54 protein-coding genes and 1 riboswitch (2 of these 55 cut by a window edge) are annotated in these 56,816 nt (G+C 68.9%); of the genes, 34 read left to right on the forward strand and 20 right to left on the reverse strand.

Annotated features, from left to right (window positions below; all coding sequences use genetic code 11):
- Positions 1-139, reverse strand: a riboswitch (FMN riboswitch) (it extends 4 nt beyond the left edge of the window).
- 63 nt (positions 140-202) lie between these two features.
- Positions 203-1,195 (reverse strand): sugar-binding transcriptional regulator, encoded by a 993-nt coding sequence (locus tag FHG54_RS07235; RefSeq protein WP_139416678.1) that lies wholly within the window; start codon positions 1,193-1,195, stop codon positions 203-205.
- Between the two features lie 121 nt (positions 1,196-1,316).
- Here FHG54_RS07235 and FHG54_RS07240 point away from each other — a divergent pair, with 121 nt between their 5' ends.
- The 3 genes from FHG54_RS07240 (at position 1,317) to glpK (ending at position 5,540) form a co-directional block, all read left to right on the forward strand.
- Positions 1,317-3,062, forward strand: a complete 1,746-nt coding sequence (locus FHG54_RS07240) for a glycerol-3-phosphate dehydrogenase/oxidase (protein WP_233437900.1) — start codon at positions 1,317-1,319, stop codon at positions 3,060-3,062.
- A 181-nt stretch (positions 3,063-3,243) separates the two neighbouring features.
- On the forward strand, positions 3,244-3,972 hold the full coding sequence (locus FHG54_RS07245) for an MIP/aquaporin family protein (RefSeq protein WP_232331632.1): 729 nt from the start codon (positions 3,244-3,246) through the stop codon (positions 3,970-3,972).
- Positions 3,973-4,025: 53 nt separating this feature from the next.
- Positions 4,026-5,540, forward strand: coding sequence for a glycerol kinase GlpK (gene glpK / locus FHG54_RS07250; protein ID WP_139416681.1), 1,515 nt, complete (start codon positions 4,026-4,028; stop codon positions 5,538-5,540).
- A gap of 133 nt (positions 5,541-5,673) precedes the next feature.
- Here the strand turns inward: glpK and FHG54_RS07255 are convergent, their stop codons facing one another.
- The 9 genes from FHG54_RS07255 to sdhC form a co-directional block, all read right to left on the reverse strand.
- Positions 5,674-6,450, reverse strand: coding sequence for an HAD family hydrolase (locus tag FHG54_RS07255; RefSeq protein ID WP_233437901.1), 777 nt, complete (start codon positions 6,448-6,450; stop codon positions 5,674-5,676).
- Complete coding sequence (locus FHG54_RS07260) at positions 6,447-7,010, reverse strand: GNAT family N-acetyltransferase (RefSeq protein WP_168197137.1); 564 nt, start codon at positions 7,008-7,010, stop codon at positions 6,447-6,449. Before FHG54_RS07260 ends, FHG54_RS07255 begins: the two co-directional genes overlap by 4 nt.
- A 14-nt stretch (positions 7,011-7,024) precedes the next feature.
- On the reverse strand, positions 7,025-8,038 hold the full coding sequence (gene trpS, locus FHG54_RS07265) for a tryptophan--tRNA ligase (protein WP_139416683.1): 1,014 nt from the start codon (positions 8,036-8,038) through the stop codon (positions 7,025-7,027).
- A gap of 57 nt (positions 8,039-8,095) precedes the next feature.
- Positions 8,096-8,935 carry an exodeoxyribonuclease III gene (locus tag FHG54_RS07270; protein ID WP_139416684.1) on the reverse strand — a complete coding sequence of 280 codons (840 nt, stop codon included), beginning with the start codon at positions 8,933-8,935 and terminating at the stop codon, positions 8,096-8,098.
- Positions 8,936-8,944: 9 nt separating this feature from the next.
- Positions 8,945-10,249 carry a YihY/virulence factor BrkB family protein gene (locus FHG54_RS07275; RefSeq protein ID WP_232333635.1) on the reverse strand — a complete coding sequence of 435 codons (1,305 nt, stop codon included), beginning with the start codon at positions 10,247-10,249 and terminating at the stop codon, positions 8,945-8,947.
- 83 nt (positions 10,250-10,332) lie between these two features.
- Positions 10,333-11,091: a succinate dehydrogenase iron-sulfur subunit gene (locus FHG54_RS07280; protein WP_139416685.1), complete on the reverse strand. Its 759-nt coding sequence runs from the start codon at positions 11,089-11,091 to the stop codon at positions 10,333-10,335.
- Between the two features lies 1 nt (position 11,092).
- Positions 11,093-12,916 carry a succinate dehydrogenase flavoprotein subunit gene (gene sdhA / locus FHG54_RS07285; RefSeq protein ID WP_139416686.1) on the reverse strand — a complete coding sequence of 608 codons (1,824 nt, stop codon included), beginning with the start codon at positions 12,914-12,916 and terminating at the stop codon, positions 11,093-11,095.
- Positions 12,917-12,923: 7 nt separating this feature from the next.
- Positions 12,924-13,355: a succinate dehydrogenase hydrophobic membrane anchor subunit gene (locus tag FHG54_RS07290; protein WP_139416687.1), complete on the reverse strand. Its 432-nt coding sequence runs from the start codon at positions 13,353-13,355 to the stop codon at positions 12,924-12,926.
- Positions 13,356-13,369: 14 nt separating this feature from the next.
- Positions 13,370-13,792 (reverse strand): succinate dehydrogenase, cytochrome b556 subunit, encoded by a 423-nt coding sequence (sdhC, locus tag FHG54_RS07295; protein ID WP_139416688.1) that lies wholly within the window; start codon positions 13,790-13,792, stop codon positions 13,370-13,372.
- Between the two features lie 193 nt (positions 13,793-13,985).
- Here sdhC and FHG54_RS07300 point away from each other — a divergent pair, with 193 nt between their 5' ends.
- Together FHG54_RS07300 and FHG54_RS07305 are read left to right on the forward strand one after the other, a co-directional pair.
- On the forward strand, positions 13,986-15,104 hold the full coding sequence (locus tag FHG54_RS07300; protein ID WP_139416689.1) for a mannose-1-phosphate guanylyltransferase: 1,119 nt from the start codon (positions 13,986-13,988) through the stop codon (positions 15,102-15,104).
- A 55-nt stretch (positions 15,105-15,159) separates the two neighbouring features.
- Positions 15,160-16,236, forward strand: coding sequence for a BMP family lipoprotein (locus FHG54_RS07305; RefSeq protein ID WP_139416690.1), 1,077 nt, complete (start codon positions 15,160-15,162; stop codon positions 16,234-16,236).
- A 56-nt stretch (positions 16,237-16,292) separates the two neighbouring features.
- Here the strand turns inward: FHG54_RS07305 and FHG54_RS07310 are convergent, their stop codons facing one another.
- Positions 16,293-16,868, reverse strand: coding sequence for a TetR/AcrR family transcriptional regulator (locus FHG54_RS07310; RefSeq protein WP_139416691.1), 576 nt, complete (start codon positions 16,866-16,868; stop codon positions 16,293-16,295).
- Between the two features lie 106 nt (positions 16,869-16,974).
- On the opposite strand from FHG54_RS07310, the gene FHG54_RS07315 reads away from it, so the two are divergent.
- The 11 genes from FHG54_RS07315 (at position 16,975) to FHG54_RS07365 (ending at position 28,261) form a co-directional block, all read left to right on the forward strand.
- Complete coding sequence (locus FHG54_RS07315; protein WP_139416692.1) at positions 16,975-17,391, forward strand: DUF6463 family protein; 417 nt, start codon at positions 16,975-16,977, stop codon at positions 17,389-17,391.
- Complete coding sequence (locus FHG54_RS07320; RefSeq protein WP_139416693.1) at positions 17,388-18,746, forward strand: carboxylesterase family protein; 1,359 nt, start codon at positions 17,388-17,390, stop codon at positions 18,744-18,746. The genes FHG54_RS07315 and FHG54_RS07320 overlap by 4 nt, the downstream gene beginning before the upstream one ends.
- A gap of 161 nt (positions 18,747-18,907) precedes the next feature.
- Positions 18,908-20,008 (forward strand): BMP family lipoprotein, encoded by a 1,101-nt coding sequence (locus FHG54_RS07325; protein ID WP_232331679.1) that lies wholly within the window; start codon positions 18,908-18,910, stop codon positions 20,006-20,008.
- Positions 20,009-20,173: 165 nt separating this feature from the next.
- Complete coding sequence (locus FHG54_RS07330) at positions 20,174-21,691, forward strand: ABC transporter ATP-binding protein (RefSeq protein WP_139416694.1); 1,518 nt, start codon at positions 20,174-20,176, stop codon at positions 21,689-21,691.
- Positions 21,688-23,013, forward strand: a complete 1,326-nt coding sequence (locus FHG54_RS07335; RefSeq protein WP_139416695.1) for an ABC transporter permease — start codon at positions 21,688-21,690, stop codon at positions 23,011-23,013. Before FHG54_RS07330 ends, FHG54_RS07335 begins: the two co-directional genes overlap by 4 nt.
- Positions 23,010-24,299, forward strand: a complete 1,290-nt coding sequence (locus FHG54_RS07340) for an ABC transporter permease (RefSeq protein ID WP_139416696.1) — start codon at positions 23,010-23,012, stop codon at positions 24,297-24,299. The genes FHG54_RS07335 and FHG54_RS07340 overlap by 4 nt, the downstream gene beginning before the upstream one ends.
- Before the next feature lie 54 nt (positions 24,300-24,353).
- The gene (locus FHG54_RS07345) at positions 24,354-24,773 is read left to right on the forward strand and encodes a cytidine deaminase (RefSeq protein WP_139416697.1); all 420 of its coding nucleotides are present in this window, start codon (positions 24,354-24,356) and stop codon (positions 24,771-24,773) included.
- Entirely contained in the window at positions 24,770-26,071 is a 1,302-nt protein-coding gene (locus tag FHG54_RS07350; protein ID WP_139416698.1) for a thymidine phosphorylase, read from the forward strand. Before FHG54_RS07345 ends, FHG54_RS07350 begins: the two co-directional genes overlap by 4 nt.
- Positions 26,072-26,253: 182 nt before the next feature.
- A complete protein-coding gene (locus tag FHG54_RS07355; RefSeq protein ID WP_139418341.1) occupies positions 26,254-27,366 on the forward strand; it encodes an adenosine deaminase in 1,113 nt (370 codons plus the stop codon).
- A 56-nt stretch (positions 27,367-27,422) separates the two neighbouring features.
- Positions 27,423-27,980, forward strand: a complete 558-nt coding sequence (locus FHG54_RS07360; RefSeq protein WP_139416699.1) for a PTS sugar transporter subunit IIA — start codon at positions 27,423-27,425, stop codon at positions 27,978-27,980.
- The gene (locus FHG54_RS07365) at positions 27,977-28,261 is read left to right on the forward strand and encodes a PTS sugar transporter subunit IIB (protein WP_139416700.1); all 285 of its coding nucleotides are present in this window, start codon (positions 27,977-27,979) and stop codon (positions 28,259-28,261) included. Before FHG54_RS07360 ends, FHG54_RS07365 begins: the two co-directional genes overlap by 4 nt.
- 66 nt (positions 28,262-28,327) lie before the next feature.
- On the opposite strand, the gene FHG54_RS07370 is transcribed toward FHG54_RS07365, so the two are convergent.
- Together FHG54_RS07370 and FHG54_RS07375 are read right to left on the reverse strand one after the other, a co-directional pair.
- Positions 28,328-30,037, reverse strand: a complete 1,710-nt coding sequence (locus FHG54_RS07370; protein ID WP_139416701.1) for a phospho-sugar mutase — start codon at positions 30,035-30,037, stop codon at positions 28,328-28,330.
- Between the two features lie 10 nt (positions 30,038-30,047).
- The gene (locus FHG54_RS07375) at positions 30,048-30,875 is read right to left on the reverse strand and encodes a purine-nucleoside phosphorylase (protein WP_139416702.1); all 828 of its coding nucleotides are present in this window, start codon (positions 30,873-30,875) and stop codon (positions 30,048-30,050) included.
- Between the two features lie 85 nt (positions 30,876-30,960).
- On the opposite strand from FHG54_RS07375, the gene FHG54_RS07380 reads away from it, so the two are divergent.
- The 3 genes from FHG54_RS07380 (at position 30,961) to FHG54_RS07390 (ending at position 35,059) form a co-directional block, all read left to right on the forward strand.
- Positions 30,961-32,391: an NAD(P)H-quinone dehydrogenase gene (locus FHG54_RS07380; protein WP_139416703.1), complete on the forward strand. Its 1,431-nt coding sequence runs from the start codon at positions 30,961-30,963 to the stop codon at positions 32,389-32,391.
- Between the two features lie 42 nt (positions 32,392-32,433).
- Positions 32,434-33,939, forward strand: coding sequence for an APC family permease (locus FHG54_RS07385; protein ID WP_139416704.1), 1,506 nt, complete (start codon positions 32,434-32,436; stop codon positions 33,937-33,939).
- A 229-nt stretch (positions 33,940-34,168) separates the two neighbouring features.
- Positions 34,169-35,059 (forward strand): endonuclease domain-containing protein, encoded by an 891-nt coding sequence (locus FHG54_RS07390; RefSeq protein WP_168197138.1) that lies wholly within the window; start codon positions 34,169-34,171, stop codon positions 35,057-35,059.
- Between the two features lie 145 nt (positions 35,060-35,204).
- On the opposite strand, the gene FHG54_RS07395 is transcribed toward FHG54_RS07390, so the two are convergent.
- Together FHG54_RS07395 and FHG54_RS07400 are read right to left on the reverse strand one after the other, a co-directional pair.
- Positions 35,205-36,974, reverse strand: coding sequence for an acetyl/propionyl/methylcrotonyl-CoA carboxylase subunit alpha (locus FHG54_RS07395; RefSeq protein WP_139416706.1), 1,770 nt, complete (start codon positions 36,972-36,974; stop codon positions 35,205-35,207).
- A 97-nt stretch (positions 36,975-37,071) separates the two neighbouring features.
- Positions 37,072-37,722 (reverse strand): Maf family protein, encoded by a 651-nt coding sequence (locus FHG54_RS07400; protein WP_139416707.1) that lies wholly within the window; start codon positions 37,720-37,722, stop codon positions 37,072-37,074.
- Between the two features lie 45 nt (positions 37,723-37,767).
- On the opposite strand from FHG54_RS07400, the gene FHG54_RS07405 reads away from it, so the two are divergent.
- The 4 genes from FHG54_RS07405 to FHG54_RS07420 are packed head-to-tail and all read left to right on the forward strand — an operon-like array spanning position 37,768 to position 42,059.
- On the forward strand, positions 37,768-39,105 hold the full coding sequence (locus tag FHG54_RS07405) for a class I SAM-dependent RNA methyltransferase (protein WP_139416708.1): 1,338 nt from the start codon (positions 37,768-37,770) through the stop codon (positions 39,103-39,105).
- Positions 39,106-39,125: 20 nt separating this feature from the next.
- Positions 39,126-39,815: a response regulator transcription factor gene (locus FHG54_RS07410; protein ID WP_139416709.1), complete on the forward strand. Its 690-nt coding sequence runs from the start codon at positions 39,126-39,128 to the stop codon at positions 39,813-39,815.
- Positions 39,802-41,034, forward strand: coding sequence for a sensor histidine kinase (locus FHG54_RS07415; RefSeq protein WP_168197139.1), 1,233 nt, complete (start codon positions 39,802-39,804; stop codon positions 41,032-41,034). Before FHG54_RS07410 ends, FHG54_RS07415 begins: the two co-directional genes overlap by 14 nt.
- Positions 41,031-42,059, forward strand: a complete 1,029-nt coding sequence (locus FHG54_RS07420) for a hypothetical protein (protein WP_139416711.1) — start codon at positions 41,031-41,033, stop codon at positions 42,057-42,059. Before FHG54_RS07415 ends, FHG54_RS07420 begins: the two co-directional genes overlap by 4 nt.
- A 244-nt stretch (positions 42,060-42,303) precedes the next feature.
- Here FHG54_RS07420 and FHG54_RS07425 read toward each other — a convergent pair whose 3' ends face one another.
- Both FHG54_RS07425 and FHG54_RS07430 read right to left on the reverse strand, forming a co-directional pair.
- On the reverse strand, positions 42,304-42,534 hold the full coding sequence (locus FHG54_RS07425) for an acyl-CoA carboxylase epsilon subunit (protein ID WP_139416712.1): 231 nt from the start codon (positions 42,532-42,534) through the stop codon (positions 42,304-42,306).
- A gap of 9 nt (positions 42,535-42,543) precedes the next feature.
- Positions 42,544-44,142, reverse strand: coding sequence for an acyl-CoA carboxylase subunit beta (locus FHG54_RS07430; protein ID WP_139416713.1), 1,599 nt, complete (start codon positions 44,140-44,142; stop codon positions 42,544-42,546).
- Positions 44,143-44,261: 119 nt separating this feature from the next.
- Here FHG54_RS07430 and FHG54_RS07435 point away from each other — a divergent pair, with 119 nt between their 5' ends.
- From FHG54_RS07435 to FHG54_RS07445, 3 genes are all read left to right on the forward strand, one after another.
- The gene (locus FHG54_RS07435) at positions 44,262-45,209 is read left to right on the forward strand and encodes a biotin--[acetyl-CoA-carboxylase] ligase (protein ID WP_139416714.1); all 948 of its coding nucleotides are present in this window, start codon (positions 44,262-44,264) and stop codon (positions 45,207-45,209) included.
- 7 nt (positions 45,210-45,216) lie between these two features.
- Positions 45,217-45,780, forward strand: coding sequence for a PH domain-containing protein (locus tag FHG54_RS07440; RefSeq protein WP_232331257.1), 564 nt, complete (start codon positions 45,217-45,219; stop codon positions 45,778-45,780).
- Positions 45,781-46,084: 304 nt separating this feature from the next.
- Entirely contained in the window at positions 46,085-46,714 is a 630-nt protein-coding gene (locus FHG54_RS07445; RefSeq protein WP_168197140.1) for a DarT ssDNA thymidine ADP-ribosyltransferase family protein, read from the forward strand.
- A 7-nt stretch (positions 46,715-46,721) separates the two neighbouring features.
- Here the strand turns inward: FHG54_RS07445 and FHG54_RS07450 are convergent, their stop codons facing one another.
- Positions 46,722-47,270 (reverse strand): GtrA family protein, encoded by a 549-nt coding sequence (locus FHG54_RS07450; protein WP_232331258.1) that lies wholly within the window; start codon positions 47,268-47,270, stop codon positions 46,722-46,724.
- A gap of 125 nt (positions 47,271-47,395) precedes the next feature.
- Between FHG54_RS07450 and FHG54_RS07455 the strand changes: the two genes are divergently transcribed.
- The 3 genes from FHG54_RS07455 to FHG54_RS07465 all read left to right on the forward strand — a co-directional run bounded on the left by FHG54_RS07455 (position 47,396) and on the right by FHG54_RS07465 (position 50,419).
- Positions 47,396-48,487, forward strand: a complete 1,092-nt coding sequence (locus FHG54_RS07455) for a 5-(carboxyamino)imidazole ribonucleotide synthase (protein WP_233437909.1) — start codon at positions 47,396-47,398, stop codon at positions 48,485-48,487.
- A 103-nt stretch (positions 48,488-48,590) separates the two neighbouring features.
- Entirely contained in the window at positions 48,591-49,058 is a 468-nt protein-coding gene (gene purE, locus FHG54_RS07460) for a 5-(carboxyamino)imidazole ribonucleotide mutase (RefSeq protein ID WP_139418345.1), read from the forward strand.
- Positions 49,055-50,419, forward strand: a complete 1,365-nt coding sequence (locus FHG54_RS07465) for an LCP family protein (RefSeq protein WP_139416716.1) — start codon at positions 49,055-49,057, stop codon at positions 50,417-50,419. The genes purE and FHG54_RS07465 overlap by 4 nt, the downstream gene beginning before the upstream one ends.
- A gap of 32 nt (positions 50,420-50,451) precedes the next feature.
- Here the strand turns inward: FHG54_RS07465 and FHG54_RS07470 are convergent, their stop codons facing one another.
- Positions 50,452-51,591 carry a glycosyltransferase family 4 protein gene (locus FHG54_RS07470; RefSeq protein WP_139416717.1) on the reverse strand — a complete coding sequence of 380 codons (1,140 nt, stop codon included), beginning with the start codon at positions 51,589-51,591 and terminating at the stop codon, positions 50,452-50,454.
- A gap of 160 nt (positions 51,592-51,751) precedes the next feature.
- Between FHG54_RS07470 and rffA the strand changes: the two genes are divergently transcribed.
- The 3 genes from rffA to FHG54_RS07485 are packed head-to-tail and all read left to right on the forward strand — an operon-like array spanning position 51,752 to position 55,157.
- Positions 51,752-52,915: a dTDP-4-amino-4,6-dideoxygalactose transaminase gene (rffA, locus tag FHG54_RS07475; protein ID WP_139416718.1), complete on the forward strand. Its 1,164-nt coding sequence runs from the start codon at positions 51,752-51,754 to the stop codon at positions 52,913-52,915.
- Entirely contained in the window at positions 52,912-54,156 is a 1,245-nt protein-coding gene (locus tag FHG54_RS07480; RefSeq protein WP_139416719.1) for a rhamnosyltransferase WsaF family glycosyltransferase, read from the forward strand. The genes rffA and FHG54_RS07480 overlap by 4 nt, the downstream gene beginning before the upstream one ends.
- Positions 54,153-55,157, forward strand: a complete 1,005-nt coding sequence (locus FHG54_RS07485; protein WP_139416720.1) for a glycosyltransferase family 2 protein — start codon at positions 54,153-54,155, stop codon at positions 55,155-55,157. The genes FHG54_RS07480 and FHG54_RS07485 overlap by 4 nt, the downstream gene beginning before the upstream one ends.
- A 22-nt stretch (positions 55,158-55,179) precedes the next feature.
- On the opposite strand, the gene FHG54_RS07490 is transcribed toward FHG54_RS07485, so the two are convergent.
- Positions 55,180-56,136 carry a glycosyltransferase gene (locus tag FHG54_RS07490; protein ID WP_139416721.1) on the reverse strand — a complete coding sequence of 319 codons (957 nt, stop codon included), beginning with the start codon at positions 56,134-56,136 and terminating at the stop codon, positions 55,180-55,182.
- Positions 56,137-56,177: 41 nt separating this feature from the next.
- Here FHG54_RS07490 and FHG54_RS07495 point away from each other — a divergent pair, with 41 nt between their 5' ends.
- Complete coding sequence (locus tag FHG54_RS07495) at positions 56,178-56,462, forward strand: hypothetical protein (RefSeq protein WP_139416722.1); 285 nt, start codon at positions 56,178-56,180, stop codon at positions 56,460-56,462.
- Positions 56,459-56,816, forward strand: the beginning of a protein-coding gene (locus FHG54_RS07500) for a glycosyltransferase family 2 protein (RefSeq protein ID WP_139416723.1). Its footprint extends 1,157 nt past the window's final position; only the first 358 of its 1,515 coding nucleotides appear in the window; the start codon lies at positions 56,459-56,461; its stop codon lies off the right edge, out of view. The genes FHG54_RS07495 and FHG54_RS07500 overlap by 4 nt, the downstream gene beginning before the upstream one ends.

Genomic DNA, 56,816 nt, shown 5'->3' on the forward strand with positions numbered 1-56,816 from the left:
TGCCCCTCCCATCCGGACTTTCACCGTCGGTACCGGAATTCCACCGGTTCGACCGCGGGTGCGGGGTCTGACGACCTCGCGCTCGCAGTTCGCGGACTGTCACCGCCGGTTCGGACTTGCACCGACCCCGGAGCACGTTTCTGTGTTCGATTCTAGGTCAACGCGTGGGGGGCGTCGCTATTCCCGATCGTCCGTCGACTGTTCACGACTCGACGAGCGCTCGCGCAGTGCCCTCGTCGACGATGAGATCGGTGATGAGCCCGGCAGCGAGCGCGCCCCGGAGGCTCGCGAGCTTGGCGCGGCCCGAGACGACGCAGATGCGGCGGGGGGCCCGTCGCAGCACCGAGAAGTCGGGGCCGGTCGCCCGCTCGTTCATCGAGATACCGTCGGTCGAACCGTCTGCCCGGTAGAACACCGTTGCGACATCGCCGACCGCGCCGTCGCGCGAGAGCGCCTCGTAGTCGGCCCGCTCGAGGTATCCGCCCTGGTAGACGTGGCTCGGCACCTCGGCGAATGGGGAGCCGACGCCGAACAGGGCGACGTCCATGCGCTCCTGCTGCTCGAGCAGTCGGCGGGTGCTGCGCTCGCGCCAGAAGGCGCGTCGCGTCTCTGGGTCGTCGAAGAACGCGGGCACCGGAAACTGCTGCACGCGGGCGCCGAAGGCATCGCCGAAGCGCCGCAGCAGTTCGCTCGCGTAGACGATGCCGGTCGTACGGCCGTTGCCGGCGCCGTTCAACTGCAGAATCTCCGAGTTGTGGGTGGCCTTGGGCACGAGGTGCCGGCTCATGGCGCTCATGGTGCTGCCCCACGCGACGCCGATCGTCTGGTTCGAGTCGACGACGCGGCCGAGAATTCGTGCAGCAGAGAGCGCGACGCGGTCGAGTCGGTCGACGTCGCTCGCGTGATCGGGAACCGGAATCACGTGAGCGCCCACCTCGAATCGCTCGAGGATCTCCTGTTCGATCCGGCTCGGAAGATCGAGCGGGGAGTGGATGGAGATCTCGACGAGACCGCTCGCCCTCGCGTGGCTGAGCAGGCGCGAGACCGAGGATCGCGAGGTGTGCAGCTCGTGTGCGATGGCATCCATCGTGAGGTCCTGCAGGTAATAGAGGTGGGCCGCACGCAGTGCGTCGCGCGTCTTTCCCGGCACCGCTTCAGCGCCGGTCTCGATGGGGTCGTTCTGCCGCTCGTTCATCCCGGCCATCTTTGCACGTTTGTTCACTCGGCTTGCAAGTTCGTTCCGCCGTGTTCACGATGTATTCATCCACACCAGGCATGCTCGTGCAAGCCGCCGTTCCAGCCCCCGAGAGGACAGCTTGTCTCCGCAGCAGAAGACCCCGATCCAGCCCCGCCCGAGCGGCGAGCGAGCGGATGTCGCGGCCATCCGAACCCGGCCGAATGCCTCCGTGCTCGTCATCGGCGCCGGCATCAACGGCATCGCGACCTTCCGCGACCTCGCGCTGCAGGGGGTCGACGTCGTGCTCGTCGATCGCGGCGACTTCGTCTCCGGGGCGTCCGCCGCCTCGTCGCACATGATCCACGGCGGCATCCGCTACCTCGAGAACGGCGAGTTCCGGCTCGTGAAGGAGTCGGTGACCGAACGCAACGCGCTCATCCGCATCGCACCGCACTACGTGAAGCCGCTCGAGACGACGGTGCCGATCTTCTCGACCTTCTCGGGCATCCTCTCGGCGCCCATGCGCTTTCTCACCCACAAGTCGGGAAAGCCCACCGAACGCGGCGCGGCGCTCATCAAGACCGGCCTCACGATCTACGACGCCTTCTCGAGAGGCGGCGGTCAGGTGCCGCGCCACCGCTTCCACGGCCGCACGCGTTCGCTCGCCGAACTGCCCGCGCTGAACGACGGCATCAAGTACACGGCGACCTATTACGACGCGAGCATGCACGACCCCGAGCGGCTGGCGCTCGACGTGCTGTTCGACGGGCTCGCGACAGGCGGCCATGCACGCGCCGCGAACTACCTCGAGGCCGTCGGCATGGGGGGCGACGGCGTGCGCCTGCGCGACGCCCTGACCGGCATCGAATTCGATGTGGCAGCCGACATCGTGGTGAACACCTCGGGACCGTGGACCGACCTCACCAACGCGGAGCTCGGTCGCCCCACCGCGTTCATGGGCGGCACCAAGGGATCCCACATCGTGCTCGACAACCCTGAGCTGCTCGCGGCGACCGGCGGCCGCGAGATCTTCTTCGAGCACGAAGACGGCCGCATCGTGCTGATCTACCCGTTGAAGGGCAAGGTCATGGTCGGCACGACCGACCTCGAACACGACATGCGGCAGCCCGCCGTGTGCACCGAGGCCGAGGTCGACTACTTCTTCGAACTCATCGCGCACGTTTTCCCAGCCGTTCCCGTCGACCGTTCGCAGATCGTCTACCGCTTCTCGGGCGTGCGCCCGCTGCCACGCCACGACGACGAAGCACCCGGCTTCGTCTCGCGCGACTACCGCATCGAGCACGCGGATGTCCCGGAGCGCCCGGGCAGCACCCTGCTGAGCCTCGTCGGCGGCAAGTGGACCACCTTCCGTGCCCTCGCCGAGCACCTCTCGAACGAGGTGCTCGCACTCCTCGATCGTGAGCGCGTCCGCTCGACCGCGGGCCTCGCGATCGGCGGCGGCGCCGGGTACCCGACGACCGACGATGCTCGACGCGTCTGGGTCGTGGCACACGGCGACGAAGTCGGTCCGCTCCGCGCCGAAGAACTGCTCGAGCGCTACGGCACGCGCGCCGAATCGTTCATCACCTCGATCGAGGGGGAGCAGGACGAGTCGCTCGCGCACCACCCCGGATACAGCCGGCGTGAGATCGCCTGGCTCGCCGGCAACGAGCAGGTCGTGCATCTCGCCGACGTCGTGCTGCGCCGCACCAGCATCGCCTTCACGGGTGCGCTCACGGTGCCGCTCCTCGACGAACTCGCCGAGATCGTCGGCGCCGTACTCGGATGGGACTTCGAGCGCCGCGCCATCGAGGCGGCGACCACGAGGGAGTTGCTCGCCGAGCGCCATGGAGTCGACCTGGAGGCATCCGCCACCCTCGTCTGAGACCGGCGCAATCTGCACGGATGTGCACCGGAATCCGCGCGGAACGGGCCGAAACGCCAGATAGTTTCGACGGAGCCGCCCGGTCGATGGTCGTCCTGGCGGCCGGCACCACACCTCGACAAGGAAGGTCAATGTGGACAATCTCGGAATCGTGTTCCTGAGCGAACTCGTCGGCACGGCGATGCTCGTGCTTCTCGGCTGCGGCGTCGTGGCGAACGTGGCTCTCGCCAAGACGAAGGGCTTCAACGGCGGCACCCTCATGGTCAACTTCGGCTGGGGCCTCGCGGTCTTCGCCGGTGTGATCGTCTCGTATGCGTCGGGTGCGCACATCAATCCGGCGGTCACGCTCGGTCTGGTCGCCAACGGTGCAACCGAGTTCGGCAATGCCGCAGCGGGTGTCGAAGTACCCGTCGGCGTGGTGTCGGTGAGTGCGTACATCGCAGCGCAGATGATCGGTGCGATCCTCGGTGCGGTCGTCTGCTGGCTCGCCTACAAGCAGCACTTCGACGCAGAACCCGAGGCCGGCACCAAGCTCGGCGTCTTCTCGACCGGTCCCGCGATCCGCTCGTACGGCTGGAACCTCGTCACCGAGTTCGTCGCCACGTTCGTGCTCGTGTTCGTCATCATCGGGTTCGGCGGCGGCCGGCAGGGCGATGGCGGTCTCGCCGCGCTCGGCGCACTGCCCGTGGCCCTCCTCGTGATCGGCATCGGCGCCTCTCTCGGCGGCCCGACGGGGTATGCGATCAACCCGGCGCGTGACCTCGGTCCGCGTATCGCGCACGCCCTGCTCCCGATCAAGGGCAAGGGCGGCAGCGACTGGTCGTACTCGTGGGTGCCCGTCGTCGGCCCGATCCTCGGCGGCGTCGCCGCGGGGTGGGCGGCGATTCCCCTGTTGCCGCTGTTCGGCTGACCTCTGCTTCACCCTCATTCATTCGTTTTCACTGACAGCAACGGAGTTCTCAGATGCCCGATTTCATCCTCGCTATCGATCAGGGCACGACGTCGTCGCGTGCGATCGTCTTCGATAAGGCCGGGTCGATTGTCTCGACCGGGCAGTTGGAGCATGAGCAGATCTTTCCCAAGGCGGGTTGGGTCGAGCATGATCCGGTCGAGATCTGGCGCAATACGCGTGAGGTGATCGGTCAGGCTCTTGGGAAGGCTGATATCACTCGGCACGATATCGCTGCGGTGGGTATCACGAATCAGCGTGAGACGGCGGTCGTGTGGGATAGGAACACGGGCCGGCCGGTGTACAACGCGATCGTGTGGCAGGACACCCGTACTCAGCCGATCGTGGATCGGCTCGCGGCCGATGGCGGGGTGGAACGCTTCAAGGCCACGGTGGGTCTGCCGTTGGCGACGTATTTCTCCGGCACGAAGATCGTGTGGATCCTGGAGAACGTGCCGGGTGCGCGTGAGCAGGCCGAGGCCGGTGACCTGCTCTTCGGCACGACGGACACGTGGGTGTTGTGGAACCTGACCGGCGGGGTCGATGGCGGGGTGCACGCGACGGATGTGACCAACGCGAGCCGCACCATGTTCATGGATCTCGAGACCCTCGCCTGGGACGAGGACATCCTCGCCGCGTTCGGGGTGCCGCGTTCGATGCTGCCCGAGATCAAGTCCTCGTCCGAGGTCTATGGCACGGTGGAGTCCTCGAGCCTGCTGCGAGAGGTCCCGGTCGCGGGGATCCTCGGTGACCAGCAGGCCGCCACGTTCGGTCAGGCCGCGTTCGATACCGGTGAGTCGAAGAACACGTACGGCACGGGCAACTTCTTGATCTTCAACACCGGTGAGGAGATCGTCCACTCCAAGAACGGTCTGCTCACGACCCTCGGTTACCAGCTCGGCGATGCCGCCCCGCACTACGCGTTGGAAGGCTCGATCGCGGTCACGGGGTCCCTGATCCAGTGGTTGCGTGACAACCTCGGCCTGATCTCGGACGCACCAGCGGTCGAAGAACTCGCCAAGACGGTCGATGACAACGGCGGCGCGTACTTCGTGCCCGCGTTCTCGGGACTGTTCGCCCCGTACTGGCGGCCCGATGCCCGCGGCGCGCTCGTCGGCCTGACCCGGTACGTGAACAAGGGCCACATCGCCCGTGCCGCGCTCGAGGCCACCGCGTTCCAGACCCGCGAGGTCCTCGACGCGGTCAACGCCGACTCCGGGGTCGAGCTCACCGAACTCAAGGTCGATGGCGGCATGATCGCCAACAACACGCTCATGCAGTTCCAAGCCGACATCCTCGGCGTACCCGTCGTGCGGCCCGTCGTGGCCGAGACCACCGCGCTCGGCGCCGCGTACGCCGCCGGCCTCGCGGTCGGTTTCTGGTCCAGCCTCGACGAACTCCGCGCGAACTGGCAGGAAGACTCCCGCTGGGAACCCACCATGGACCAGGCCGAACGCGACCGCCAGATCCGACTCTGGAAGAAAGCCGTCACCAAAACCTTCGACTGGATCGACGACGACGTCAACTGACCTTCACCGGTCATCCGACGACGCGATGGAGTGCGATTCGTCGTCGCGACGGTACGGTTGAAGATCGGGGCCGGGCGCATGGGGGTGCGCCCGGCCCCATCTCGTCTCCGGGCACACAGGCCGGCTTCCCGGTTCAGTCGGCGAGGCGCACTGCGAGCAGGGCAGGCAGTTCGTCGAGCCCGGCGATCTCGAGCACGACCGGTGACGCGGCCACTCGTGCCGCAGCGGCCTCGTCTGGCAGATCGGTCGCATGCGCGGCGCCGTGCCGGTTGAGCCAGACGCCGATGAGTCCTGCTCGGGCGGCGCCCATCGCATCGGTCTCGAACCGGTCGCCGATGTACACGGCCCGCCCGACGGGTGTCGCGGCGGCGAAGCGCTCGATCGCGACCCGGAAGATCTCGGCGTCGGGCTTGGTCGCTCCGACGTCGCCGGAAGCGATCACGTGCTCGAAGCGGTCGCGAATGCCGAGACGTTCGAGCTTGGCCGACTGGAAGTCGAGCTCGCCGTTGGTGATGATGCCGAGCCGCACCCCGGGCAGCGCGAGCGCGAGCGCGTCGAGGGCCGGCAGCGCGTCGTCGTGCAGCGACCATGATTCGCGGTATCGCTCGAAGTAGCGATCGAACCAGGCTCCGGCCGCCAGTTCGTCGAGTTCGTCACCGTGAGCGACGGCGAAGTCGCGCGCCCGTGCGCGGCGCTGACCCTCGAAGGTCAGCCGGCCGGCGAGATACGAGTGGTAGTGCTGCTCTTCGAGCTCGTGCCAGAGAACGGATGCCGCGGTGCCATCGCCGTCGTATGCCAACTCCCGCATGTGCAGGGTGATGCCGGCGGCGACGGCCGCGCGATGCGCCATGAGGGTATCGTCGAGGTCGAACATGACGACCGGCGCGGGCGCGGGCGACCGCCTGCTCACCTCGCACTCCCGAGGACCGGCTCCCAACTCGCGTACGCATCGGGTTCGGGCTCTGCTCGGCGCTCGGCGTGCCAGGCGGGGAGCACTCGGCCGTCGCGGCCCGGCACGGTTGCGATTCGGGGCGTCGTCCGCCGGAATCCCGCGGCACGCGCCACCTGTGCCGATGCGAGGTTGCCCTCGTTCGCGCGCCAGAGCACCGACTCGGCGTCGCCCACTCCGCCGGCGAGCGCCCAGTTGCAGACCGCATCGACGGCTTCGGCCATGAGCGCCTCGCCCCGGTGTTCCGCGCCGAGCCAGTATCCGATCTCGTTGCCCCGGCGCAGCCCGACCACGCCGAGAAGCGGCGCGCCCGCACCGCGCCGGAGGGCCCAGGTGAGTTCGTCGCCCGAGCGCCACGCCGCCGGGACGTATTCCACGAGGAATGCCCTCGCATGTTCGACGGTGTACGGCCACGGGGTCGTGAGGTACGTGCGGAACAGCGGGTCGGTGCAGTAGTGGGCCACGAGCTCGACGTCGGTTTCGACCGGGAGGTCGAGCACGAGTCGTTCGGTGCGCAGCACGACGGGGAGCATGGTCAGCGTGCGCGCCGCAGGAAGCCGACGCGGTCGTAGACGGTTGCGAGGGTGGCCTCGGCGACCTCGCTCGCGCGATCGGCGTTGACGGCGAGCAGGCGATCAAGCTCGGCCGGGTCGTCGAGCAGCTCGAGGGCCCGCGACCGGATCGGCTCGAACTCGCTCACGACGACCTCGGCGAGTGCCTTCTTGAAGTCGCCGTAGCCGCGCCCGGCGAACTCCTGTTCGACGTCGGCGATCGTGCGGCCGGAGAGCACGGTGAAGATCGTGAGCAGATTCGAGACGCCCGGCTTGAGCTCGCGGTCGAAGCGCACCTCGCCATCGGTGTCGGTCACCGCGCGCATGATTTTCTTCGCCGTGACGGCGGGCTCGTCGAGCAGCCAGAGGATGCCAGCGGGCGAGTCGCCCGACTTCGACATCTTCGACGTGGGATTCGCCAGGTCGTAGATGCGCGCCGTCTCGCGCTGGATGACGGGCTCGGGCAGCACGAAGGTGTCGGCGCCGAACCGTGCGTTGAACCTCGCAGCGAGGTCGCGGGTCAGCTCGACGTGCTGTTTCTGATCGTCGCCGACGGGCACGACCTCGGTCTGGTAGAGCAGGATGTCGGCCGCCATGAGCACCGGATACGCGAAGAGACCGACGCTCGTGGCATCGGTGCCCTGCTTCTGCGACTTGTCTTTGAACTGCGTCATGCGGCCGGCCTCGCCGAAACCGGTGATGGTGTTGAGCACCCAGGCCAGCTGGGCGTGCGCGGGCACGTGCGACTGCACGTAGAGCGTCGAGCTCGACGGGTCGATGCCGGCCGCGATGTACTGCGTCGCCGTGCGCCGGGTCTTCTCGCGGAGTTCGGCCGGGTCTTGCGCCACCGTGATGGCGTGCATGTCGACCACCGAGAAGAAGGCATCGTGCGCCCCTTGCAGCTCTTTCCACTGCAGGAGGGCGCCGATGTAGTTGCCGGCGTGGAGCGAATCGGCCGAGGGCTGCATGCCCGAGTAGAGGCGGGGCTTCTGCGTCATTGGGAGTTCCTTCGAAGTATGCCCGCCGCGATGCGGCAGGTCAGGCCGTGCGGCAGGTCAGATGGCGTAGTCGACGACCACGGGAGCGTGGTCGGACCATCGCGTGTCCCAGGAGTCGGCACGGTCGATCACGTAGGCGACCGCGGCGTCGGCCAGCGCCGGGGTCGCGAGTTGGTAGTCGATGCGCCAGCCGGTGTCGGTGTCGAACGCCTTGCCGCGCTGCGACCACCAGGTGTAAGGGCCGTCGACCTCGCCGGCGAAGCGGCGACCCAGGTCGATCCAGCCGAGGCCGGCTCCCGCGTTGTAGTCGGGGGCGCCCTCTGCGCCGACGAAGCGGTCGAAGTAGGCCCGTTCTTCGGGCAGGAAGCCGGCGCGCTTCACGTTGCCCTTCCAGTTCTTGATGTCGAGCGTGCGGTGGCCGACGTTCAGGTCGCCCACGATCACCGCGAGTTCGGAGTGGGCGGCGAGCCGCGGCATCCGCTCGACCATCGCGTCGAGGAAAGTGTACTTCTCGACCTGTTTCGGGGTGTCGACCACGCCGGAGTGCACGTAGGCGGAGACGACGGTGACGATGCGACCCCCCACCTCGTAGTCGGCTTCGAGCCAGCGGCCGGCGCTGTCGAAGTCGGCTGCACCGAGATCGACGCGGTGGATGCTCGCGCGGTTGCGGCTCGCGATCGCGACCCCCGCACGCCCCTTGGCAGTGGCAGGGTCGTGCAGGATGTCCCAGTCGTCGCCGAGGAGGCCCTGGAGGTCTTCGGTGGCGGCACGCACCTCTTGCAGGGCGAGGATGTCGACGTCGCGTGCGGCGAGCCACTCGCCCATGCCCTTGCGGAATGCGGCGCGCACTCCGTTGACGTTGACGCTGGCGAGACGGAGGGGCTTCGCGGAGGGCATGGATCGATCCTACGGGAGGCCTCCGACGTCGTTCCGCCGCCCCGTCTGCTCGGCCTTCGGAGCCTCCGCCTCGAGCTCGGCGAGCTCCAGCTCGGCCTTCTCGAGGTGACGCCTGGCGGTGAACCGGCCGAACCAACCGGCGGTCTCGAGGTCGCGCCCGGCTTCGCGTACCCGCACTTGCGCGGCGGTCACGAGGGCACGCCGTTCGCGATCGTGCTGCTCGGCGGCGAGTTGCTCGGGCGTGACCCTGCGGAGCGATTCATTGGCGTCGGATGCCTCGACGGCGACCCAGCTCGCAGCGACGAGGATGACGATGCTCGTGAGCCGGAACCAGAGGAGCAGGCCGATGAACACCGTGAAGGTCGCGAGCAGCGGGTTGGCGGCCGAACGCGACAGCAGCGTGCCGCCGAGCAGTTGCAGCACCGAGAGCGCGGCGGAGCCGAGGAGCGACCCGACCCACATGCGATGCCACGGCATGGAGGCCCCCGACAGGAAGCGGAACAGGACCGCGAGCGCGAGCGTGTCGATCGCGAAGACGACGAGGAGCGAGCCGCCCTGGACGAGCACGCCGGACAGGCCCGACGTGCCGGAGAGGCCCAGGACCTGGAAGATCCAGCTGAGGAACGAGGTGGTCGCGACCGAGAGGGCGGTGGCCAGCAGCAGGATCGCACCGAAACCGAAGCCGGCCAGGAAGTCGCGCGCCTTGAGCAGCACGTAGGAACGGCGATCCTTCGGCAGGCCGAAGATGCTGCGTACCGCCATGCGCGAATAGGTGACCCACCCGATCGCCGTCCAGATCAGGCCCGCGAGTGCGACGGCGCCCGTCCAGCCGAAGAGGCTCGTGCTGGCGGTCGCGATCTGGGTGAGGTCGTCGGTGGTGATGATGCCCTGCGGCCCGATGAGACCCGGGGCGTAGGTGTTGAGCAGGGCCACGAAGGCGTCGAGGGTCTGCGGGTTGCTCGTGAGCCTGATGCCGAAGACCGCGAATACGACGTAGACCGCCGCGAAGAGGGCGAAGAGGGCCTGGTAGCTCATGCCCGACGACAGGATGAAGCCCGAACGGTCGAGGAAGTGCCGCCAGACGCGCACCGGAAAGAGGGCGAGCGTCTTCTGCGTGATCGAGCTGACCCTGCTGATCGGCTCTTCGAGCCGGTCGCGGATCGGCCGGCTCATGGCGTCGAATCGCTGCTTCGCCGAGCGCGAGCGTTCTTCGAGGCCGAGCGGGTCGCGGGCGTCATGGTCGTCGTCGTGGTCGTCGAACTCGTCGGACGGTTCGTCGCGGCTCCGTGGTGCCCTTGGCTTCCGCTCGCTCACGCTCCAACCCTAGCGACGACCTGCCCGCACCCGACGACCTGCCCGCAACGATGGAGCCGGGCCGGCCGTGTGCGTGGTCGTGGCTACGGCTTGCCGCGCAGGACCGCCTGCTTGACCTCGGCGATCGCCTTCGTCACCTCGATGCCGCGAGGGCACGCCTCGGTGCAGTTGAACGTCGTGCGGCAGCGCCACACCCCGTCTTTGTCGTTCAGGATGTCGAGACGCGTCTGCGCATTGTCGTCGCGGGAGTCGAAGATGAAACGGTGCGCATTCACGATCGCGGCGGGGCCGAAGTACTGGCCGTCGGTCCAGAAGACGGGGCACGACGAGGTGCACGCCGCGCACAGGATGCACTTGGTCGTGTCGTCGAAGATCGCGCGCTCGGCGACCGACTGCACCCGCTCCTTGCCCGGCTCCGGCTTCGAATTCGCGACGAGGAACGGCTGCACCTCGCGGTAGCTCGCGAAGAACGGCTCCATGTCGACGATGAGGTCCTTCTCGAGCGGCAGGCCCTTGATGGCCTCCACGTAGATGGGCTTCGAGATGTCGAGGTCCTTGATGAGCGTCTTGCAGGCCAGGCGGTTGCGGCCGTTGATGCGCATCGCATCGGATCCGCAGATGCCGTGGGCGCACGAGCGCCGGAAGGTCAGCGAGCCGTCCTGCTCCCACTTGATCTTGTGCAGGGCGTCGAGCACGCGGTCGGTCGCGTACATCTCGACGTCGAAGTCCTGCCAGCGCGGCTCGGCGTCGACCTCGGGGTCGAAGCGGCGGATCAGGAACGTGACGGTGAACGACTGCACGGCGGCATCCGTCGACTGGGCTTCGAGCGTTGCGGTGCTCACGTCAGTACTTCCTCTCCATCGGCTGGTAGCGGGTGATCGTCACCGGTTTCCAATCGAGTCTGATGTGGTCGGCGGCATCCGAGGAGTGCGCATCGCCCGACAGGTACGCCATCGTGTGCTGCATGTAGTTCTCGTCGTCGCGATTCGGGAAGTCGTCGCGCATGTGGCCGCCGCGGCTCTCCCGGCGGTTGCGTGCCGAGAACACGACCACCTCGGCGAGGTCGAGCAGGAACCCGAGTTCGACGGCCTCGAGCAGGTCGGTGTTGAAGCGCCGGCCCTTGTCGTGCACGGCGACGTTCCGGTACCGCTCGCGGAGGGCGGCGATGACCTTCGTGACGTGCTCGAGCGACTCGTCGGTGCGGAACACCTGGGCGTTCTTGTCCATCTCGTCTTGCAGCTCTTTGCGGATCGCGGCGATGCGCTCGGTGCCGTCGGAGTCGCGGAGCTGTTCCAGCATGTCGCGCACGGCCCCGGCAGGGTCGGAGGGCAGGGCGGTGAAGTCGACCGTCTTCACGTACTCGACCGCATTGCGGCCCGCGCGCTTGCCGAAGACGTTGATGTCGAGCAGCGAGTTCGTGCCGAGGCGGTTCGAGCCGTGCACCGAGACGCACGCGCACTCGCCCGCGGCGTAGAGCCCGGGTACGACGGTGTCGTTGCCCGAGAGCACCTCTGCGGCGACGTTCGTGGGAATGCCGCCCATCGCGTAGTGCGCGGTCGGCATGACGGGCACCGGCTCGACCACCGGGTCGACGCCGAGGTACGTGCGTGCGAACTCGGTGATGTCGGGCAGCTTCGTCTCGAGCACCTCTGCGCCGAGGTGGGTGCAGTCGAGCAGCACGTAGTCCTTGTGCGGGCCCGCGCCGCGGCCCTCCGCGACCTCTTGCACCATGCAGCGGGCGACGATGTCGCGCGGTGCCAGGTCTTTGATGGTGGGCGCATAGCGCTCCATGAAGCGCTCGCCCGATGCGTTCCGGAGGATGGCGCCCTCACCGCGTGCACCCTCGGTGAGCAGGATGCCGAGGCCGGCCAGGCCGGTCGGGTGGAACTGGAAGAACTCCATGTCTTCGAGGGGGAGTCCCTTGCGCCAGATGATGCCGACGCCGTCGCCCGTGAGGGTGTGCGCGTTCGACGTCGTCTTGTAGATCTTGCCGAAGCCGCCCGTCGCGAAGATCACGGCCTTGGCCTGGAACACATGCAGTTCGCCAGAGGCGAGGTCGTAGGCGACGACACCCGATGGCTGCGTCGTTCTGGTGCCGTCGGGGCCGTCGACCTCGGTCATGACGAGGTCGAGCACGTAGTACTCGTTGAAGAAGTTGATGCCGAGCTTCACGCAGTTCTGGAACAGCGTCTGCAGGATCATGTGGCCCGTGCGATCGGCCGCGTAGCAGGAGCGGCGAACGGGCGCCTTGCCGTGGTCGCGCGTGTGGCCGCCGAAGCGGCGCTGGTCGATCTTGCCCTCGGGGGTGCGGTTGAACGGCAGGCCCATGTTCTCGAGGTCGATGACCGCGTCGATCGCCTCCTTCGCGAGGATCTCCGCCGCGTCTTGATCGACGAGGTAGTCGCCGCCCTTGACGGTGTCGAAGGTGTGCCACTCCCAGCTGTCCTCCTCGACGTTCGCGAGCGCCGCGGCCATGCCGCCCTGCGCCGCGCCCGTGTGGGAGCGAGTGGGGTAGAGCTTCGAGATGACCGCGGTCTTCGCGCCGGGGCCGGCCTCGATCGCCGCACGCATGCCGGCGCCGCCGGCGCCGACGATGACGATGTCGAACTGGTGGTAGTGGACGCCGTCGATGACCTGGGTCTCGGCGTCGGCGCTCTGGGGGTTCACGGATCTCCTATGCAGCGCAGAACGAGGGAAGCAGATCGGCGGGTGCGCCGACCGGGCAGGGCTCGAAGGTGAAGACGACGAGGGTGCCGAGGATGATGAGCACCGCGGCCGCGGCGAACAGTGCGCCCTTCAGCACCTTCTGGACGATGCCCGGGTTCGTGTAGTCGTTGACGAGGGTTCGCATGCCGTTGGCGCCGTGGATGAGGGCGAGCCACAGCATCGCGACGTCCCACCACTGCCAGAACGGGTCGGCCCACTTGCCGCCGACGAAGCCGAAGTCGATGGCCTTGACGCCGTCGCCGACCATGAGGTTCATGAAGAGGTGGCCGAAGATGAGCACGATCAGCACGACGCCTGACGCGCGCATGTAGATCCAGCCCCACTTCTCCAGATTGATGCCGCGCCGCGGCGGGCGCGCGGAGAATTCCATGGCAGTCATATTTCCGCGGCTCCCTAGTGGCTGAAGACGTTGATGAGGTGGCGCGGCGTGAACGCGAGCATGGTCACGATCCAGAGGCCGACGACGATCCAGAAGAGGAGACGCTGGTTGCGCGTCGCCCAGGACCAGAAGTCCACGAGGATGATGCGCAGGCCGTTGAAGGCGTGGAAGACGATCGCCCCGACGAGCGCCACCTCGCCGAGGCCCATGATGGGCGTCTGGTACGTGCCGATGACGGCGTTGTACGCCTCCGGACTGACCCGCACGAGCGCGGTGTCGAGGATGTGCACGAGGAGGAAGAAGAAGATCGCGACACCGGTGATGCGGTGCAGCACCCATGACCACATTCCCTCGTTGCCGCGGTACAGCGTGCCACCAGGCTTCTGCTTCGCAGGCGTCGCGGGTGCGGTCAGGGTTCCTGCCGAAGTCTCTGGCATGAACAACCCTCCCTGGCTGTGTGATTGGCCCCGAACATGAGGGACCGCGACGGCCACACGGCCCGATTCGAGTGTAGACCCGCGCCAGTTCGGCCGCCGCTTAGGGCTGCCTAACTCTCTCGATGTCGAGATACCGGATGCCGCGGCATCCGCTGCTCGCGTGGCCGACCGGTGCTGCGGTTACGCTGTGCAGATGGACGAAACCCCGATCGACGGCTTCTACAGCGTCATCCCCGCCGGCGGCGTGGGCTCGCGGCTCTGGCCGCTCTCCCGCGCCGACGCACCGAAGTTCCTGCACGACCTCACGGGTTCCGGCCAGACGCTCCTGAAAGACACGTGGGATCGTCTTGCACCGCTCTCGGGCGACGACCGCATCATGGTCGTCACCGGGCGCGCCCACCGGGCGGCGGTCGAGGCGCAACTGCCGGCCCTGGCCGACCACAACGTCGTGCTCGAGAGCGAGCCGCGCGACTCGACGGCGGCGATCGGCCTCGCCGCGGCGATCCTCGAACTGCGCGAGCCGGGCGTGATCGTCGGCTCGTTCGCGGCCGACCACGTGATCTCGGGCAGCGGGCTCTTCAGGGCGGCCGTGACCGATGCCGTCGCGGCCGCCAGGGCCGGGTACATCGCGACCATCGGCATCACGCCGACCGAACCCGCCGTCGGCTTCGGCTACATCGAGTGCGGCGCCCCCATCGAGATCGCCGGCGCCGAGCATGTCGAAGCGGTCGCGAGCTTCGTCGAGAAGCCCGATCTCCCGACCGCCAAACGATACCTCGCCGGCGGCACGCACCTCTGGAATGCGGGCATGTTCATCGCACGCGCCGACGCGCTGCTCGCCGAGATCGCGCGCAACAAGCCCGAATTGCACGCCGGTCTCATCGAGCTCGCCGCGGCATGGGACGACCCCGAGACGCGCGGCCCCGCCGTCGACCGCATCTGGCCGCGCCTCGAGAAGATCGCCATCGACTACTCGGTCGCCGAGCCCGCCGCGGCGGCCGGGCGGCTCGCCGTCATCCGCGGGCACTTCGTCTGGGACGATGTCGGCGACTTCGCCTCGCTCGCCAAGCTGAACAGCGCCGGGCGTTCGGGCGAGCTCGCGATCCTCGGCGAGAATGCTCGCGTGCTCTCCGACGCGTCGAGCGGCATCGTCGTCAGTCGTTCGAAGCGCGTCATCAGCCTCATCGGCGTGCAGGACATCGTCGTCGTCGACACCCCCGACGCGCTCCTCGTCACGACGAGCGAGCACGCCCAGCGGGTCAAGGCGGTCGTCGACGCCCTTCGGGTCGGCGGGTCCAACGACGTGCTCTGAGAGCACGAGAGAGAGCGGGTTCCGGATGTCTCAGGGTCGGATGACTCAGGGTCGGATGTCTCAGGGTCGGATGTCGCTCCGGCGAAGCATCGTCGTGGGCGCCGCGCTGGCCGCGGCATCCGTCGCCCTCGTCTCGTGCGCGCCGGCGCCAGAGGGGGAGGCCGGCGACGAAGCGAGCGAATCGTGCGTGCGCATGGTCACCAACTCGGGCGGTCTCGAAGACCGCTCGTTCAACCAGTCGAGCTGGGAGGGGCTGCAGGCGGCTGAGGAGGAGTTCGGCGTCGGGGCCGAGGCGATCGTGTCGACCGGCGAGACCGACCTCGCCCCGAACGTGGCGCAGGCCGTCGAATCGGGTTGCGAGCTCATCGTCACGGTCGGCTTCGAGCTCGCCGACGCGACGCTCGACCAGGCCGGCGCGAACCCCGAGATCGCCTTCGCGATCGTCGACGAGACCGTCGAGGCCGACAACGTCAAGCCGGTCGTGTTCGACACCGCTCAGGCCTCGTACCTCGCGGGCTACCTCGCGGCGGGGGTCACGAAGACCGGTGTCGTGGCGACCTTCGGCGGCGGCAATCAGCCGCCCGTCACCCTCTTCATGGACGGCTTCGTCGACGGCGTCGCGAAGTACAACGAGGTGCACGCAGCGCAGGTGCGCGTGCTCGGATGGGACAAGGCCGCCCAGGACGGCGCCTTCACGGGCGACTTCGAAGACGTCAACAAGGGCAAGACCCTGACCGAGAGCTTCATCGATCAGGGTGCCGACGTGATCCTCCCCGTCGCGGGTCAGGTGGGCGAGGGGGCGGCGTCGGCCGCACTCGAACGCGACGGCGTGTCGGTCATCTGGGTCGACAGCGACGGATTCGAGTCGCTCGCGGCCCAGTATCGACCCGTGATCCTCACGAGCGTGCTGAAGAACACGCAGGATGCGATGGTCGAGATCGTCGGCGCCGTGCTCGACGGCACCTTCTCGAACGAGCCGTACGTCGGCACGCTCGAGAACGGGGGAGTGGAGATCGCGCCGTACCACGACCTCGCGCCGCTCGTCTCGCCGGCGCTCGAGGGTGAACTCGAAGGGCTCCGGCAGGCGATCATCGCCGGTGAGATCGTCGTGGAGTCTCCCAGCGCGCCCTGAGTTCGCTCCCTCGACCGTCGATGCTCGGCGGACTCGACAGGCTCAGCGCCTCGGGCTCATCGTTCATCGCCGATCAGCCGGTCGGCCAGGTGCTTCCGAGCTGCCACTCCGACCTCGCCCGGGTCGGAGAGTTCGGGGAGCACCTCGGGTGCGGCGCTTCGAAGGTGGAGCCACCCCATGTATGCGGCGTAGGCGACCAGCGCCTCTTGTCGGGCCACCGGAGCGGGGTGTCCGAGCTGGCCGTACGCCTCGGCGAGAACGCTCACGCGACGCTCGGTCACGCGATGCACGACCGATGAGACGGCAGGGTCGCTCGCATGTGCCACGAGTGCAGGTTCCAATCGCGACAACGCCGCTCCGTCCAATGCCTTGGACAGCAACGCGCGCAGTCTCTCGGCCGGGTCTGGGATCGAGCCGACCTCATCGATCGTTTCCGTCGTGTCGCGTTCCCACTGCTCCAGCGCCGCCGCGACCAGCGCGTCGCGGTCTGCGAAGTGCCAATAGAAGCTGCCGCGCGTCATGCCGAGTCGACGTGCGAGCACGTCGACACGCACTGCGGAGACACCGCCCTCGGCGAGGGCCTCGAGCGCGGCGTTCGTCCAGTCGTCCCTCGTCATCTGGCGTCGTGACATACCCGTACAGTACAGTGCTGTACGTTCAATACAGTACTGTATGGCGAAGCCACGGCTTCGAGCATTCGGACGAGGCAAGGGAGAGGTATCGATGAAGGCGCACGAGGTGTCTCCGTTGACCGGGCGTCGCGTGATCGGTTGGGCACTGGGGTCGATCGCGGTGATCCACCTGGCGCTCACGCCCGTTGTATACGACAAGTCGACCCGCAGTATCCGAGACGCCGGGATCGTCGGCTCGATCGACGCCGACCCCGAACTCGTCGACTTGCGCAGCGCAGGGTTCTGGTACGCCACCTCGGGTTGGGCGATGCTGCTGCTCGCCGTCCTGACCGGACGAGCCGAGCGGCGAGAAGGCGTCGTGCCCGCATCATCCGTGTGGGGTCTGGCCGCGATCTCGCTCTGGGGCCTCCTGTTCATGCCGTTGTCGGGGTTCCTTCCCCTTCTCGGACTGGCCTCCTACGCCGGGGTTCGTCGTCGCAGGGCACGCGTGGCGTTGTCCTCTGATCAGGCCCGGCGGCGGTGAGCGAGGCGAACGCGGCGGACGCGCGCGACCCCGGGAGGGAGTCCGACCCGGCCGAGCGACGTTTCGCGCTCGGGGCGGGAGTCGTGGTGGGCCGGGTCGACGACGATGTGGTGCGGGCGCTCGGCATTCCGTATGCGGAGGCCGCACGCTTCGCTGCTCCTGTTCGAGTCACGCGATACGAAGAACCGGTACACGCGTTCCAACGGGCTCCGATCGCGCCGCAACTGCCGGCCAAGCTGTTCGACCGGTTGATCGGCGACGACGTTCTGGCGATGGATGAGAACTGCCAGCGATTGTCGGTCACGGCTCCGGCCGATCTCGACGACGCCGAGCGGCTGCCGGTGCTGGTCTGGATCCATGGCGGGGGCAACGTGGTCGGTGCCGGTGATCTCGCCTATTACGATCCGCGGACGTTGGTGGCCGAACAGCGTGTGATCGTCGTCACCGTCACCTATCGGCTCGGGATGCTCGGCTTCCTCGGCGATGGAGCCGACCTGGCCGCGAACCTCGGCCTGCTCGACCAGCTCATGGCTCTGCGGTGGGTGCGGGAGAATATCAGCGCGTTCGGCGGCGACCCCGACTCGGTCACGTTGTTCGGTCAGTCCTCAGGCGCCGACGCGATCGCGCATCTCATGATCAGCGACGGGGCCGACGGTCTCTTCCGGCGGGTGATCATGCAGAGCGCCCCGCTGGGCGTCACCACGGGCCGGGCGGCCATGGCCGAAGCGATGCTGTCTGCGGTCGGTGCACTGTCGCGCGATGCCGATGTCGAGGAGATCCTCGCCCTGCAGCCCGTGGCGGAGCGGGCAGCGCGAGGCTTCGGGCAGTCGAGCAGAATGCCGTTCGGGGTGCAGTCCGGATTCCCGCCGGTGCCGGATGAGGCCGACCACGATCCGGCCCGGCGAGAATCGGCCCGGCGGGTCGATGTCCTGATCGGCTCCACGATGGAGGAGACCGGGGTGATTGCGGCGCTCCTGCCGGCCCTGAAGGGCGTGTTCCGGCTGCCTGTGCTCGGTCGTCTCGTGCGGCGCCTGGTCGTCACCCCCTCCACCCGCAGCATGTACGAGTTGCCGGCCCGGCGGTTCGTCGCCCGGCACCGAATCGCGGGTGGTCGTGCATATCAGTACCGCATGACGTGGCGGCCGGATCGCAACGGATACGGCTCGGCCCACCTCACCGATCTACCGCTCCTGCTCGGCAGCCGCCGGGCCTGGGCGAGTGCCGCGTTGCTCGGGTCCGCCGATTGGGGTGACGTGCACCGCCGGGGTCGCATCGTTCGCCGCATCTGGGCGGAGTTCGCCCGAACCGGCAGGGTGCCGGACGTCGGGGAGAACGACACGATCACCCTGCTGTGACACCCGTTCGCGGGTCATCGCAGCTGCTCATATGAGCAGAAGATCGCGTCTTGATAACCATTGGAGGTCGTCGCACCATCCGCCGTGGCGCGCGCCGCAACATTCGGTAACGTGACTGCACGAGCCTCGGATCGGTCGGGGTGCAGTCTTTGGAGGACACAGTGAAGGTCACGACCAGAAAGGCTGCTCTCGGCGGCCTCGCGATGTTCGGTGCAGCAGCCCTGCTGCTCGCCGGTTGTGCAGCGGCTCCCGAGGAGACCGATGGCGGCGACGGCGGGGGCGAAGCGCTCGACTTCATCCCCTGCATGGTCTCCGATGCGGGCGGCTTCGACGACAAGTCGTTCAACCAGCTGGCCTTCGAAGGCCTCACCAAGGCGGCCGATGAACTCGGCGTCGATCCGGTCACCGTCGAGTCGCAGTCCGAGACCGACTACGCGCCCAACCTGACGAGCCTCGTCGACCAGGGCTGCAACCTGATCGTCACCGTCGGGTTCGCGCTCTCCGCGGCAACTGTCGAGTCGGCCACTGCGAACCCCGACATCGAGTACGTCATCGTCGACGACGCCGCCGACAACGACTTCGACGGCACCACCGACGCCGACAACATCAAGCCGATCCTCTTCAACACCGCGGAGGCGGCGTTCCTCGCCGGTTACGCGGCGGCCGACTTCACGACCACCAGCGTCGTCGGCACCTTCGGCGGCATGAACTTCCCGACCGTGTCGATCTTCATGGACGGCTTCAAGCAGGGCGTCGACTACTACGCAGCGGAGAAGGGCAAGGCCGTGCAGGTTCTCGGCTGGGACGGCACCGACGGCCTCTTCACCGGCGGCTTCGAGGCCAACGACGCCGCTCGCCAGACCGCGCAGAGCCTCATCGACCAGAATGTCGACGTGATGCTGCCGGTCGGCGGTCCCATCTACCAGTCGGCCGCTGCGGCCATCCGCGAAGCCGGCCGTGAGATCGCGATGATCGGCGTCGACGCCGACTTCACCGTGACCGACCCGTCGGTCGCCGACCTCATGCTGACCTCGATCCTCAAGCAGATCGACGTCGCGACCTACGAGGCGGTGCTTGCCGCGGGCAACGGCGAGTTCGACCCTGAGCCGTACATCGGAACGCTCGAGAACGGCGGAGTCGGCGTCGCGCCGTTCCACGACTTCGAGTCGAAGGTCTCCGACACGCTCCAGGGCGAACTCGACGACCTCCAGGCCGCGATCATCGCGGGCGACGTCGAGGTCACGTCCTACCTCGAACAGTAGGGAACGAGACGCACTGATCGGGGAGGTCGGCGGGAGCCGGCCTCCCCGATCGGCGTCAGGACGGGCGTCAGCTCTCGGCGGTGCGGTCGAGCGCGCGACATCCGGTCACTTCAACCATCGTGCAGCACCCCCAACGGATGCAGCCATCTCACTAGGATCGGGGACATGAAGCTCGAACTTCGCGGCATCACGAAGCGATTCGGCAGCTTGGTCGCCAACGACCACATCGACCTCACCGTGGAGGCGGGGGAGATCCACGCTCTCCTCGGTGAGAACGGTGCAGGCAAGTCGACGCTCATGAACGTGCTCTACGGTCTCTATCAGGCAGACGAGGGCGAGGTGCTCCTCGACGATGAGGTGCAGCACTTCGCCGGGCCGGGCGACGCGATGGCGGCGGGCATCGGCATGGTGCACCAGCACTTCATGCTCATCCCGGTCTTCACGGTCGCCGAGAACGTCATGCTCGGCCACGAGAGCACGAAGGTCGGCGGCTTGCTCGACCTCGCGACGGCGCGCGAGAAGGTGCGCGAGATCTCGCAGCGATTCGGGTTCCACGTCGACCCCGACGCGCTCGTCGAAGACCTTCCGGTCGGCGTGCAGCAGCGGGTCGAGATCATCAAGGCGCTCTCGCGCGACGCGCGAGTGCTCATCTTCGACGAGCCCACCGCCGTGCTCACCCCGCGTGAGACCGACGAACTCATGAACATCATGCGCCAGCTCAAAGAGGCGGGCACGTCGATCGTGTTCATCACGCACAAGCTCCGCGAGGTGCGCGAGGTCGCCGATCGCATCACGGTCATTCGGCTCGGCAAGGTCGTCGGCGAGGCCGCCCCCACTGCCACGAACGCTGAGCTCGCCTCGCTCATGGTCGGCCGCGCCGTCGAGCTGACCGTGCAGAAGGACGAAGCGAAGCTCGGCGACGTCGCGCTCGCGGTCGATGGGCTCACCGTCGTCGATCCGACCGGCCATCACGTCGTGAACGACGTGAGTTTCGACGTGCGGCGCGGCGAGATCCTCGCGGTGGCCGGAGTGCAGGGCAACGGGCAGACCGAGCTCACCGAAGCGCTCCTCGGCCTGCAGGTGCGCGTTCATGGCTCGGTCCGACTCGACGGCGTCGAGCTGAACGGCGCCTCCGTGCGAAAGATCCTCGAGTCGGGCGTCGGGTTCGTGCCAGAGGACCGCACCGAAGACGGTCTCGTGGGCGACTTCACCATCGCCGAGAACCTCATGCTCGATCGCAGCGAGAGTCCGCCGTTCGTGAAGCTCGGCAATCTGCAGCGGGGTGTGCTGGCAGAGTTCGCCCGAGACAAGATCGAGGAGTTCGACATCCGTGCCCAGGGTGCCGACGAATTCGTCCGCCAGCTGTCGGGAGGAAACCAGCAGAAGGTCGTGCTCGCCCGTGAGCTCAGTCGCGACCTGCGTCTCCTGGTCGCGGCGCAGCCGACGCGAGGCGTCGACGTCGGCTCGATCGAGTTCATCCACAAGCGCATCGTCGCCGCCCGAGACGCCGGCGTTCCGGTGGTGGTCGTCTCCACCGAGCTCGATGAAGTCGCGGCGCTGGCCGACCGCATCATGGTGATGTATCGCGGGCAGATCGTCGGCATCGTGCCGGGCGACACCCCGCGCGAGAAGCTCGGGCTGATGATGGCCGGAGAAGCCCCTCCAGAAGGAGCCGCCGCATGAGCGACCCCACCCGCCCGAACGGCGAGGCCCCCGACTCGAACCGACTCGACGCCGACGTCGCGATCGAAGAGCCCGGCGCCGTCTCGACCGCCTCGGCTCCAGCGCCCGGTGATGCTCCGCCTCCGTCGAAGTGGCACACCATGCTGACCCAGATCACCACGGGCAACGCGCTCATCTCGGTGCTCTCGGTGTTCCTCGCCCTCGTCGTCGGCGCGATCATGATCGCCTTCACCGACGAGAACGTGCAGCAGGCGAGCGGCTACTTCTTCGCCCGCCCGACCGACACGCTGGTGGCGATCTGGGATTCCGTGGCCGGGGCGTACTCGGCGCTCTTCCAGGGCGCCATCTACAACTTCCGCCGCGACGACTTCCTCGCCGGCATCAGGCCACTCACGCAGACCCTGCTGTTCGCGACACCGCTGATCGCCGGTGGCCTGGGCGTCGCCCTCGCGTTCCGCGTCGGCCTGTTCAACATCGGCGGCCGCGGTCAGATGCTCATCGCGGCATCCGTGGCCGGTTGGATCGGATTCGGCTTCGACCTGCCCTGGGGCATCCACATGCTGGTCGCCCTCGTCGGCGGCGTCATCGGCGGCGCGCTCTGGGCGGCCATCGCCGGCGTGCTCAAGGCCCGCACCGGCGCGCACGAGGTCATCGTGACGATCATGCTCAACTACGTCGCGTTCTACCTCGTGTCGTGGATGCTGCGCACGCCCGGCCTGCTGCAGGCACCGGGTTCGTCGAACCCCAAGACCGCGGCGATGAAGGACACGGCGATCTTCCCGGCACTTCCGGCCCCGTTCAACCTGCACCTCGGGTTCGTGCTGGCGCTACTCGCCACCGTGCTGGTCTGGTGGATCCTCAGCCGTTCGAGTCTCGGATTCAAGTTCCGCGCCGTCGGCATCAATCCGAATGCCGCACGGGTCGCCGGCATCAACGTGAAGGGCATGTACGTCTACGCGATGCTCATCTCCGGCGCGCTGCTCGGTCTCGCGGGTGTGAGCCAGGTGCTCGGCCAGGTCACGACGGGGTTCACCGCGGGCATCGACGCGGGCATCGGCTTCGATGCCATCACCGTAGCGCTGCTCGGCCGGTCCACACCCTGGGGCACCCTCGCGGCGGGCATCCTGTTCGGTGCGTTCAAAGCAGGCGGCTTCTCGATGCAGGCGGCCGAGGGCGTGCCGATCGAGATCGTGCTCGTGGTCCAGTCGCTCATCGTCCTCTTCATCGCCGCACCGCCGCTCGTGCGCACGATCTTCGGCCTGCCCGACCCCAACGCCAGACGCAGCCGTTCACGTAAGGCGAAGGAGGCGAAGGCGAAATGACGACGAACACAGAGACGCCGCTCGTCGCGTCCCAGCCAGGGGCGCTGTCGACCACGTTCGTGACGAGCTGGAAGGCACCGATCGCCTTCGGCATCTTCACGGTCATCGCGCTCGCCCTCGCCGCCCTGGCACCGCGCGCCGGCGAGACGATCTACCGGTGGTCGAGGGAGACCGACGTCATCCAGGTGCCCGACCTCGTCGTGCCGGTCATGACGGCGCTGTGGCTCGTCGTCATCGTCCTCGCCGTGATGACGCTGTACTCGGTGCTGCTCGTGCGCTCGGAGCGCCGCGTTCCGCTGTGGCTCATCGTGCTGTTCGCGATCGCCTTCATGTTCGGATTCCTCACCTGGGCGGGCGCCGGCGCGGATCTTCCGATGATCGGTCTGCTCTATGGCTCGCTGAGCCTCGCGGTGCCGCTCATCTTCGGCTCCCTCGCCGGTGTGATCGGCGAACGCGCCGGCGTCGTGAACATCGCGATCGAAGGTCAGTTGCTGGCGGGCGCGTTCACTGCGGCCGTCGTGGCTTCGATCACGGGCAACCCGTGGCCCGGCCTCGTCGCAGCGATGGTCGCGGGCATGCTCGTCGGCATGGTGCTGGCCGTGTTCTCGATCAAGTACTACGTCGACCAGATCATCGTCGGTGTCGTGCTGAACGTGCTCGTCATCGGTCTCACGAGCTTCTTCTACTCCCAGGTGCTCGCGCCGAACGCCGCGACGCTCAACACTCCGCCGCGGTTCGAACGGTTCGCGATCCCGATCCTCGGCGACATCCCGATCATCGGCCCGGTGCTCTTCCGCCACACGATCGTCGTCTACATCATGTACATCGCCGTCGCGCTGGTGTACGTGGGCCTGTTCCACACCCGTTGGGGTCTTCGGCTCCGCGCGGTCGGCGAGCATCCGCAGGCCGCCGACACGGTGGGCATCAACGTGAACCGCACGCGGTTCTGGAACGTGACGCTCGCCGGCGCGATCGCCGGCCTCGGCGGCACCTTCTTCACCATCGGCTCGGGCATCGCGTTCAACCGCGAGATGACGGCCGGTGCGGGATTCATCGCCTTGGCGGCCGTCATCTTCGGGCAGTGGGATCCGATCAAGGCCACGCTCGCGGCACTGCTGTTCGGGTTCGCGTCGAACCTGCAGAACACGCTCTCGGTGATCGGGTCGCCGGTGCCGAGCGAGTTCATGCTGATGCTGCCCTACATCGTGACGATCTTCGCCGTCGCGGGCTTCGTCGGCATCTCCAGACCACCCGCCGCAGACGGCAAGCCGTATATCAAGTCCTGAGCGGATGCCTCGGCCACGGGACCCGCTCGACCGAACCCGGAACGGGGGAGCATCATGACCGCAACGGATGCGATCGACTGGAACGAGCTCCGCGGGCGCGCCCGTGAGGCGATGGCGAAGGCGTACGTGCCCTACTCGGAGTTCCCGGTGGGCGCTGCGGCGATCGTCGACGACGGCCGCATCGTCAGCGGCTGCAACGTCGAGAACGCATCGTACGGCGTGACGCTCTGCGCGGAGTGTTCGCTCGTCTCGGCGCTCATCATGTCGGGTGGCGGCAGGCTCGTGGCCTTCGCCTGCGTCGACGGGCACGGCGCCGCACTCATGCCGTGCGGTCGATGCCGGCAGCTCCTGTACGAGCACTCGGCCGAGAACATGCTGCTCGACACCGTCTCCGGCATCAAGACCATCGACGAGGTGCTGCCCGATGCGTTCGGTCCCCGGCAGCTCGCCGAGTTCCGGGGAGCCGGGGCATGAACCCCGTCGAGCCGTTCGATGCGGTCGACCTGATCCGCGCGAAGCGCGACGGACGCGAACTCGCGACCCCCGAGATCGGCTGGCTCGTCGACGCGTACACGCGCGGCTACGTCGCCGACGAGCAGATGTCGGCCATGACGATGGCGATCTTCCTCAACGGCATGAGCCGGCGAGAGATCAGAGACCTCACGATGGCGATGATCGCGAGCGGCGAGCGCATGGACTTCTCGAGCCTCGGCAAGCCCACGAGCGACAAGCACTCGACGGGCGGCGTCGGCGACAAGATCACGCTGCCGCTCATGCCGCTCGTCGCGACGTTCGGCGTCGCGGTGCCGCAGCTCTCCGGCCGCGGGCTCGGCCACACGGGTGGCACGCTCGACAAGCTCGAGTCGATTCCGGGCTGGCGTGCCGAACTCACGAACGACGAGATGTTCGCGCAGTTGCGCGACGTCGGCGGGGTGATCTGCGCCGCAGGCGCCGGGCTCGCGCCCGCAGACAAGAAGCTCTACGCGCTTCGCGACATCACCGGAACGGTCGAGGCGATCCCGCTCATCGCGTCGTCGATCATGTCGAAGAAGATCGCCGAGGGCACGGGGGCACTGGTGCTCGACGTGAAGTTCGGCTCCGGTGCATTCCTGACCGACATCGAGCAATCGCGTGAGCTCGCCCGCACGATGGTCGAGCTCGGCGAAGACGCCGGTGTCGCGACCTCCGCGCTGCTCACGAACATGAACGTGCCGCTCGGGCTCACGATCGGCAATGCCAACGAGGTGCGCGAATCGGTCGAGGTGCTCGCCGGGGGCGGCCCGTCCGACGTGCGCGCGCTCACCGTGGCGCTCGCCCGCGAGATGCTCGCCCTCGCCGGGCAACACGACGTCGACGTCGAAGCGGCGCTCGACGACGGCCGCGCCATGGACACCTGGCGCCTGGCGATCCGCGCTCAGGGCGGCGATCCCGACGCCCCTCTGCGGGTCGCGCGCGACCAGCACGTCGTGACGGCCGATCGCGACGGCGTGCTCGTGGCGCAGCACGCGCTGCCGTTCGGCATCGCCGCTTGGCGCCTCGGCGCCGGGCGAGCGCGCAAGCAGGACCCGGTGCAGCACGCCGCAGGCATCGACCTGCACGCCAAGCCCGGCGACGCCGTGCGCACGGGCGAGCCGCTCTTCACCCTGCACGCCGACGAACCCGGGCGATTCGCGCGGGCGCTCGAGGCGGTCGAGGGCGCCTGGCGCGTCGGCGAACCGGGCGACCCGATCGACGACGGCGGTCCTCTGATCGCCGACCGCATCGGTCGCTGACGACCAGTTCCCTTTTTCAGGAGATTTCGCCACGCCGCCGGTGTATACGGGTCAAATCTCCTGAGAAGCGCACGATCTGCGGCATGTGTTCCTGAGAAGAGCACATCGGGTCATGACGTGCTTGCTTCGAGAATGCCGAGACTTCGCGCCCGCGCTGTCGCTATCGTTGAGTCGTGAACACGATTCCGACGGAGTACCGCCTCGAAGGCGACGGCACGAACATCCAATCGCTGCCGAAGATCTCGCTGCACGACCACCTCGACGGCGGTCTGCGCCCGCAGACGCTCATCGAACTCGCCGATGAGATCGGGCACGAGGTGCCGGCATCCGACGCCGATGGACTCGGCGAGTGGTTCGCCGAGCAGTCGAACTCCGGCTCGCTCGTCGAGTACCTGAAGACGTTCGACCTCACGACCGCCGTCATGCAGACCCGCGAGGGCCTCACCAGGGTCGCGCGCGAGTTCGTGCAGGATCTGGCCGCCGACGGCGTGATCTATGGCGAGATCCGCTGGGCGCCCGAGCAGCACCTCACCCGGGGTCTCAGCCTCGACGAGACCGTCGAGGCGGTGCAGGCCGGCATCGAGCAGGGTACCGACGACGTGCGGGGCCAGGGCCGAAGCATCCGAGCCGGTCAGCTCGTGACCGCCATGCGCCATGCCGATCGCGGCCTCGAGATCGCCGAGCTCGCGGTGCGGCACCGCGATCGCGGGGTCGTCGGCTTCGACATCGCAGGCCCCGAGGCCGGCTTCCTGCCGAGCCGTCATCGCACGGCGTTCGACTATCTCGCGAGCCAGTACCTGCCGGTGACCGTGCACGCCGGAGAAGCCGACGGCCTCGAATCCATCCGCAGTGCCCTCTTCGACGGGCGAGCGCTGCGGCTCGGTCACGGTGTGCGAATCGCCGAAGACCTGCTGATCGATCGTCAAGACGACGAGAACACCTACGTCTCGCTCGGCCCGATCGCCCAGTGGGTGCGCGACCGCGAGATCGCGCTCGAGACGAGTCCGTCGTCGAACCTGCAGACCGGTGCGATCGCGGCGTGGGGCGACGAACTCATCGATCACCCGTTCGATCTGCTGTACCAGCTCGGCTTCCGTGTGACGGTCAACACCGACAACCGGCTGCAGTCGGGTACGACGCTCACTCGCGAGCTCGCGCTGCTGAGCGATGCCTTCGGCTACGACCTCGACGACTTCGAGACCTTCCAGCTCAACGCGGCCGCGGCCGCGTTCCTGCCGCTCGACGACCGTGAAGAGCTCGCCGAGCTGATCCAAGACGGCTTCGACGACGCCTGACCCGCGGATGCCCCGGAGCACCGCGCGCCCGCCTGTATCACCCTGAACGGATCCTCATGACCCACCCGCCGCTTCCCGACGAGGCCATCGTGCTCGGTGCGCACGTCGACGACTGGCGTGCCGCGGTGCGCGAGGCCGGCCGTGCGCTCGTGCGCTCGGGGTCGACCGCGTCAGGTTACGCCGATCGAATGATCGGAGTCATCGAGGAGTTCGGGGCCTACGTCGTGATCGCTCCCGGGCTCGCGCTCGCGCACGCCCGGCCCGGCCCGGACGTGCGCCGCGAAGGGCTCTCGGTGGTGACCCTCGCCGAACCGGTGCCGTTCGGACACCCGCACAACGACCCGGTACGCATCGTCGTCGGGCTCGCGGTGGCCAACGCCGAAGAGCACGTTGCCCGAGTGGCGCGGCTCGCGAACGCGTTCAACGACAGCGGCATCGTCGGCCGCATGGCGCGGGCCGAGACGACCGACGAGGTGCGATCGCTGCTCGGCTTCGAGAGCGCCGAGGGCACCGAGAGCTCCGAGAGCTCCGAGAGCACCGAGCGAGCCGAAGGCTCCGAGCGAGCCGAAGGCACCGAGCGAGCCGAAGGCTCCGACGGAGAGGCGGAGGCGTGAAGATCGTCGCCGTCTGCGGGCTGGGTATCGGCACCTCCGCAATCCTGAAGGTCAACGCCGAGCGCGCGCTCGACCGACTGGGCCTCTCCGCCGATGTCGATGCGAGCGACCTCGCCGGCATCGCCGCATCGGCGGCCGACGCGCAGGTGATCCTGACCTCGAGCGAGCTCGCCGACGCGGTGCGCAGCGCGATCGGTCGCAGCTTCGCCGAGATCGTCGAGGTGTCGAACTACTTCGACGTCGACGAGATCAGCGCGAAGCTCGAGACCTCCCTCGGCTGAACGCGCCGCACGCTACGCGACGCAGCGCACCGCACCGCAGCGCACCGCACCGCAGCGAACCGCACGCTACGCGACGAGTTCTCGCATGCCTGCTTCGAGCGCCGTGACGGCAGCGGATGCCGCGCCGCGGCGCTCCGCCACCGTACCCGTCTCGGACACGGCATCGATGTAGATCTTGAGCTTCGGCTCGGTGCCGCTCGGGCGCACCATCACCCGGCCGCCGCCATCGAGCACGATGCGGAGCACGTCGGAGGGCGGCAGCGCGCCGAACCCGTCGGCGAGGTCGTCGACGCGCTCGACCCGGATGCCGCCGATCGACGCTGGAGGCTCGGCACGGAGCCGCGCCATGATCTCGTCGATGCGTGCGAGCTCGGTGACCCTGATCGAGACCTGGGCGGAATCGTGACATCCGAACCGCTCGACGAAGGCGTCGAGATGATCGGCCACAGTGCGCCCCTCTGCCTTCAACTCCGCCGCGAGCGAGAGGAAGGCGAGACCCGCGGAGATGCCGTCCTTGTCACGCACGGTGCCGGGGTTCACGAGGTATCCGAGCGCTTCTTCGAAGCCGAAGACGAGCCCGGGTGCGCGCGAGATCCACTTGAACCCGGTGAGTGTCGCCTCGAAGTCGAGGTCGTACGCCTTCGCGATCGCCTCGAGGCCGGGGGAGGAGACGATCGAGCACGCGAGCGCACCGCTCGGGCCGGCGTCGCCCGGGGCCGCAGCGGCACGTTCGGCCGCCTGCCAACCGAGCACGAGGCCGACCTCGTTGCCGGTGAGCCGCCGGTAGCCGGCCTTCGCGGCCGCGTCGGGGATCGCGATCGCGAGCCGGTCGGCATCGGGGTCGTTCGCCACGATGAGTTCGGCGCCGACCTCTGCCGCGCGCGCGAACGAGAGGTCCATGGCGCCGGGCTCTTCCGGGTTCGGGAACGATACGGTCGGAAACGTCGCGTCGGGCTCGATCTGCTCCTCGACGAGCTGTGGCGGGTCGAAGCCCGCCGCCGCGAGCACGCTCGCCATCGTCTGCCATCCGACACCGTGCATCGCGGTGTACACGACCCGCGGCTGCGCGGCCGGGGGAGCAGCGACTTGCGCGGTCTGACGGATGTACTCGTCGATCATGGACTCGGCCGCCGTCTCGAACACGGCGCGGGGCAGATCGGGCACGAGCACGGTGTCAGCGACCCGCTGGATCTGCGCGGCGATCTCGGCGTCGGCCGGTGCGACGATCTGCGAACCTTGGTCGGCGCCGCCGAGGTAGACCTTGTAGCCGTTGTCGTTCGGCGGGTTGTGCGACGCCGTCACCATGACACCCGCCGACACGTCGAAGTACCGCACGGCGAACGCGAGCACCGGCGTCGGCAGCAGCCGGGGCAGCAGGATGCCTCGAATCCCGGCGCCCGCCATGATCTCGGCGGTGTCGCGCGCGAACACGGAGGAGTTCTTCCGGCCGTCGTACCCGATCACGACCGAGGGGGTCTGCCCGAGCTCGCCATGTTCGATGAGGTAGGCGGCGAGTCCGGCGGCCGCCTGGGCCACGAGCACCCGATTCATCCGGTTCGGTCCGGCCGCGATCTCACCGCGGAGGCCGGCGGTGCCGAAGGCGAGCCGCTGATCGAATCGGTCGGCGAGGTCTGCGGATGCCGCGGGGTCGCCGCCGCGCACCGCGTCGACGATCGACGAGAGCTCGGTACGGGTCTCGGGGTCGGGATCCTGGCGGAGCCAGGCCTCGGCGAGGGCGATGCGCTCGGTGTCCTCGGAACGGTCGGTCTGCGGCATCCGCTGCCCCCTAGAGCTCTGCGACGATCTTGGCGAGCAGGCTCGAGATCACCGGTTCGGCCATGCGACCCGCCTCGATGACCTCTTCGTGGCTCAGCGGCGTCTGCTGGATTCCGGCCGCGAGGTTCGTGATCAGCGACATCCCGAGCACCTCCATGCCCGACTGCCTGGCGGCGATGGCCTCGAGCGCCGTCGACATGCCGACGATGTCGCCGCCGATGATCTTCACCATCGACACCTCGGCCGGCGTCTCGTAGTGCGGCCCGCGGAACTGGCAGTAGACGCCCTCGTCGAGGCTCGGGTCGATCGAGCGGGCGAGGTCGCGGAGTCGCTTCGAGTAGAGATCGGTGAGATCGACGAAGGTCGCGCCCTCGAGCGGCGAATCGGCCGTCAGGTTGATGTGGTCGCTGATGAGCACCGGGGTGCCCGGCGTCCAGTGCTCCTTGATGCCGCCGGCGCCGTTCGTGAGGATCATCGTGGTCGCTCCGGTCGCGGCCGCCGTGCGCACCGAGTGCACGACGCGGCGCACGCCGTGGTCTTCGTAGTAATGGGTGCGCGCGCCGATGACGAGGGCGCGCTTGCCGCTCGGCAGCAGCACCGAGCGCAGGGTGCCGACGTGGCCCTCGAGCGCGGGCTCGGAGAAGCCCGGAATCTCGGTCGCGGGGATCGTGTGCGTCGTCTCGCCGATGAGATCGGCGGCGCGACGCCAGCCGCTGCCGAGGGTGAGGCCGATGTCGTGACGCTCGACCCCGGTGAGCTCCGCGATGCGGGCGGCCGCGAGCGCCGCGATCTCGAACGGGTCTGCGGCAGGATCGTCAAGCGGGTTGGCAGCGTGCATCGTCCCACTCTAAATGAGCAGCGGATGCCGCGGCGTGCTCCTGCTCGTTTGCCGGCTCGATGCCGACAGCTGACAGAATGTGAGCATGGCCTACGAGTTCGAGCGCACCCAGAGAATTGCCGTCCTCGGCGGCGGACCAGGAGGCTACGAGGCGGCGCTCGCGGGCGCGCAGCTCGGAGCGGAGGTCACGCTCGTCGAACGTGCGGGCGTCGGCGGTTCGGCCGTGCTCACCGATGTCGTGCCGTCGAAGTCCCTCATCGCCACCGCAGAGGCCTCGAACGCTGCGAAGGAGGCCGCCGACCTCGGCGTGCAGTTCTTCGCGAAGGGCGATTCCGACAAGGCCGTGAAGCCGAGCGTCGCGATCAACCTCGCCGCCGTCAACAAGCGCCTGCTCGGCCTCGCCGCCCAGCAGTCGGAAGACATGCGCGGCAACCTCATCGAGGCGGGCGTGAATCTCGTGCAGGGTGAGGGCCGGCTCGACGGGCCCAACGCCGTCATCGTGTCGACCGCGAAGGGCGGCACCGACTTCGACCGCATCGAGGCCGATACGCTCGTGATCTCGGTGGGCAGCTCGCCGCGCGTGCTGCCGACCGCGGTGCCCGACGGCGAGCGCATCCTCACGTGGACCGAGCTCTACCGCCTGCAGCAGGTGCCCGAGCACCTCATCGTGGTCGGCTCCGGCGTCACGGGCGCCGAGTTCGCCTCGGCGTACCGTGCCCTCGGCGCGAAGGTCACGCTCATCTCGAGCCGCGACCAGGTGCTTCCGGGTGAAGATGCCGACGCGGCATCCGTCATCGAGAAGGTCTTCAAGCGCAACGGCATGAAGGTCATGAACAAGTCGCGCGCGGAGTCCGTCGTGCGCGACGGCGACTCGGTCGTCGCGACCCTCACCGACGGACGCGAGGTGCGCGGCAGCCACTGCCTCATGGCGGTCGGTTCGGTGCCCAACACTGCCGACCTCGGCCTCGAAGACGCCGGCGTGCAGGTCGCCGAGAGCGGCCACATCCGCGTGAACCGGGTCGCGCGCACCTCGATGCCCAACATCTACGCCGCGGGTGACTGCACGACCTTCCTGCCGCTCGCCTCGGTGGCCTCGATGCAGGGCCGCACGGCGGTGTTCCACGCGATGGGCGACATCGTGAATCCGCCCGAACTGCGCAACATCACCTCGAACATCTTCACGCAGCCCGAGATCGCCACGGTCGGCTGGACCGAGAAGGAGATCGACGAGGGGGTCGTGCCGGGCGTCGTCTACAAGCTGCCCCTGTCGTCGAACGCGCGGGCGAAGATGATGGGCATCCGCGACGGATTCGTGAAGCTCTTCGCATCGAACGGTTCGGGTGCGATCATCGGCGGTGTCATCGTGGCGCCGAAGGCCTCCGAGCTCATCTTCCCGCTCGCGCTCGCCATCGAGCACCGGCTCACGGTCGACCAGTTCGCCGAGGCGTTCCCGGTCTATCCCTCGCTCAGCGGTTCGTTGACGGATGCCGCGCGGGCCATGCACGTCGTACGCTGAGGGTTGCGGCGCCGCGGGGCGCGCGAATCTCAGGGGGTAGCGATGAACCTGCGAGTGAAATCGGTCGAGTCCTCGATCGCCGACTCCCACGACGAGGAGCGGAGCCTGAAACGCTCGCTCGGCACGTGGGATCTCGCGCTCATGGGCATCGCGGTCGCGGTGGGAGCGGGCATCTTCTCGGTCGGCGCGCAGGCCGCGGCGAACTTCGCCGGGCCGAGCGTCATCCTCTCCTTCGTGCTCGCTGCCGTCACGTGCGGGCTCGCGATCATGTGCTACGCGGAGTTCGCCTCGACCGTGCCGGTCGCCGGAAGCGCCTACACCTTCACCTACGCGACCATGGGGGAGCTGCTCGCCTGGATCATCGGGTGGGACCTCATCCTCGAACTCTTCACCGCGGCCGCGGTGCTCGCGAAGTACTGGGGCGTCTACCTCGGTGAGGCCCTGCTCGCGTTCGGGCTGCCCTTCCCCGCGACCTTCCAGCTCGGCGGCATCGAGGTGAGCTGGCCTGCGTTCCTCATCGTCGCCGTCTTCACGGCGCTGCTCGTTGCCGGCACGAAGCTCACCGCGCGGGTCGGCGCGGTGTTCACGATCATCAAGGTCGCGATCGTCGTCTTCGTGATCGTGGCCGGTTTCTTCTTCGTGAAGGCGGCGAACTTCACGCCGTTCATCCCCGAGTCGGTGCCGACCGAGGGCGGCGCGACGGATGTCTGGACGCAGTCGCTCTTCTCCTGGATGACCGGCGCCGCGCCCGCGCAGTACGGCGTCTTCGGCATGCTCTCGGCGGCAGCGCTCGTCTTCTTCGCGTTCATCGGCTTCGATGTCGTCGCCACGAGCGCCGAGGAGGTGCGCGAGCCGCAGAAGCGACTGCCGCGAGGCATCTTCCTCGGGCTCGCCATCGTCACGTTGCTCTACGTGCTCGTTTCGATCGTCATGACGGGCATGGTCTCGTATCGGGATCTCGCCGCAGAGGAGACGCCGTCGCTCGCGACCGCGTTCCGGCTGGTCGGGCAGGACTGGGCCTCGGCGATCATCTCGCTCGGCGCGCTCGCCGGGCTCACGACGGTGATCATGATCATCCTCCTCGGACTCTCGCGCATCGTGTTCGCCCTCAGCCGCGACGGGCTGCTTCCGAGGTGGCTGTCGAAGACCACCGAGCACACGAAGACGCCCGCACGCGTGCAGATCATCGCGGGCACCCTGGTCGCCTTCGTCGCGGCGTTCACCGACGTCGGCCTCCTCGAGGAGATGATCAACATCGGCACGCTCTCGGCCTTCGTGCTCGTGTCGATCGGCGTCGTGGTGCTCCGCCGCACGCGGCCCGACCTGCCGCGCGGGTTCCGCGTGCCGTGGTCGCCCGTGCTGCCGATCCTCTCGGCCGCACTGTGCGTCTGGCTGATGTTCAACCTGACGACGTTGACGTGGGTGCGCTTCCTGGTGTGGCTCGCGATCGGCATCGTGATCTACCTGCTGTACGGCCGGCGTCGCTCGCGGCTCGGCCTCGAGCAGGTCAGCGAGGTCGAGCTGCCCACCCCGCAAGGCAGCCCCTGACTCCGACCATCTCGACCCGACCCACTCTTTTCAGGAGATTTTCTGGCGGTGACACGACCTTGCCCAGAATTCTCCTGAGAAGGGGGCTGTTTCGTGGGGGTGTTCCTGAGAAGCGCAAACTCGCGGGTGTGCTGGGCGAGTCGTCCTCCCCTGCGGATATCAAGGCCAGGTGTCCACAGATCGGATGTCACGGCGACCGCGCTCCGTCAGCAGGGCTCATGCTCCTGGAATGTCGCGAATTCTCTCCGTACTCACCGCGTTCGACGGGATCGCCACCCGTGATCAGCTGGTCGCCGCAGGAGTACGCGGTCCGGAGATCTCGTTCTCAGTGCGGGCGGGCGAAGTGCGACGCATCCGTCGGGCCCACTACGCGGTGCCGACCGCGCCGGCGGCCGCGGTCGCGGCCGTTCGACTCGGCGGGCGGCTCGGCTGCACGACTGCAGCGCGAAGCTATGGCCTCTGGGACGACGCCGACGGGACCGTCCATGTCTCGTTGCCTGCGAACGCTGCGCGGCTTCGTACCAATCGCGTGCTCGTGCCGTGTGACGAGCCGCTCACGGCGGATCGCAGCACCATCGAACTCACGCTGCACTGGTCCGACGTCGCCGTGTCCTTGCGTGCTCCAGCGGAGTCGTCATGGCGGGTGCCACTCGAACGATCTCTTGGACAGGTCGCGAGATGCCAGGCTCGCGTCGACGTGATCGCGGCGTTCGAATCGGTGGTGCAGACGAAGCAACTCAGTCTGGAGGCGGCGCAGCAGTTGCTCGACGCGACAGCGCCGGAGCGTCTCGCCGGCATCGTGCTCCACGGCGTCGATGGATCAGGCGCCGAGACCCTGCTCGCCGAGACGTTCCGGGCACTCGGAATCCGGTTCGCTCAGCAAGTGCCCTTCGACGGAGTCGGGTTCGTCGACTTCCTCGTTGAGGGCCGGTTGATCGTCGAGGTCGACGGGTACCGTCACCACCGGAACCGCGTCGCGTTCCGCCGCGACCGGGGCCGTGATGCGGTCATGCTCGGGCGCGGCGTTCCGACGTTGCGCATTCCCGCTCAGCAGGTTATCGCCGATCGATTCGCCGCCGTTCGTCTCGTCGTCGAGGCGCTCGCCGCGTTGGCCGCCTGAACCGATCGAGGCACCCGCGCCGGTCGGCTGCCTGCCACGACGCTTCTCAGGAACCGCAAGCCCGAATACCCCACTTCTCAGGAGAAATCCGCCGAATCCGGTCGTGACGAGCGGAAACTTCCTGAGAAAAGTGGGTGGGGAGGGGTCAGGCGTCGTTGATCGCGAGCAGCAGGTGCCCGCTCGAGACCGTGGATCCGGCCTCGGCGTTGACGGAGCCGATGACGCCGTCTTTGTGGGCGAGGATCGGCTGCTCCATCTTCATCGCCTCGAGCACGAGCACGAGATCGCCCTTGACGACCTTGTCGCCCTCGGCGACGGCGACCTTCACGATGGTCGCCTGCATCGGCGCCTTCACGGCGTCGCCCGTGCCGGTGTCGACGGCGTGCGAAGCAGCGCGGCGACGAGGAGCGGCGCCGGCCGTGTGCGCTGCCGCGGGCCCGCCCGCGAGTCGCTTCGGCAGCGTGACCTCGACGCGGCGGCCCGCGACCTCGACGACGACGTTCGTGCGTTCGGCGGGGCCGGCGGAATCGGCGAGTTCGCCCGACCACGGCTCGAGCCGGTTGTCGTACTCGGTCTCGATCCAGCGCGTGTAGATGGAGAAGGGCCGGTCGTCGGCGGGCGCGAACGCCTGATTGTTCACGATGTCGCGGTGGAACGGGAGCACGGTGGGCAGGCCGGCGACCTCGAACTCCTCGAGGGCACGGCGAGCGCGCTCGAGCGCGTCCTTGCGGTCGCGACCGGTGACGATGAGCTTGGCGAGCAGCGAGTCGAACGCGCCCGAGATCTCGTCGCCCGAGGTGACGCCGGAGTCGATGCGAACGCCGGGGCCACCCGGGAAGCGCAATTGGTGCACGGGGCCGGGTGCGGGCAGGAAGCCGCGGCCGGGGTCTTCGCCGTTGATGCGGAACTCGATCGAGTGGCCGGTCGTCTCGGGGTCGGCGTAGTCGAGCACGCCGCCCTCGGCGAGGCGGAACTGCTCGCGCACGAGGTCGATGCCGGTGACCTCTTCGGAGACCGGGTGCTCGACCTGGAGGCGCGTGTTGACCTCGAGGAAGGAGACGGTGCCGTCTTGCCCGATGAGGAACTCGCAGGTGCCGGCGCCGACGTAGCCGACCTCCTTCAGGATGGCTTTCGACGCTGAGTAGAGCGCGGTCGTCTGCGCCTCGGTGAGGAACGGCGCCGGCGCCTCCTCGACGAGTTTCTGGTGCCGACGCTGCAGCGAGCAGTCGCGCGTCGAGACGACGACGACGTTGCCGTGCGCGTCGGCGAGGCACTGGGTCTCGACGTGGCGCGGCTTGTCGAGGTACTTCTCGACGAAGCACTCCCCGCGGCCGAACGCGGCCACCGCCTCGCGAGTCGCCGAATCGAAGAGCTCGGGCACCTCTTCGCGGGTGCGGGCGACCTTCAGGCCCCGGCCGCCGCCGCCGAACGCCGCCTTGATGGCCACGGGCAGGCCGTGCACATCGACGAAGTCGAGCACCTCCGAGGCATCTGCAACGGGGTTGAGGGTGCCGGGTGCGAGCGGGGCACCGACCTTCTCGGCGACGTGGCGCGCGGAGACCTTGTCGCCGAGTCGCTCGATGGCCTCGGGCGAAGGGCCGATCCAGATGAGACCCGCGGCGATGACGGCGCGGGCGAAGTCGGGGTTCTCGGCGAGGAAGCCGTAGCCCGGGTGCACGGCGTCGGCGCCCGAGCGGCGGGCCACCGAGAGGAGCTTGTCGATCACGAGGTAGGTGTCGGCGCTCGTGGCGCCGTCGAGGGCGTAGGCCTCGTCGGCGAGCTTCACGTGCCGGGCGTCGCGGTCCTGGTCGGCGTAGACGGCGACGGAGCCGAGACCGGCGTCACGAGCGGCCCGGATGACGCGGACGGCGATCTCGCCACGGTTGGCGATGAGGACCTTGGAGATGCGCGGCATAATGCTCAAGCCTATTGGGCTGGGCGTTCGGCTCTTTGGGCGCCTTCCACAAAAAGAGCGGATGTCTCTTGCGGGCATCGACAATCGATGTGCGGGCTCATTCGGTGGCGGGCGAGCGATTCCAGAGCGACGGCCACGCGACGCCGAGTTCGCGCACGAGGTCGCGCAGTGTCGAGAGCGAGAGGCCCACGACCGTCGACGGGTCGCCCTCGACGCGCCGGATGAACGGTCCGCCGAGGCTGTCGATCGTGAACGCGCCGGCCACGAGCAGCGGTTCGCCCGTGGCGATGTAGGCGTCGATCTCGACCTCGTCGAGGGCCGCGAAGTGCACGGTCGCGACATCAGCCCGCCCGACTGCCGCGTTCGGTCGCCCGCCGCGGTGGTCGATGAGCCAGTGCCCCGACCAGAGCTCGCCGTGGCCGCCGTTCTGGGCGAGCCAGCGCTGCCTCGCGACGTCGGGACGGTGCGGCTTTCCGTGGATCTGCCCGCCGGTCAGGAACGCGGAGTCGCCCCCGAGGATGAGGCCGTCGACGGGCGCGCCGCCGATCGTGGCACCGACGAGCGCCTCGGCCTTCGCCTGCGCGAGCACCTGTACCATGTCGCGCGCGGCGAGCGGGCCGGATCCCGCCTCGTGCGCCGCGACGACCGCATCTTCATCGACCCCCGGAGGCGCTGCGGTGGGTTCGATTCCGGCCGCGCGAAGGGTCTGCAATCGGGCGGGCGACGTCGAGGCGAGGTAGAGGCGCATGCGTCCATCCTGCCCGGCCTCGCTGCGCTGTGGAATGCTCGATGCATGCCAGAGAACCGACGCCCACGTCGAAGCGGCGGGCGCAAGCCTCCGCGATCACCGCGCCCGTCTCCGAAGCCGCCCGCCACCGACGGGCCGGTGATCGAGCTCGAGATCGAGCGCGTCGCGCACGGCGGCGTCTTCGTCGCCCGCCATGACGGGCGTGTCGTGTTCGTGGCCGACGCGATCCCCGGCGAGCGGGTCGCAGCACGGGTCAGCGACCAGGGCAAGGAGAGGTTCTGGCGAGCGGAGACCGTCGAGGTGCTCGAGGCCTCGCCCGACCGCCGCGAGCACGTGTGGTCCGAGGCATCCGTCGACCGGGCGCCTGAGCGCCGCGCCGGCGGCGCGGAGTTCGGGCACATCCGCATCGAGCGGCAGCGCGAGCTGAAGGGCGAGGTACTGCGTGAGGCGCTCTCCCGCATGGCGGGTCTCGAGGTCGCGGTCGAGGTCGCGCCGGTCGACCCGGCGCTCGCGCCGGGGGCATCGCTCGACGACGGCACCGGATGGCGCACCCGCATGCGCCTCCACGTCGGCGCCGACGGGCGGGTGGGACCGTATGCGGCGCGGAGTCACACGATCGTCCCGGTGGCATCCGTGCCACTCGCCGTTCCCGAGCTGGCCGCCCTGTCGCCGCTCGACGACCGGTTCCCCGGCGCCTCGGCGATCGATCTGGTGGCGCCGAGCGTCGGTGATCCGGCGATCGTCATGGCCTCGGTCGAGCGGATGCCGCGTGGCGTGCGCCCGACGATCGAGGAACGCGTCGGCGACCGCACGTTCCGGCTCGACCGCGACGGATTCTGGCAGGTGCACCGCGGGGCGGCGGCGACGCTCACCCGCGCGGTGCAGGAGCTCATCGACGGCGACCTCTTCGACCCGCGGGCGGCGAACCACGACCTCTACGGCGGCGTGGGGCTGCTCGCCGCTGCCGTCGGCGACCGCTTCGGCGAGACCGTGCGCATCACGACGGTCGAGTCCGATGCGCGGGCGACCGAGCACGCCGGAGCGAACCTCGCCGAATGGCTCGGTGCCCGCGCCGTGACGGCTCGCGTCGACCGGTACCTCGCGGAGCTCCTGTCCGACGGTGCCGCAGAACGGGCCGGCCTCCGCGACGCCACGATCGTGCTCGACCCGCCGCGCGCGGGCGCCGGGCGCGAGGTCGTCGAGCGACTCGCAGAGCTGCGACCGCGCCAGCTCGTGTACGTCGCGTGCGACCCCGTCGCCTTCGCCCGCGATGTCGGCCTCTTCCGCGAACGCGGCTACGAACTCGACGCGTTGCGCGCGGTCGACCTGTTCCCGAACACGCACCACGTCGAGGCGGTCGCCCGGCTCCGCGCTATCGTGTGATCGAGGAAGAGGGGGACGTCGTGGCCGGAGCGCCCACACCAGCAGCGGATTCCGCGGCGACCATCGCGATCGTCGACGACCACGAGGCCGTGCGACTCGGGTTGCGCGCGGCATGTCGAGACGCCGGGTACGAGGTCGTGGTCGATGCCGCGAGCGTGCCCGAACTGCTCGATCGTCTCGCTGGGCGCACTTGCGACGTCGTCGTGCTCGATCTGTCGCTCGGCGACGGCTCGTCGGTGACCGAGAACGTGCACGCCGTGCTCGCGACGGGCAGCGCCGTGCTCGTGCACAGCATCGCCGACCGTGTCGCGGCGGTGCGCGAATCGCTCGCGGCGGGGGCGGCGGGCGTGATTCCGAAGTCCGCGCCGACGGCAGCGGTGATCGCCGCGATCGCCACGGTGGCGCGGGGCGAGGCACTCAACAACGTCGAGTGGGCGAGTGCGATCGAGGCCGATAGCGACTTCGCGAGGGCCCAGCTCGGGCGGCGCGAACACGACGTGCTGCACCTCTATGCCTCGGGGCTGCCGTTGAAGCTCGTCGCCCTTCAGCTCGGCATCGCCCACTCGACCGCGCGCGAGTACCTCGACCGCATCCGCGCGAAGTACATCGAGGTGGGCCGTCCGGCCCCGACGAAGGTCGACCTGTTGCGCCGGGCGGTCGAGGACGGGATCCTCCCCGGCCTCGACGATGGCGGAGATGCCCGCCGTTGACTGGCGGGTGACGCGCATCGCGCGTCGCCGCTCCCCGGTGACCCGCGCGCAGGTCGAGACCGTGACGGGCCGCGCGCTCGGCCTCGTCGGCCTCGTCTTCGGAGCGCAGACCGTGCCGATGGCGCTCGAACAGGCCGACGCACTCGTACCCGGGGCCGGTATCGCCCTCATGGCCGTGCTCTACGGCGCGATCGTCGCCCTCGCTGTTGCGACCGTGACGAAGATCGCGGTGCGCACCGCGTGTTTCGCCTTCGCCGCGCTCTATGCGCTCGCGCTCGTCGCGTGGCCGTTCCTCGTCGAGAACCCGGCGGCACTCGACGGCGGTGCTCCGTGGCTCTACTACCTCTGCACGGTTGCGACCACCGCCGCCGTCGTGGCGATGCCGCCGATCTGGGCGGCCGTGTACACGGTCGTCGTGCCTGCCATCTACGGCGCGGTCCGGCTCCTCCCTGCCGGCGGCGACGCAGGGCCGTTGCTCTCGGTGCTCGACGCCCTGTACTCGGTCGTGCTCGGCGGGGTCGTGCTCGTGATCGTCACGATGCTGCGCCAGGCGGCGAAGGCCGTCGACTCGGCGCAGGAGGCCGCGCTCGATCGATACGACGTCGCTGCGCGCCTGCACGCGAACGAGATCGAGCGGGTCAAGGTCGACGCGCTCGTGCACGACAGCGTGCTGACCACACTGCTCACCGCCGCCGTCGCGACATCGCCGGATCAGCAGGAGCTCGCTGCGCGCATGGCGCGCGATGCCGTGCGACGACTCGACGAGGCCGGGGCGACCGGTCCGCGCGCACTCGACCGGGTGGCGCTTCCGGTGCTGGTGCGGCGGCTGCGCGCCGCCCTCACGACGTTCAACACGCCGTTCACCGTGCGAACCGTCAACGCCGGCGGCGTCGAGCTGCCCGTCGAGGCCGTCGAGGCGTTGTACGCGGCCGCGGTGCAGGCGATGGTCAACAGCCTGCAGCACGCCGACGAACCGCCCCTGTCGACGAGACGCGAACTCCGCATCCGGGGCGTGCGCGCGGGCGGCTGCGTCATCGAGGTCGCCGACAACGGGTGCGGCTTCGATCTCGCGCGGGTGCCGGAAGGGCGCCTCGGCCTCCGCATCTCGATCGCGGAGCGCATGGCGAATGCGGGAGGGGCGGCGCGGATCGAGTCTCGCATCGGGCACGGTACGACCGTGACTCTCGCCTGGCCGCAGGGGGCGGGAGGCAGCGCATGATCTCGATTCCCCGCTGGCTTCTGCTCGTACTCGGGGCCCTGTTCTCGGCTTACCACGTGGTGCTCGGCATCTACTCGCTGGGCCGCGCCGCTTCGCCGTGGCCGGCCGTCGTGGCCCTCCTGCTCTACTCGACGGCCACCGTGCTCAGCCTCTGGCCGACCACGCGCCTGCGGATGCCGGAATGGCTCGCCGCGTTCGACCTCGCCGTCTCGATCGTGCTGCCGCTCCTCGTGACGAGCCAGCTCGACCCGGACGCCGAGAACGGGTACGCGACCTGGTACGTCGCCGCGGTGGGCACGCTCATGACGATCACGGCGGCTCGTCGGCAGCTGACGGCCGCCTGGCTCGGCGTCGCCGTCCTCGCGGTGCAGAGCGTCGTGTGGGCCGGCCCGCTCGCCCTCGGCGGCCTCGGGGTGATCGGAAGCATCGTCTGGGTCGGGATCGCCCACATGCTGACGACCGCTCTGGCGGGCGCTTCGCGCGAGACCCGGCGCTACGCGCAGGCCGAGCGGGAGGCCGCAGCCTGGCAGGCCGCCCAGGACGCGCACCTGTTCGAGGGGCGCATGCGCCTCGCCTCGACGAACCGGCTCGCCGCGCCGATGCTCCGACGCATCGTGGATCGTGGCGGCGCGCTCAGCGAGGCGCAACGTGACGAGTGCCGCACACTCGAGGCGGCCATCCGCGACGAGATCCGCGGGCGGATGCTGCTGACCGACGCCGTGCGCTTCGAGGTGCAGCGCGCTCGCGCCCGCGGCATCACGGTCACACTGCTCGACGAGGGCGGCATCGACGACCTCGACGAGGCGGAGCGCGACCGGGTGCTGTCCCGACTCGCGGATGCCGTCGCGGGATCGACCGCCGATCGCATCATCGTCCGCACCGCGGCCGAGGCTTCGCCCATCGCGGTCACCGTCGTCGGGCTTCGCGAGACGGAGGCGTCGACATCCGACTCCGACGAGGCCGAGGTCGACCTGTGGCTGGAGATCCCGCGCCGGCCCGAAGCCCGGCCTGAAGCCCGGACATGAAGCCCGGCCCGAAGCCCGGACATGAAGGTGGGGGGCCGATCTGAGATCGACCCCCCATCAAGCCCGAGTCACGGCGACAACCCGAATGTCACCCTGACTCGCCCCCAATCGTCAGCGGTTACCCGACCGGTGACGACGGCGACTCCAGTGGAGCCTGCACTGACAATACTGAGGCACGTCGAACGCATCGACCAGTCAGCATTTCGGGGGACACGTTCGGGGGACACGCTCGCGAGCGAACGGTTCAGCGACCGTGGCGCACCCAACGACCGGGTCCGACGACGACCGGCCCGCGCAGTGCACCGTCGCTGCGCACCCAGGCGCTCCGACCGGGTTCGGCGACGGATGCCGCTGCCGACGACTCCTCGTCGAGGGCCGCGAGCAGCACGGCGGTGACCGCAGCGGCGTCTTCGGGGGTGACCGCCCGGGTCTCGAACCGCAGTGCGGCAGCGCGTTCGTCGATGTCGTCGTTCATCTCGAGCCCCTAGAGCGGGATGTTCCCGTGCTTCTTGGCCGGCAGGCTCGCGCGTTTCGTGCGGAGCGCCCGGAGCGCCTTCACGACGGCGACGCGGGTCGCCGCCGGCTCGATCACGCCGTCGAGTTCGCCGCGTTCGGCGGCGAGGAACGGTGAGGCCACGTTGTAGGTGTACTCGTTCGCGAGCCTCGTGCGAACGGCCGCGACGTCTTCACCGGCGCTCTCTGCTGCCTTGATCTCGGCACGGTAGAGGATGTTCACGGCTCCCTGCCCGCCCATGACCGCGATCTCGGCGGTCGGCCAGGCGAGGTTGATGTCGGCGCCGAGCTGCTTCGAGCCCATCACGATGTACGCGCCGCCGTAGGCCTTGCGCGTGATGACGGTGACGAGCGGCACCGTCGCCTCGGCGTAGGCGTAGAGCAGCTTCGCTCCGCGTCGGATGACCCCGGTCCACTCCTGCTCGGTGCCCGGGAGGTAGCCGGGCACGTCGACGAGGGTCAGGATCGGAATCGAGAAGGCGTCGCAGAACCGTACGAAGCGGCTGGCCTTCTCGCCCGCCGCGATGTTCAGCGTGCCGGCCATCTGGCTCGGCTGGTTCGCGATGATGCCGATCGAACGCCCGTCGACGCGGGCGAATCCCACGACGATGTTCGGGGCGAACAGCGGCTGCACCTCGAGGAAGTCGCCGTGGTCGACGATGCCTTCGATGACCGAGTGCATGTCGTAGGGCTGGTTCGGCGAATCGGGGATGATGGTGTTCAGCCGGCGGTCGTCGTCGGTGATCTCGAGTTCGGGCTCGGCGTCGTACACCGGAGCATCCGTCATGTTGTTGTCGGGAAGGAACGAGACGAGGGTGCGCGCGTAGTCGAGCGCGTCGGACTCGTCGCTCGCCAGGTAGTGGGCGACGCCCGAGACCGAGTTGTGGGTGAGCGCGCCGCCGAGTTCCTCCATGCCGACGTCTTCGCCGGTCACGGTCTTGATGACGTCGGGGCCGGTCACGAACATCTGGCTCGTCTTGTCGACCATGATCACGAAGTCGGTGAGTGCGGGTGAGTACACCGCGCCGCCCGCGGCCGGTCCGCAGACGATCGAGATCTGCGGGATGACACCGGAGGCCGCGGTGTTGCGCCGGAAGATCTCGCCGTACTTTCCGAGCGCCACCACGCCCTCCTGGATGCGGGCCCCGCCCGAGTCGAGGATGCCGATGATCGGCACGCCGGTCTTCAGGGCGAGCTCCATGACCTTGATGATCTTCTCGCCCGCGACCTCGCCGAGCGAGCCGCCGAAGATCGTGAAGTCCTGCGAGTACACGGCCACCTGGCGGCCGTGGATGGTGCCGGTGCCCGTGACCACGGCGTCGCCGTAGGGGCGCTTGGCGTCCATGCCGAACGCGTGGGTGCGGTGCCGGACGAATTCATCGAGTTCGACGAACGAGCCGGGGTCGAGGAGTTCGGCGATGCGTTCGCGCGCCGTCATCTTGCCTTTGGCGTGCTGCTTCTCGATCGCCGCCTCGCCCGACGCCGTCACCGCTTCGTGGTAGCGCAGCTTGAGGTCGGCGAGCTTGCCGGCGGTCGTGGAGAGGTCGGGGCCGTCAGTCGCTTCGGTCACGCCGTTCACTCTACCGCTGAGCGGTTGGCCCACTTCCTTGACGGATTCCTACAACTTTGCTCTCTGGGCATGTCGAATGGAGCCGAGCCCTCCTGTGATCGCTGGGTAGGGTGATGCTCATGGATTGGGAGCATTCGCGCGCGGCCGTGCCGCGGTTCGAGTTCCGCGACGAGGTCGGGTCGACCAACGACGAGCTCCGCGTGGCCGCGAGCGGGCCGGATGCCGCGGAGTGGGGTCATGGCGCGGTGCTCGTCACCGACAACCAGACGAGCGGCCGCGGGCGTCTCGGCCGGGTGTGGCTCGCGCCGACGGGCAAGACCCTCGCGATCTCGGTGCTGCTCCGACCCGAGCTCGAGGGCGGTGCGCCACTGCCCGCCGACGCCTACGGCTGGATCCCCCTCATCGCGGGCGCCGCGATGACCGAGGCGGTGCGCCGTGCCGTCGAGCCGCACCTCGGTTCGCGCATCGAGCCGGAAGAAGAGCGCGAGCCCGCGACCTCCGCCCGCCGCAGCCGGCGCGCTCGTGCCGATGAGGCCGAAGCGCTCGACGAGAGCGGCGGTGTCGTCGTCGAGCTCAAGTGGCCGAACGACGTGCTCGTCTCCGGTTTCAAGATCTGCGGCATCCTGTCGGAGCTGCTGCCGCCCTCGCCCGGCTCGGCGGATTCGACGGATCCGGCAGGCGCCGGCGCCGTGATCGTGGGCGCCGGGCTCAACCTGACGCTCGACGAGCACGACCTGCCGACGCTGGCCTCGACATCGCTGCTGCTCGTGACCGGAGCACAGCCCGACGCCGACGCGGTGCTCGCCGATTACCTCAACACCTTCCTCGAGATGTTCGATGCCTTCACCCGGGCCGGCGCGGATGCCGCGGCGAGCGGCATCGCGGCCAGGGTCACCGCGCTCTGCGTCACGATCGGCAGCGAGGTTCGCGTCGAACTTCCTGGCGACCGCGAGCTTCTCGGGCGCGCCGATCGGCTCGAGCGCGACGGCCGACTCGTCGTGATCGACCGTGAGAACGGCGAGCCGTGGACTGTCGCCGCCGGAGACGTCACCCACCTGCGGTATTAATGGGCGTATGAGGCCTGCCGCGACACCCGAAGCGACCGTGCCGCCGGCGCAGCCGCCGGAGCGCGTCGTGGCGCGCCTGCGACGAAGCGCCCGTGGGCTGACGGTGCCCGCGATCCTCGTCATCGTGCTCGCCGGGGCCGCGGCATACGGCGTCGGCATCGCACCCGAACTCTGGCAGGACCTCGCGATCGTCGGCGGGGCCGTGCTCGTCGCGCTGCTCGGGTCGTTCCTGCCCTTCCTCGCCTGGCTCACCCGGCGCACCACGATCACGACCCGGCGCATCATCGTGCGCAGCGGCATCTTCGTGCGCGTACGGCAGGAGTTGCTGCACAGCCGGGGCTACGACGTGACGGTCCGCCGCACGTGGTGGCAGAGCGCGTTCGGCTCGGGCGACGTGCGGATCAACACCGGCCACGAGAAGCCGTTCGTGCTGAAGAACGTGCCGAAGCCCGAGCTGGTGCAGGGTGCACTGCAGGAGCTCATGGGCGAGGAGCATTCCCGCGTCGCCGAACGCCGTCGCGCCGAGCAGTCCATGATCGAGGGCGACACCGTGGCGTGGGGCGGTCGCTGAATCTGAGCGATCGTTCAGCGGGATGCCTCCAAACGACGTAACGTTGAGAGGTGGTCTCGTGTTGCCCGAGCGCGAGCCGCGCGATGAAGGGTTCCTCTTGGCCGACGAATGCAAACACGGTTTCGATGACGGCCTCTGCGCCATCTGCTTCCCCCCGCCGGAACCGGAGGCGAAGGCCGCGCCTGCTCCGGCCTCCCGCTCCACGCGGGCCTCGACGACGAAGGGCAGACGCGCGCCCGCGCGAGTGCCGGGCGCCTCACGGCCGTCGATCGCATCCGGCGCACCTCGCCTCGACGTGAAGGCGATGCGCATCTACCACGTCACGCACATCGACAACCTGCCCGCCATCCTCGACGCCGGCGCACTGCTCGCAGACACCGCGGGCGCCGCACCCGTCGTCGACCTCGCAGCCCCTCACGCCCGCGAGTACCGTCGCGGTGCCGGGGTCGCAGGCACCGACGCGGTCATCGCCGACTACGTGCCGTTCCTGCTCACGACCGACGCTCACGTCTGGGACGCGGTGCGCACGGCGACGCCCGACCCGCGTCTCGGCGACGAGGCCGTGAAGCGCGCTCCCGCCGACTTCGTCATCTTCGTGACCTCGCTCACGAGCGCGCAGTCCGGCAACGCGGAGGTTGCCGGCGCCATCGTCGTGAGCGAAGCGGATGCCGCGGTCACCGGTGCCGAGCTCGCGACCGAGTGGTCCGACGTCCAGCGCCTGCTGCAGCGTCTCCACCGCGATGACGATGGTGGCGGGCTCGACGGCGCGGAGCTGCTCGTGCGGGAGTGCCTCCCGCTCGACGACGTGGCGCTCATCGCGGTCGCCAACGATCCGGTTCGCGATCGGGTTCGCGCCCAGCTCGCCGGAGCCGGCGTGCGTGCTCGCGTCGCCGTGTACCCGCCCTGGTTCCAGCCCACCGCCGCGTCGGCGTAACGCCGCCTCAGGGGGCGGGCGCCCGCTCGCCCTCGGGCTCCTCGAACAGCGTTCGCTGCGCTTCCTCGACGCGCGCGAGGTTCGAGAGCCCGTCGGCACGGTGATGCCCGAAGACCCAGTACCGGTAGAGCACGAACCGGAACGCCGTGCCGAGCGCCAGGCCGACCACGTTCGTCGCGATGTTGTCGGCCACGAGGCTCGTGTAGCCGAGCCAGTGGTGGCTGACCCAGAGGCATCCGAGTGCGATCGCCATGCCGCCGAGCGACACGATCGCATACTCGACGAACTCGCGCAGGTAGTTGCGGCGACGGTGCCTGCGAAAGGTCCAGTACCGGTTTCCCAGCCAATTGAAGACGATGGCGACGCTCGTCGAGATCGTCTTCGCCCCGATCGCCGACTGCGCCCAGTGCCCTTCGCCGAAGACCCCGAGGCGCAGCAGGTTGAAGAGCGTCACGTCGATCACGAGGCCGATGAGGCCGACGATGCCGAACTTGACCGCGTAGGCGAGCAGGCCGTTCCAGAGCCGGGAGATGGCGCTCGCGAGGCGGGTGGGCACCGGCACATCCTATGCCGTCGGGCGCGCCTAGACTGAATACGGCGCCCGTGCAGGCGCCGACGGCGGTGGTGAACGAAGGGCATGGCGTGCGGGTCGGAGTGATCGGTGGAGGACAACTGGCCCGGATGATGATCCCCGCGGCGATCGAACTCGGAGTCGATCTCCGTGTACTCGCCGAGGCAGAGGGCATGGCCGCGGCGATCGCGGCCGATCGAGTCGGCGACTACACCGACACCGCCACGGTGCTCGCCTTCGCGCGTGGGGTCGACGTCGTCACCTTCGACCACGAGCACGTGCCGCAAGACGTGCTGCGGGCACTCGTCGACGCCGGTGTGCGCGTGCACCCAGGGCCCGATGCACTGCGCTTCGCGCAAGACAAGCTCGTGATGCGCGAACGGCTCTCAGAGCTGGGGCTCCCGGTTCCCGACTGGGCCCGCGTCCAGACGACCGCCGAGCTCGACGACTTCATCGCCGGCCACGGCGGAACGGCCGTCGTGAAGACGCCGCGCGGCGGCTACGACGGCAAGGGCGTGCGCGTCGTGCGACGTGCAGCCGAGGTTTCAGAATGGTTCACGACCATCGCCGAAGACGGGGGCGACGGCGCACTCCTCGTCGAGGAGCTCGTCGACTTCCGCCGCGAGCTCGCGCAGCTCGTCGCCCGTCGCCCGTCGGGCGAGGTCGCGACGTGGCCGCTCGTGGAGACCGTGCAGGTCGGCGGCGTCTGCAGCGAGGTCATCGCGCCAGCCCCGCGGTCGGCGGGCAGGCTCGCGGATGTCGCTGCCGACGTCGCGATCACGATCGCCGAGGGCCTCGGGGTCACGGGAGTGCTCGCCGTCGAGCTCTTCGAGACGAGCGACGAGCGCATCCTCGTCAACGAACTCGCGATGCGACCGCACAACAGCGGCCACTGGTCGATGGACGGATCGACGACCGGGCAGTTCGAGCAGCACTTGCGAGCCGTGCTCGACCTGCCGCTCGGCGCGACCGGCAGCCGTGACGAATGGTCGGTCATGGTCAACGTGCTCGGCGGGCCGGCCGAGGGTTCCCTCACCGACCGGTACGGCGAGGCACTCGCCGCGCACCCCACCGCGAAGATGCACAACTACGGCAAGGCGCCGCGACCCGGACGCAAGATCGGGCATGTCACCGTGTCGGGCGACGACCTCGACGCGGTCGTCTACGAGGCTCGCGCGGCGGCGGCGTTCTTCCAGGATTGACGCGCGCGGCATCGGCCGCGTGCCCTGCGGTCATCTCACAGCACCCGGCCCTACACTCGTTCAAGTGACTGAGACGAACACCACACCCCTCGTCGGCGTCGTGATGGGATCCGACTCCGACTGGAACGTGATGCGCGAGGCATCCGCCCTGCTCGACGAATTCGGCATCGCGCACGAGGTCGAGGTCGTCTCGGCGCACCGCACACCCGAGAAGATGATCGCCTACGGCAAGCAGGCCGCCGCGCGCGGACTCAAGGTCATCATCGCCGGCGCGGGCGGCGCCGCGCACCTGCCCGGCATGCTCGCGTCGGTCACGACGCTGCCCGTCGTCGGCGTGCCCGTGCCGCTGTCGCGACTCGACGGGCTCGACTCGCTGCTCTCGATCGTGCAGATGCCCGCCGGCGTGCCCGTCGCGACCGTCTCCATCGGCGGCGCGAAGAACGCCGGACTCATCGCGGTGAAGATCCTCGCGACGGCCGACGATGCGCTCGGCGTCGCGCTCGCCGACTACGCGGCCGACCTCGCCGACCTCGTCGAGCAGAAGAACGAACGGTTGAAGCAGTCCAGATGACGTTCGCCGCCAGCCCGATCCGCTACCCGGACATCGCCTCGCGCACGGTCATGACCCGCCGTGCGTGGTGGCTCGTCGTGCTGAACTTCCTGATCCCCGGCGCGCCGCAGGTGCTCGCCGGCAGCCGCAGGCTCGGCCGCTTCGGCCTCGGTGCCACGCTCGTGCTGTGGACGCTCGCGATCGTCGCCATCGTCGTCTGGTTCCTCTGGCCCGCAACCCTCTACACGGTGTTCTCGACCTCGATCTCGCTCTGGATCGTCGCCGCGGTGCTCGCGTTCTACGCGGTGCTCTGGGTGATCCTGACCTTCGACACGCTGCGCCTCGTGCGGCTCGTGAAGACGGCGCCCTCGGCCCGGGTGTGGGTCGCGGCGTTCACGGTGCTCATCATGGCGGGGCTCTCCGGCACCGCCGCCTACGGTGCCTACTTCGCGACCACGGCGAGCGGGTTCATCTCCTCGGTGTTCGTTGCCGCCCCGTCGAAAGAGCCTGTCGACGGCAAGTACAACTTCCTGCTGCTCGGCGGCGACGCCGGACCCGACCGTGACGGCCTGCGACCCGACAGCATCACCGTCGTGAGTGTCGATGTCGAGACCGGGCGGGCCGTGACGATCGGGCTGCCGCGCAACATGGAGGACGTGCCGTTCCCCGAGGGCAGCCCCCTCGCCGAGCTCTATCCCGAAGGGTACGGGTCGATCGACGGCTGCGAGGTCGATGTCTGCATGCTCAACTCGATCTACACCGAGGTCGAGCTGATGAGCCCCGAGATGTACCCCGACGCCGTCGCACAGGGCAGCGAGCCCGGCATCGAGGCGATGCGCGACGCGGCCGAGGGCATCACCGGACTCGAGATCCAGTACTACGCGCTCATCGACATGGCCGGATTCGAGCAGATGATCGACGCCCTCGGCGGCGTGACCGTCACCGTGCCCGAAGACGTGCCGATCCACGCCGACGAGACCTTCACGACCGTCGCCGAGTGGATTCCGGCGGGGGAGCAGCACCTCGACGGCTACCACGCCCTCTGGTACGCGCGCTCGCGCCACGGCACGAGCGACTACGACCGCATGGCCCGCCAGCGCCAGATTCAGGAGGCCGTGCTCGCGCAGTTCAATCCCGCGAACGTGCTCGCCAAGTTCCAGGAGATCGCGGCGGCCGGCTCCCAGGTCGTGAAGACGGATGTCCCGCAGGGCAGCCTCGGCTACTTCGTCGACCTCGCCGGCAAGACGAAGGAACTGCCGATCATCGACGTCGAACTCGTGCCCGAGAACGATGTCGACCCTGAAGATCCCGACTACGAGTACATCCGTCAGCTCGTGCAGCAGTCGGTGTACCCGCCCTCGCCCGAGCCGACCGAAGAATGACGGTTCGCTGACGCCCGGCGAGTGAACCCGGCTCAGAGGTCGGCGTGCAGTTGCCAGACGCGTTCGGCGGAATCCCGCCAGCTGAAGGCACGGCTGCGGTCGCTGCCGGCGATCGCGAGCCGCTCGGCGAGCCGGGCGTCGGTGACGATCGAGGTGATCGCGGCGGCGAGTCGATCGCCGTAGCCGTCGCCGACCCCGACCGGCACGGCGAGACCCGCACCGGCCGAGACCTCGAGGTGCGCCGCGGCATCCGAGTGGATGACCGGTGTCGCGAGGCTGAACGCCTCGATGATCGCGGTGCCCGAGCCTTCGTCGTGGCTCGGCGCGATGAATGCGGTGGCACCGGCGAGCACCACCGCGAGGTCGGGGGCGTCCAGCTCGTCGAGGCGAGTGATCCGGTTGGGGGCGATCCCGGATTCCTCGGCGACCGTGACGAGATGCTGGTCACCCCAGCTCTCGGGGCCGAGCACGACGATGGGGATCTCGGGCACCCCGCGCCGGCCGAGTGCGGCGAGCACGTCGGCGAGCCCCTTCCGCGGTTCGAGCGTGCCGGGCACGGCGAGGTACTCCGGCGGCAGGCCGAGCCGAGCCGCGCGGATCGGTGCGTCGGCGCCGATCGTGAGTCCGTCGCGCGGCGCCGTGCCGATGACGCGGACGCGGTCGCCGAAGTCGGCGATGTCGGCGAGCCGTTCGGCGAGCGCGTGGGTGGGCACGACGATCGCATCGGCGTGCCGGCGCGCCCGCTTCAGCATGCCCTTCTGCCACGCGACGGTGGTTGTGCTGAGCGCCTCGGGGTGCGTCCACGCCAGCACGTCGTGCACGGTGACGACCACCTGGCTGCCGTCGACGGTGCGGTCGTGCTTGCGCAGCGGGGCGAACAGGCTGGGCGCGTGGATCATGCCGGGGCCCGGCGAGGTCGTGAGTCCGAGCTGCCATGCTCCGGCGAGCTCGCGGCGGGCCAGGGTCGTCTTGTACAGGCCGGCGAGCCCGGGGATCTCGGCGAGCACGCGATCGTGGTCATCGGGCGGCGACGCCGAGATGATGCCCTCGACCTCGCAGTCACGGGGCGTCGCCGCGACGATCGCCTGCGCGAGGTCGTGGGTGTACCGGCCGAGCGGGCCGGGCACCGGTGCGACGATCTGGTCGAGGATGACGCGGAGGGTCGTCGTCACACTGGGTCCTTCCACCGTGCAGGTCAACACGCAAGTCAGCGCGGGGGTCGACGCGCGGGGTCCGCAACCATGTTATCCGCCGTGAAGCGGAGAGCGTCCCCCTTATACTGTGTGGCAGATGCCTGAACCGGCAACGTGAAAGACATGGGGAACAGCACTGATGGCGTTCGATGGGGCGGTCGGCGTCATTCCATTCTCGCGGCCGCACCCGGCGCCCGCGTCGCTCGAGAACCTGCGGTCCGTGCTCGAATCGGATCACGCGCACGGCGACGGCCCGTTCACGATGGCAGCCAGCGAGCGGCTCCGGGCGATCACCGGTGGCGGCGAGGTGCTGCTGACGACGTCGGGCACGCACGCCCTCGAGATGGCGAGTCGCCTGCTCGACCTCACGCCCGACGACGAGGTCATCCTGCCGAGCTTCACGTTCTCGTCGGCCGCGGCGGCGGTGGCGATGACCGGCGCCCGCATCGTCTTCGTCGACATCGACGCCGCGACCGGCAACATCGACCCGGCACAGGTCGCCGAAGCCGTGACACCCAGAACCCGGGCCATCTCGGTCATGCACTACGGCGGCCAGCCCGTCGACATGGCAGCGATCACGACGATCGCCGCTCACCACGGGCTTCCGGTCATCGAGGACAACGCCCACGGGCTCGGCGTCGTCACCGACGACGGAGTGCTCGGCCGCATGGGCGACCTCGGCATCCAGAGCTTCCACGACACCAAGAACGTGCACGCGGGCGAGGGCGGCGCGCTCCTCATCAACGACCCCGGCCACGTCGAGCGGGCCGAGATCATGCGCGAGAAGGGCACGAATCGCTCCCAGTTCCTGCGCGGTGCCGTCGACAAGTACAGCTGGGTCGACTGGGGGTCGAGCTACCTGCCGAGCGAGTTCAACGCCGCAGTGCTGAGCGCCCAGCTCGATGAGTTCGACACGATCCAGGCCGCACGCCACAAGATCTGGGACCGCTATGCCACCGGGCTCGCCGACTGGGCTGGCCTCGTCGGCGCGACGCTCATGCGCCCGCCCCGCGGCATCCACGCGGCGCATCTGTTCTTCCTCCTGCTTGGCCGCTGGAGCGACCAGGGCGAACTGATCACGTTCCTGCGATCTCGCGGCATCGTCGCCGCCTTCCACTACGTGCCGCTCGACACCAGCACGGCCGGGCAGCGCTACGGGCGCGCGCTGCGACCGCTCGACCGCAGCGAGGACTTCTCGCGGCGCCTGGTGCGGCTGCCGCTCTGGGCGGGCATGACCGATGCGCAGGTCGAGCGGGTGATCGCCGCGGTGTGCGAATGGCGACCGACGATGGAGGACGTGTGACCGGAAGACTCTCGACCGCGATGCAGGGCATTCGGCAGAACGGCATCAGATCGACCGCGTGGCGGGGCGCGAAATGGCTGGCGGGCCGCGTGAACCCGTTCCAGGTCGCTCCGCTCTCGTCGGTGTATGCCGACGACCTCGTCGCCGTCGACTGGTCGCAACCGGCCGCTTTCAACGCGCACGAAGCCTCGCGCCCGGCATCCGGCTATCGCGTCGCGTGGCTGATCTCCCCGCCAGGCCGCACGAGCGGGGGCCACCAGAACGCGTTCCGGTTCATGAGCTTTCTCGAGCAGGCCGGCAACCCGACGACGGTGTTCCTCTACTCGCCGGCGAAGTACCCGGCTGTGAGCGTCGACGGCGTGAAGCAGATGATGGCCGAGACGAGCGCCTACCCCGAGATCCGCGGTGACTTCCGGGTCTACGATCCCGACCGCGGCGTCGAAGGCGAGTTCGACGTCATCGTCGCGTGCGACTGGGAGACGACCTATGCCGCCCACCGCTATCGCGGAACGGCGAAGCGCTTCTACTTCACCCAGGACTTCGAGCCGGCGTTCTTCCCGTGGGGCAGCGACTACGCCGCGGCCGAGAACAGCTATCGACTCGGCTTCCACGGGTTCTCAGCGGGCCGGTGGCTCGCCGAGAAGCTGACCGCCGACTACGGAATGTCGGGCGACCACTACGACTACGCCGTCGACACCTCGCGCTACCACCACGTCAACACCTCTCTGCGAAACGAGGTGCTCTTCTACGCCCGCCCGCCGACGCCGCGTCGCGCGACCGAGTTCGGACTGCTCGCGCTTCGCGAGTTGCACCGGCGGCGGCCCGACGTCACGATCCACCTCGTGGGGTGGGACATGTCGGGGTACGACGTGCCGTTCCCGTTCGTGAACCACTCGGCCGTCGACATCGCCGAGCTCAACGCCATCTACAACCGGTGCGCTGCGGGGCTCATCCTCTCGCTCACCAACATGTCCCTGCTGCCGATCGAGGTGATGGGAGCCGGCGTCGTGCCGATCGTCAACGATGCGCCGAACACGAGGGGGGTGCTCGATTCCCCGCACATCGAGTTCACGCCGATGGCTCCGGCGGCCCTCGCCGACCGCATGGTCGCGGTGCTCGACCGACCCGATCAGGCCGCGCACGCGGAGAAGATCGCGAGGTCGGTCGCGGAGACCGACTGGTCCGACCCCGGTGCGGATTTCGTCGCGGCGTTCGATCGGGCCATGCAGACCGCGCTATGAGCGCGCCCGCGGGCGAGCCCGAACCGGATGCCGCGGCATCCGTCGATGTCACGGTCGTCATTCCCACACTGAACGGCGAACGATACCTCGGCGAGGTGCTCGATGCGATCAACGCGCAAGAGGGTGCCGGCCTCATCGAGACACTCGTCATCGACTCGGGATCGACTGATGCCACACTCGACATCGTGCGGTCGCACCCCGCGGCGCGCCTGCACGAGATTCCGAACGCCGAGTTCGGGCATGGCCGCACCCGCAATCTCGGGGCGCGGCTCGCACGCGGCCGGGTCATCGCGTTCCTCACGCAGGACGCGACGCCCGCGGCATCCGACTGGCTCGCCGAACTCATCTCGCCGCTCGCCGAACCGGGCGTCGAAGCGGTGTTCGGGCGGCAGATCCCGCGGCGTCACGCGTTTCCGCTGCAGAAGTACGACATCGAGGGCGTCTTCGCGGCGCAGGGCCCGCTCGATCGCCCGACACTCGTCGCAGCCGACGGGCGGTCGGGTGACGAGCTCGACGCCGTGGCCTTCTACTCCGACGTGAACTCGGCGGCGCGCCGTTCGTTCCTCGTCGATGTGATTCCGCTGCGCGACCTTCCGTACTCCGAAGACCTCGCGTTCGCGCGCGACGTGCTGGAGGCGGGCCATCGCAAGGCGTACTCTCCGCGGGCAGCGGTGCTGCATTCGAATGACATGGGCGTGCAGGAGTACGCCGCCCGGATGTTCGACGAGACGCTCGGGCTGCGCCGGGTGGGCCACGTGCCGCCCACGTACTCGCGCACCGGCGCGACACTGCGCGCGATCAAGGGCGCACTCGTCGATTCGGGCCGGATCGTGCGGGATCGCGACTACCGGATCGGCGAGCGGGTGAAATGGCTCGCCGTCAACCCGGCCTACCAGTTCGCACGCTGGAACGGTCTCTACCACGGTGCGCGTGCCGGGCTCGATGACGACGTGGTCATCTCGCGTCGCTCGTGGGAGCGGCGGCAGCAGCGCCGAGCGTAGCGCCGTCGCACCGTGAGCGCGGTCAGATGAGGCGCTTCAGCCACGCGGGGATCATCCCGCGGCGGCGGGTGAGGCCGTGCACGGTGCCCGTGGTGATGGCGAGCACCTGTGCGATGCGTTGCGGCCCGCTCACCATCGACACGATCATGCCGGTCATCTCCCGCCTGAGCACGGAGAGCACCCAGTGCGGGCGCTTGCCCACGTTGCGGAGGATGAGGTCGATGTTGTTGCGCGCGATGTAGTAGCGGCGGAAGGGGGAGTGGTACTGGTACGTGGCGATGCGACCCGACGGGCGATGACGCAGCGGGAATCCGAACGGGCGAAGGTCGGCCCGACGGCCGATCGAGTGACGGATGTCGGTGCCCTTCGCCACGGCGATCCTGAAGCCGTGGTCGCGCACCCGCAGGCAGAATTCGGTGTCGACGCAGTCGATCACGAGACGCTCGTCGAAGAGCCCGGCGGTCTCCAGACATTCGCGGCCGATCACGAACCCCGTCTGGATGGCCTCGGGCACGAGCCCGAACCCCTCGGGTGACATCCACGTCGGAAGGGCGGGGGCGCCGTTCACCGCATCGACGCAGACGATGCCGACCCGAGTGACCGGGTTCGCCCTGGCGAAGACCCCGAGGGCGGTCTGCACGTAGTCGGCGGGCAGGTACGTGTCTTGATCGAGGTTGAGCACGTAGTCGGCCCCGCGCTCGAGCGCCGCGCGAACGCCCACGTTCAGCGCCGCAGCGATGCCCGAGTTGTGCTCGAGCCGCAGCACCGTGGCACCGAGGGCATCGGCCTCGGTGAGCACGGCGTCGGCCGACGCACCCGACCCGTCATCGACCAGGATGACGCGATCGACCTGCTCGGCGAGCGCCTGCAACCGCCGGATGACTCCGTCATCGGGATGGAAGATGGGAACGACGGCGACGACGCGCTCGGCGGGCGCGCCGTCGGGCGACGCGTTCTCAGGCGGTGTCGTCGAGGGCATTAGGCTAGTGTACGACCGCCAAGGGAAGGACGAGAGCGACTGTGACCACCGCCCCGAGCACCGGCTGGCCGGACTCCCGGCCCGATGCCCGCGTGAGTTCAGAAGTACGACTCGCGGAGGAGCGTCTCGCCCTCACCGACCGAATCATCGGGCTCGAGGAGCAGGTGCACGAACTGCAGTCGGCCAGCCGACTCTCACCGACCGAGACGATGGTGGTCGAAGCGAAGCTTGCGGGCATGCAATCGTCGCTCACCTGGCGCGCAGGTCGCGTCGTGACCCTCCCCGTCAGGGTCATCCGCGTCATCAAGCGCAGAGTCCTCGGATGAGTGTCTCCGATGCGGCGCTCGCGGCGCGGGTTGAGGCATGGATCGATTCCGCGGGCTGCTCCGTCGGCGATGTCATGCGCATCACCCGCGCGGTGCTCGAGGCGGGATTCGCCCCCGCCGGCGTGAAGGTGATGGTCGAGCATCCGGCCGGCGACGACGCATCCGAGCTGATCCGTGAAGTCGAATCGGTCGGTGTCGGCGTCCTTGCCGAGGAGGCCGCTGAGCTCAATGGCCGGCTGTCTACGACCGGCGCTGAGTTGCTCTTCCTGATTCGCAAGGGCTTCGTCGAGGCAGACCTCCTTCCGAAGGCCGTTGGCTTCCTCGATCGGTTCTCCGCCGTCGACGTTGCCTACG

The organism is Agromyces laixinhei (assembly GCF_006337065.1).
Taxonomy (GTDB): Bacteria; Actinomycetota; Actinomycetes; order Actinomycetales; family Microbacteriaceae; genus Agromyces; species Agromyces laixinhei.

Bases quoted from the DNA above. Each gene is read 5' to 3' on its own strand.
- FHG54_RS07300 (WP_139416689.1), top strand. From the start codon at position 13,986: ATGGACGAAACCCCGATCGACGGCTTCTACAGCGTCATCCCCGCCGGC.
- rffA (WP_139416718.1), top strand. From the start codon at position 51,752: ATGGCGTTCGATGGGGCGGTCGGCGTCATTCCATTCTCGCGGCCGCAC.
- FHG54_RS07380 (WP_139416703.1), top strand. From the start codon at position 30,961: ATGGCCTACGAGTTCGAGCGCACCCAGAGAATTGCCGTCCTCGGCGGC.
- trpS (WP_139416683.1), bottom strand. From the start codon at position 8,038: ATGACGCAGAAGCCCCGCCTCTACTCGGGCATGCAGCCCTCGGCCGAT.
- FHG54_RS07340 (WP_139416696.1), top strand. From the start codon at position 23,010: ATGACGACGAACACAGAGACGCCGCTCGTCGCGTCCCAGCCAGGGGCG.
- FHG54_RS07405 (WP_139416708.1), top strand. From the start codon at position 37,768: ATGCCAGAGAACCGACGCCCACGTCGAAGCGGCGGGCGCAAGCCTCCG.
- FHG54_RS07335 (WP_139416695.1), top strand. From the start codon at position 21,688: ATGAGCGACCCCACCCGCCCGAACGGCGAGGCCCCCGACTCGAACCGA.
- FHG54_RS07440 (WP_232331257.1), top strand. From the start codon at position 45,217: ATGAGGCCTGCCGCGACACCCGAAGCGACCGTGCCGCCGGCGCAGCCG.
- FHG54_RS07465 (WP_139416716.1), top strand. From the start codon at position 49,055: ATGACGTTCGCCGCCAGCCCGATCCGCTACCCGGACATCGCCTCGCGC.
- FHG54_RS07425 (WP_139416712.1), bottom strand. From the start codon at position 42,534: ATGAACGACGACATCGACGAACGCGCTGCCGCACTGCGGTTCGAGACC.
- FHG54_RS07485 (WP_139416720.1), top strand. From the start codon at position 54,153: ATGAGCGCGCCCGCGGGCGAGCCCGAACCGGATGCCGCGGCATCCGTC.
- FHG54_RS07390 (WP_168197138.1), top strand. From the start codon at position 34,169: ATGTCGCGAATTCTCTCCGTACTCACCGCGTTCGACGGGATCGCCACC.
- FHG54_RS07360 (WP_139416699.1), top strand. From the start codon at position 27,423: ATGACCCACCCGCCGCTTCCCGACGAGGCCATCGTGCTCGGTGCGCAC.
- FHG54_RS07375 (WP_139416702.1), bottom strand. From the start codon at position 30,875: ATGCACGCTGCCAACCCGCTTGACGATCCTGCCGCAGACCCGTTCGAG.
- FHG54_RS07235 (WP_139416678.1), bottom strand. From the start codon at position 1,195: ATGAACGAGCGGCAGAACGACCCCATCGAGACCGGCGCTGAAGCGGTG.
- FHG54_RS07400 (WP_139416707.1), bottom strand. From the start codon at position 37,722: ATGCGCCTCTACCTCGCCTCGACGTCGCCCGCCCGATTGCAGACCCTT.
- FHG54_RS07290 (WP_139416687.1), bottom strand. From the start codon at position 13,355: ATGACTGCCATGGAATTCTCCGCGCGCCCGCCGCGGCGCGGCATCAAT.
- sdhC (WP_139416688.1), bottom strand. From the start codon at position 13,792: ATGCCAGAGACTTCGGCAGGAACCCTGACCGCACCCGCGACGCCTGCG.
- glpK (WP_139416681.1), top strand. From the start codon at position 4,026: ATGCCCGATTTCATCCTCGCTATCGATCAGGGCACGACGTCGTCGCGT.
- FHG54_RS07305 (WP_139416690.1), top strand. From the start codon at position 15,160: ATGTCTCAGGGTCGGATGTCGCTCCGGCGAAGCATCGTCGTGGGCGCC.
- FHG54_RS07245 (WP_232331632.1), top strand. From the start codon at position 3,244: ATGCTCGTGCTTCTCGGCTGCGGCGTCGTGGCGAACGTGGCTCTCGCC.
- FHG54_RS07420 (WP_139416711.1), top strand. From the start codon at position 41,031: ATGATCTCGATTCCCCGCTGGCTTCTGCTCGTACTCGGGGCCCTGTTC.
- FHG54_RS07395 (WP_139416706.1), bottom strand. From the start codon at position 36,974: ATGCCGCGCATCTCCAAGGTCCTCATCGCCAACCGTGGCGAGATCGCC.
- FHG54_RS07270 (WP_139416684.1), bottom strand. From the start codon at position 8,935: ATGCCCTCCGCGAAGCCCCTCCGTCTCGCCAGCGTCAACGTCAACGGA.
- FHG54_RS07385 (WP_139416704.1), top strand. From the start codon at position 32,434: ATGAACCTGCGAGTGAAATCGGTCGAGTCCTCGATCGCCGACTCCCAC.
- FHG54_RS07310 (WP_139416691.1), bottom strand. From the start codon at position 16,868: ATGTCACGACGCCAGATGACGAGGGACGACTGGACGAACGCCGCGCTC.
- FHG54_RS07345 (WP_139416697.1), top strand. From the start codon at position 24,354: ATGACCGCAACGGATGCGATCGACTGGAACGAGCTCCGCGGGCGCGCC.
- FHG54_RS07455 (WP_233437909.1), top strand. From the start codon at position 47,396: ATGATGATCCCCGCGGCGATCGAACTCGGAGTCGATCTCCGTGTACTC.
- FHG54_RS07350 (WP_139416698.1), top strand. From the start codon at position 24,770: ATGAACCCCGTCGAGCCGTTCGATGCGGTCGACCTGATCCGCGCGAAG.
- FHG54_RS07490 (WP_139416721.1), bottom strand. From the start codon at position 56,136: ATGCCCTCGACGACACCGCCTGAGAACGCGTCGCCCGACGGCGCGCCC.
- FHG54_RS07445 (WP_168197140.1), top strand. From the start codon at position 46,085: ATGCGCATCTACCACGTCACGCACATCGACAACCTGCCCGCCATCCTC.
- purE (WP_139418345.1), top strand. From the start codon at position 48,591: ATGGGATCCGACTCCGACTGGAACGTGATGCGCGAGGCATCCGCCCTG.
- FHG54_RS07370 (WP_139416701.1), bottom strand. From the start codon at position 30,037: ATGCCGCAGACCGACCGTTCCGAGGACACCGAGCGCATCGCCCTCGCC.
- FHG54_RS07435 (WP_139416714.1), top strand. From the start codon at position 44,262: ATGGATTGGGAGCATTCGCGCGCGGCCGTGCCGCGGTTCGAGTTCCGC.
- FHG54_RS07330 (WP_139416694.1), top strand. From the start codon at position 20,174: ATGAAGCTCGAACTTCGCGGCATCACGAAGCGATTCGGCAGCTTGGTC.
- FHG54_RS07415 (WP_168197139.1), top strand. From the start codon at position 39,802: ATGCCCGCCGTTGACTGGCGGGTGACGCGCATCGCGCGTCGCCGCTCC.